Origin of the sequence: Pantoea sp. SORGH_AS_0659 (assembly GCF_031453915.1) — a bacterium.
GTDB classification, from domain to species: Bacteria; Pseudomonadota; Gammaproteobacteria; order Enterobacterales; family Enterobacteriaceae; genus Pantoea; species Pantoea leporis.
In genome coordinates this window covers 3,436,979-3,494,649 of the sequence record NZ_JAVJAK010000001.1, presented here as the reverse complement: position 1 = coordinate 3,494,649, position 57,671 = coordinate 3,436,979, and the positions used below count along the sequence as shown (strand labels likewise).

Genomic DNA, 57,671 nt, shown 5'->3' with positions numbered 1-57,671 from the left:
ATCAATCATGATTGAATATAATCATTGCAGCCCGGCAGCGGCCGGAAGAGGAGAAAGCATGACTTCACAGCCATGGAAAACGCCAGTCTTAGTGATTGCCGATGACTTCACCGGCGCCAATGACGCGGGCAGCGGGCTGGCACAAGCCGGAGCGCGTGTGCATGTGCTGTTTGAGAGCAGCACGCCACACGACGCTGGTGCTGCCGATGTGCTGGTGATCAGCACCGATAGCCGTGCAACCAGCGCACAAGAAGCGGCCCAACGCACGCGAGCTGCCATTGAGCAACATCACGCCATCGCTAACGACGGTTGGTTATTTAAGAAGATCGATTCCACGCTGCGCGGCAATCCCGGCGCGGAGATCGAAGCCGCGATGCAGGCCAGCGGTAAAACATTAGCCTTAGTGGTGCCGGCAGTGCCGAAGCTGGGACGCACCACGCGTGCGGGTGACGTGTGGATCCATCAGCAGCGTTTGATCGACAGCGAATTCGCCAGCGATCCCAAAACGCCGGTCACCAGCGGCCATGTGCTGACGCGTCTGCAGATGCAGAGCACATTGCCGGGTGAAACCCTCGACCTCGCCACGCTGCGCAGCGATCAACTGGCGCAGGTGCTGGCCAGCAAGCAAGGTTTGCTGGTGGTGGATATCGAACATGACGCCGACATTGCCTTGTTGATGGCCGCGGCAGCCACGCTGGAGACGCGTCCGTTGTTGGCCGGAGCGTCCGGGCTCAGCGATGCGCTCGGCGCGTTGCTGGCGGCACGTCAGTCGCGTCCGGTGCTGGCGGTGGTCGGTTCGATGAGCGCCATTGCGCAGCAGCAGATTACACGCCTCGCTAGCCAGCGTGACATCCGCATTATCGACATTGATATCCGTCAGCTGTTTGCCCAACCGGCCTGGCCGCAGGCTGAACGGTGGCAGCAAGAAATGCAGCAGGCGCTGCACGACGGCGCGCATTGCGTGGTACGCACTACCCAACATGCCGGGCAGCGTCATGAGATTGCGCAGTTGTGCCAACAGCATCAGGTTTCTCGTCAGCTATTGGGCGAACGCATCTGCCAGTTTCTCGCGCAGTTAACCCGTCGCGTGTGCCGCGAGGTGCAGCCTGCTGGGCTTTATCTCTCTGGCGGCGATGTGGCGATTGCCGTGGCCCAGGCATCAGGTGCCCGCGGTTTTCAGATTCAGGGCCTTGTGGCGGGCTGCGTGCCGCACGGGGTTTTGCTTAACAGTGAATTACACCTGCCGGTGATGACCAAAGCAGGTGGCTTTGGTGATGAAAACACCCTGGTAGAAGCCATTCGTTTTATTGAGGAGAAGTCGAGTGAGTAAAATTATTGCGATTACCATGGGCGATCCGGCGGGCATCGGCCCGGAGATCATCATTAAAGCGCTGGCAGAAGGTGAGTTAGCGGGCGTGCCTGCCGTCGTGGTCGGTTGTGCTAACACGCTGCGTCGGGTGATGGGTTTACATGTCACGCCGCAGGCTGAACTGCGCGTGCTCGACCAGGTCAAGGATGCGCATTTCGCGCCCGGCATGATCAATGTGATTGATGAGCCGCTGGCGGATGCCGCCGCGCTGCAGCCTGGCGTGGTGCAGAAAGCAGCGGGTGATTTGGCCTGGCGTTGCGTTAAACGCGCCACCGAACTGGCGCTGGCTGGCGACGTGCAGGCGATCGCCACCGCACCGTTAAATAAAGAGGCGCTGCACTCAGCGGGGCATATCTATCCCGGCCACACCGAACTGCTGGCGCAACTGACCAACACCAAAAATTACGCCATGGTGCTCTATACCGATAAGCTGAAAGTGATTCACGTCACCACGCATATCGCGCTGCGTAAGTTCCTCGATACCTTAAACGGCGAGCGCATTCAAACGGTGATCGGCATGGCCGACAGCTTCCTGCGCCGCGTCGGTTTCGACCAGCCGCGCATCGCGGTGGCAGGCGTTAATCCGCATGCCGGTGAAAACGGTCTGTTTGGTGATGAAGAGATCACCATCGTCGCGCCTGCCATTAACGCCATGAAAGCGCAGGGCATTGATGTCAGTGGCCCGTGTCCGCCCGATACCGTGTTCCTGCAGTGTCAGGAAGGACAGTACGATATGGTGGTAGCGATGTACCACGATCAAGGCCATATCCCGCTGAAATTACTAGGCTTTTATGATGGTGTTAACATCACTGCGGGCCTGCCGTTTATCCGCACCTCGGCGGACCACGGCACCGCGTTTGATATCGCCTGGACAGGTAAAGCGAACTCTGCGAGCATGGCGATCTCCATTAAACTCGCGATGCAGCTTGCATAGGGAAATATGAAGGGACAAAGCCGTCTCGACCAGATTATGGATTATCTGAAGAGCCATAATTTGGTCACTGTTGAACAACTGGTGAGCGCGATTTCTGCCTCGCCAGCGACGATCCGCCGCGATCTGATCAAGCTGGATAAAGAAGGCGTTATCAGCCGCAGCCATGGCGGCGTTACGCTGAATCGCTTTATCCCCAATCAGCCGACCACGCTGGAGAAGATGCAGCGTAATCTCGCCGAGAAGCAGGCCATCGCGCAGTTTGCCGCCAGTTACGTGCAGTCGGGTGATGCGGTGGTGCTGGATGCCGGCACCACCATGCTGGAGCTGGCGCGCCAGCTGACGCACCTCAAGCTGCGGGTCATCACCGCCGATCTGCATATCGCGCTGTTTCTGTCGGAGTTTAAGCAAATCGAAACCACCATTATTGGTGGACGCATCGACGATTCCAGCCAGTCGTGCATTGGCGAACACGGTCGCCGTTTGCTGCGCAGCATCAATCCTGATATTGCCTTTGTCAGCTGCAACTCGTGGAGCATCGAACGCGGGATTACCACGCCAACCGAAGAGAAAGCCGGATTGAAGATGGATCTGCTGGCCAACGCGCGCCGCCGCGTTCTGCTGGCTGACAGCAGTAAATACGGTTCATGGTCGCTGTATTGCGCCGCGCCGATTGATAGCCTGACTGATGTGGTGACGGATGCACGTCTGGATGAAGCGGTGTGCCGCGACCTGCGCGAGCGGGGTATTGGATTGGAGTTGACGGTTTAGATTTAGATTGAGATTGTGCTGGCTGTCCCCCATCCCGGCCTTCCCCCGCCAGCGGGGGAAGGAGACGCTGCCACATGCAACTCTCGAACTGACATATTGCAGCATCTTCCTCCCCCACTTGTGGGGTAGGACCGAGGAGGGGGACAGCGAGCACCAACCAAGGAGGGGGGCAGCAAGCACCAACCGAGGAGGACAGCCAGCACCAACCTGCGGGCAATGATTACTTAACGTAAGCCAGCAAACTCAACGAATCGCGCGCCAGCGACTTACACTTCTTGTCGTTGGTAATGGCGATACCGCTCAAATCCTTGTAGCTCTCTTCGCCCAGCGACTTCATGTTGTAATTGCTGTAGTTGCTTAAATCCCAACGGTTCTGTTGGGCGAAAAACACCAGTGCTTTACGAATCTGCGCGTCTGGCAAATCCTGATAGCCACAATCGTTCTTGAGATAAACGAACACGGCGGTGAGGTCGGCCAGATCTTCTGCTTCGGATTCGCTCAGGGCAAAACTGGTGGAGGAGAAGCCAAGGAGTCCCGCCAGCAGCAGGATCTTGATGCTTTTCGTCATAATCATTCTCAACAAGGGACAATTTATTGACGTTAGCACAGTTATTGCCGCTATTCCGCTAAATTTGCCCTTTCGGGCCATTCCCACCCTTTTTATCAGTGCAATCTGTTTCAGGGCTTGACCCTCCCGCAGGGTAAAGGTTTACGCTGTGCCCTTATTCACGACAAGGATAAGAATATGCAACGTCGTCATTTTCTAAAGTTGACTGCCGCACTCAGCGCCGCCGGTGCGCTGCCGCTGTGGAGCCGCTCACTAATGGCCGCCACGCGCCCATTATTACCGATTCCCTCCATTTTGCAGCCTGATGCCCGCGGGCAATATACCTTGACCGCCATGACCGGTAGCAGCCAATGGAATGGCAAAGCGGTACCTACCTGGGGATACAACGGTGGATTGCTCGGACCCGCGCTGCGTCTGCAACGCGAAAAAGCCGTCACGGTGAAATATCCATAATCAACTGCCGGAAGCCACCACCTTGCACTGGCACGGGCTGGAGATCCCCGGCGATGTTGATGGCGGCCCGCAAGGGATTATTGCGCCCGGCGCGACGCGTCAGGTCAGTTTCACCCCTGATCAACCCGCCGCGACCTGCTGGTTCCATCCGCATCACCACGGCAAAACCGGTTATCAGGTGGCGCAAGGTCTGGCGGGTTTGGTGCTGCTGGAAGACGAAGCGTCCGGCAAGTTGCGTCTGCCGATGCAGTGGGGCGAAGACGATGTGCCGCTGATTTTCCAGGATAAGCAGCTGAATAAAGCGGGAACGCAAATCGATTATCAGCTCGATATCATGCGTGCCGCCGTCGGCTGGTTTGGCGACATGATGCTCACCAACGGCGTGCAGTATCCGCAGCATGCGGTGCCACGCGGCTGGCTGCGTCTGCGTTTGCTTAACGGCTGTAACGCGCGTTCGCTGCATATCGCCACCAGCGATCAACGTCCGCTGTACGTAATTGGCAGCGACGGTGGGTTGCTGGCCGAGCCGGTGAAAGTGGATAGCTTGCCGCTGCTGCCGGGCGAGCGTTTTGAAGTGCTGGTGGATACGTCAGATGGCAAAGCCTTCGACGTTGTGACGCTGCCGGTGACGCAGATGGGCATGACGCTGGCGCCGTTTGACCAACCGCTGCCGCTGGTCAATATTCTGCCGCTGCGCGTGATGGCCAGCGGTACGCTGCCAGACAAGCTGGTAGATCTGCCGCCCATTCCAGCCACCGAAGGCCTGCAAAGCCGCTGGCTGCAGCTGATGATGGATCCGCAGCTTGATCAGCAAGGTATGCAGGCGCTGATGGATCGTTACGGCGATAAAGCCATGGGCGGCATGAAAATGGATCATGGCAACATGGCGATGAGTGATAGCGCGAAGCCGATGGATCATGGCGATATGGCGATGGATCACGGCAGCCACGGCAAAACTGCCGCCTATGATTTCCATAATGGCAACAAGATTAACGGTCAGGCATTTAACATGACCAAGCCGATGTTCAACGTGGAGTTGGGTAAAGTCGAGAAGTGGACGATTTCCGGTGAAGGCGATCACATGCTGCATCCGTTCCACATTCACGGCACGCAGTTCCGCATCCTGTCAGAAAACGGCAAGCCGCCTGCGCCGCATCGCGCAGGCTGGAAGGACATCGTCAGCGTTAACGGCTGGCGCAGCGAAGTGCTGGTGCGCTTCAACTATGTCGCTAACGCCGACAATGCGTACATGGCGCATTGCCATCTGCTGGAGCATGAAGATACCGGCATGATGCTCGGTTTTAGCGTCAGTTAACCGACGCCTCCAGTGCCAGGCGAATATCCTCGATCAGGTCGTCAGGATGTTCGATACCAATCGACAAGCGCACGGTCGCATCGGTGATGCCAATACGCTGTCGCACATCCTGCGGCACGCCCGAATGAGTGGTGCTGGCAGGATGGCTGGCAAGCGATTCGGTGCCGCCGAGGCTCACCGCCAGCTTGAACAGTTCCAGCGTATTAAGGAAACGGAACGCCGCCGCTTGCCCGCCACGAATATCAAACGAGAAGGTTGAACCCGCGCCGCTGCACTGGCGCTGATACGTTTTGCCCGCCGGACTTTCTGCCGCCAGATACGGCAGCCAATGCAGTTTTTCCACCTGCGGATGATCGCGTAAAAACGCCGCCACGTTTTCGGCATTGCTGGTGGCTTTCTCCATACGCAGCGACAGCGTTTCCAGCGAGCGGCCAATCATCCAGCTGGAGTGCGGATCCAGCTGCGTGCCGATGGCGCTGCGCAGCGAACGTACCTTGCCGATCAACGCTTTGCTACCCAGCACCGCACCGGCAATCAGGTCCGAGTGGCCGCCGACATATTTGGTCAGTGAATAGAGCGACAAATCTGCGCCATGCTGCAACGGCTGTTGAAACACCGGCCCGAGCAGCGTGTTATCGCAGGCGAGAATCGGCCGCGAACCTTGCTGCTGCGCAATCACATCCGCCACCTGCTGCATCAACTGGATATCCACCAGGCTGTTGGTGGGATTGGCGGGCGTTTCAATCAGAATCAGCGCCACGCGTCCGCGCTGCCACGCCAGCTTCGCCGCTTCATGCACCTTATCTTCATCGGTGCCATCGCTGAAACCCACCGCTTTGATCTCCAAATCGTGCAGCGTTTTGCTCAGCAGCGTTTCGGTGCCGCCGTACAGCGGCTGGGAATGCAGAATCACTTCGCCCGGACGCGCAAACGTCAGCAGCGTGGTGGCAATCGCCGACATCCCGGAGGAGAACAGCGCCGCGCTTTCCGCGCCTTCATACACCGCCAGCCGATCTTCTACGATTTCGCTGTTGGGATGATTGAAGCGTGAATAGACCAGCCCACCAGTTTTGCCTTCCGGCGGCTGCTTGCGCCCGGCGACGAAATCGAAAAAGTCCTGCCCCTCTTCGGCGCTGTTAAACACGAAGGTGGAGGTGAGAAACACCGGCGGTTTCACTGCGCCTTCCGATAACTGCGGATCGTAACCGTAATTCAGCATCTGCGTTTCCGGGTGCAGATCGCGCGTACCAATCTTGGTTTTTTTACTGGATGAAGCGGTCATAGGAACTCCAGAACTCGGCGGTAAAGGGGCGGACGTGTTCCTACAGTTAACGCCAGCGCGATAAATTTCGCCACGGAATCGTTTGCGTTCTGTGCGCGGCGTTAGACGCTGGCTCGTCTATGATAGACTTCGTGGCTTTCCAAAAACCGTAACTGGACGCATGCAATGAAACATACCGTCGACGTGATGATCTCCGAGCAAGAGATCGCAACCCGAATTGCCGAACTGGGCAAGCAGATCAACGAGCACTACCGCGACAGCGGCAGCGAAATGGTGCTGGTGGGTTTGCTGCGCGGCTCCTTTATGTTTATGGCCGATCTGTGCCGCGCCATCGACGTGCCGCATGAAGTCGACTTTATGACGGCGTCAAGCTACGGCAGCGGCATGTCGAGCAGTCGCGATGTGAAAATCCTCAAAGATCTCGATGAAGATATTCGCGGCAAGGATGTGCTGATCGTGGAAGACATCATCGATTCCGGCAACACGCTGAGCAAAGTGCGTGAAATCCTGCGCCTGCGCGAGCCAAAGTCACTGGCGATTTGTACCTTGCTGGATAAGCCAGAGCGTCGCGAAGTGGACGTCACCGTCGAATACGTGGGCTTTACCATTCCCGATGAGTTCGTGGTCGGCTTTGGTATCGATTACGCCCAGCGCTATCGCCATCTGCCGTATATCGGCAAAGTTATCCCGACCGGTGAATAACCGCACAATCGTCCAAGGCTAAACTTCCCCGCCTGCGATACACTGCGCAGCCCGTAAGCCAACGGTTTATGGGCTGGCTCGACTCTCTGCTAAACTCCATTGATTTCTTAATGTTAATGACCGCGACATCGCTCGTGCGCATTACCATTTTCATAGGCCTTTGATGTCTCTACAACAAGGTATGGATTCGCAATGACATATGCACTGGAAATTTCCGGGCTGACCAAAACCTATCCCGGCGGCGTACAGGCGCTGAAAGGACTCGATCTCAACGTGGAAGCGGGCGACTTTTACGCCTTGCTGGGGCCAAACGGCGCCGGTAAATCCACCACCATCGGTATTATCAGCTCGTTAGTGAACAAAACCGGCGGCAGCGTGCGCGTGTTTGGCTATGACCTGCAAAAAGATGTGGTCAACGCCAAGCGCCAGCTTGGGCTGGTGCCGCAGGAGTTCAACTTCAACCCGTTTGAAACCGTAATGCAGATTGTGGTCAATCAGGCTGGTTACTACGGCGTTGAACGCGCTGAAGCTAACAAGCGCGCGGAAAAATACCTCAATCAGCTCGATCTGTGGGGCAAACGCAACGAACGTGCGCGCATGCTTTCGGGCGGTATGAAGCGCCGCCTGATGATCGCGCGTGCGCTGATGCATGAGCCGAAGCTGCTGATCCTCGATGAACCGACCGCGGGCGTAGATATCGAACTGCGCCGTTCGATGTGGAGTTTCCTGAAAGAGCTGAACATTAAAGGCACCACCATCATCCTCACCACGCACTATTTGGAAGAGGCGGAAATGCTGTGCCGCAATATCGGTATTATTCAGAGCGGCGAGCTGGTGGAGAACACCTCGATGAAAGGGTTGCTCTCCAAGCTGCAATCCGAAACCTTTATCCTCGATCTGGCGCCGCGTAGCCCGCTGCCGCAGCTGGAGGGCTTCCAGTATCGACTGGTCGATACCTCGACGCTGGAAGTGGAAGTGATGCGTGAGCAAGGTCTGAACAGCGTGTTCAGCCAGCTGAGCACGCAGGGCGTGCAGGTGCTGAGCATGCGTAACAAAGCTAACCGCCTTGAGGAGCTGTTCGTCAGCCTGACACAGGGAAAAACAGGAGTGAAAGCATGACGCACTTGTATTGGGTGGCGCTCAAGAGCATCTGGAGCAAAGAGATCAATCGCTTCGCCCGCATCTGGATTCAGACGCTGGTGCCGCCGGTGATCACCATGACGCTCTACTTCATCATCTTCGGCAATCTGATCGGTTCACGCATCGGCGATATGCACGGTTTCAGCTACATGCAGTTTATCGTGCCGGGCCTGATCATGATGGCGGTGATCACTAACGCTTACGCCAACGTGGCATCGTCGTTCTTTAGCGCCAAATTTCAGCGCAACATTGAAGAGCTGCTGGTGGCACCGGTGCCAACGCACATCATTATTGCCGGTTATGTCGGCGGCGGCGTGGCGCGCGGCGTGTGCGTGGGGATTTTGGTTACCGCGATTTCGTTGTTCTTCGTGCCGTTCCACGTGCATTCGTGGTCGATGGTGGCGCTGACGCTGTTGCTGACGGCGATTCTGTTCTCACTGGCGGGCCTGCTGAATGCGGTATTCGCGCGCACTTTTGACGATATCAGCCTGATTCCCACCTTCGTGCTGACGCCGTTAACCTATCTCGGCGGCGTATTCTACTCGCTGACGCTGCTGCCGCCGTTCTGGCAAGCGGTGTCGAAGCTGAATCCGGTGGTGTATATGATCAGCGGCTTCCGTTACGGTTTCCTCGGCATCAACGATGTGCCGCTGGTGTTCACGCTGTCGGTGCTGATCGCCTTTATCGTGGTGTTTTATGTGCTGGTGTATTCGCTGATTCAGCGTGGGCGCGGGTTACGTACGTAGATTTGGGAGTGATCTTCAAAAAGATCGCCATTCATGGCAACCAAAGAAAAGGGCGCGGTGTAAAAATCGCGCCCTTGTTGTATCAGGCGACCTGAACCGGCAACGCCTTAGCGAGGCGCTTCATTTCGTTATCGCCTTCGAAGTAGGCAACTTTCGGCTGCCAGCTGCGTGCGACTTCATCTTCGACCTGCACGTAAGAGCAGATGATCATGATGTCACCGGCGCAGGCGCAGCGTGCGGCGGCACCGTTGACTGAGATGATCTTCGAGCCACGTTCAGCGGCAATTGCGTAGGTTGAAAAACGCTGGCCGTTGGTGACGTTGTAAATATCGATGGCTTCGTATTGCAGAATGCCGGAGGCGTCGAGGAAATCCTGGTCAATGGCGCAGGAACCTTCGTAATGCAAATCTGCCTGAGTGACTTTAACGCGATGCAGTTTGCCTTGAAGTACGGTGCGAATCATAACTGTCTAACCTTGTTAAGCTGCCAATAAACAACGGAAAACTACTCCGTCAGATCCACTTGCTGATTATCAATCAGACGTGCATTGCCAAGCCATGCGGCCATCAAAATCACCGCGCGCTGGCTGTCCACGTTCAGCGCTTGTAAGGTTTCGGCATCGCAAATCGCCAGTCCATCCGGACGGAAACCCTTCTCACGCAACGCCACTTCCGCTTGCTCGATAATCTCTTCAACATGGCGCTCGCCGTTGCTCAGACGTTCGGCCATGCTGTTCATCACCTGGCTAAGACCGGACGCGATGTTACGCTCGTCGGCGGTGAGATAGCCATTGCGCGAACTCAGCGCCAGACCATCTTTTGCGCGTACCGTTGGCACGCCCACAATCTCGATATCGAAGCCCATATCCGCCACCATCTTGCGGATAATCGCCAGCTGCTGGAAATCCTTCTCGCCGAAGCAGGCGATGTCTGGCTGCACCAGATTAAACAGTTTGCTGACGATGGTGGAGACGCCGCGGAAGTGTCCCGGACGGCTGGCGCCTTCCAGCAGCGATGATAAACCCGGCACTTCCACAAAGGTTTGGCTATCCAGGCCTTTGGGATAAACATCGGCCGGTGCGGGTGCAAACACCAGATCCACGCTATGACGATTCAGCTTCTCGCAGTCGTCCTGCAGCGTGCGCGGATAGCGCGCTAAATCGTCGGGACGATCAAACTGCATCGGATTGACGAAAATTGAGACCACCACAACATCAGCGCGCTCGCGCGCTTCATCGACCAACGTTAGATGACCGTCGTGCAGGTTGCCCATGGTGGGCACCAGCGCGATACGTTTACCTGCCTGACGCCAGCGACGAATCTCACGACGCAGCATCGGCAGTGTTTCAATGATCAGCACTGCAAATCTCCTGATTTACTGGAAACTGTGTTCAGCGGCTGGATAAAGGCCCGCTTCAACGTCGGCGATATATTGGCGAATCGCTGCACGAATGTCGCCGGTTTCTGCGAGGAAATTTTTGGCAAATTTGGGAACGTGACCGCCGGTAATGCCAAAGGCGTCGTGCATCACCAGAATCTGGCCGTCAGTGACGTTGCCCGCGCCGATGCCGATCACCGGCACCGACAGCGCTTTAGTGATGCGTTCCGCCAGCGCCACCGGCACGCACTCCAATACCAGCAGCTGCATACCGGCGGCTTCCAGCGCCAGCGCATCGGCCAGCAGACGTTCAGCGGCGGCTTCATCGCGGCCCTGTACTTTATAGCCACCGAAGATGTTCACCGACTGCGGCGTCAGGCCCAAATGGCCGCACACCGGGACAGCGCGCTCGGTTAGCATACGCACGGTTTTCCGCCAGCCACTCGCCGCCTTCCAGCTTCACCATATTGGCGCCGGCGCGCATCAGCTGTGCGGCGTTAGTAAACGTCTGTTCTGGCGTGGCGTAACTCATAAACGGCAGATCGGCCATCAGCAGCGCCAGCGGCGCGCCACGGCGCACGGCGGCGGTGTGATAGGCGATATCGTCCACGGTGACCGGCAAGGTCGATTCGTGGCCCTGCACGGTCATGCCGAGCGAATCGCCAATCAGCATTACCTGAATGCCTTCATCGGCAAACAGGCGGGCAAAACTGAAGTCGTACGCCGTCAGCGTGGCAAATTTGCGCCCGCTGGTTTTAAGTTGGCGTAAATGGGAGAGGGTTGTTGGTTTCATCACACGCTCCAGAGTTTTCTGATGCGCGCAGTGTACTACGGCTTACTCAGACCACAAACGGATAGCGCTGCGATCCAGGGTGGCAAGAATCACAGATAAGGCTTGTCCATTCGGCAGCGACAATTGCGGGGCAATTTCCAGCAGCGGTACCAGCATAAATGCGCGATTGTGCATGTCGTAGTGCGGCACGGTCAGGCGCGGCGTGTTAATGGTCTGGTTGCCAAACAGCATGATATCGAGATCCAGCGTGCGCGGTCCCCAGCGTTCAGCTTTGCGCACGCGACCGTGTTGCAGCTCAATGCGCTGGGAATGATCGAGCAGCGCCTCAGCGTTCAGCGCGGTTTCCAGCGCCACTACCGCATTAAGGTAATCAGGCTGATCCGGCGGGCCGTACGGCGGCGTGCGATACAGGGAAGATGTGGCGATGCGCGAGGTATGCGGAATGGCATCGAGCGCGGCCAACGCTGCATCAACCTGATGCAGCGGATCGGCCAGATTACTGCCTAAAGCGAGGTAAACGCGGGTCATTGCGGACTGTTTGTGCGAGGCCCGGTTGGACGGCGACGCGGACGGCGCGGTTTACGGCGCGGGGCCGGATCGTCGCCCAGCGTGGTCATCATGGTTTTCTGCTGCACCGGGTGCCGCCGCCTGGAACTCGCCCCACCAATGCGTCAGCTTTTGCAGCTCAGGATTGTTTTCCACGTCGGCACGCAGCGCCATCAAATCGTAAGCGGCACGGAACTTAGGATGCTCCATCAGCTTCCACGCACGTTTGCCGTGACGACGCGACATGCGCAGCTGCAGCTGCCAGATATCACGAATCAGCGTGGTGATACGCTTGGGAATCGCCAGCGCGCGGCAGGCTTCATCCAGCGTTTCGTTCATCGACAAGGCGAAAGCATCGTAATAAGTCAGGCCGCTTTCCTGCGCAATGCGTTCGGCGGATTCCAGCTGCGGATACCAGAACATTGCGGCAAACAGGAAGGCCGGATTGACGCGCATATCATTTTGCAAGCGGGTATCCGTATTTTTCAGAACCTGCGCCAGCATACGCTCCATCAGGCTGTCGCTTTCGGCGGTGAAACCGCGCGTCAGCATCGGGAACAGCGGCTGGAACAGCTGATATTCACGCATCATCTGATAGGTGCGGTAGCCGTAACCGGCCTGCAGCAGCTTGAGCGACTCTTCAAACATGCGCGCCGGCGGAATGTCATTCAGCAGCGTTGCCAGACGCGGAATCGGCTCGGCCGTTTCTGCCGCGATACGCATCTGCAGCTTGGCGGCGAAGCGCACCACACGCAGCATGCGCACCGGATCTTCGCGGTAGCGCGTTTCCGGATCGCCAATCATGCGAATGATGCCTTCGTGCAAATCGTGCAAGCCACCGACGTAATCACGTACGGTGAAATCGGCCACGCTGTAATAGAGGCTGTTGATGGTGAGATCGCGGCGCTGTGCATCGTCTTCAATGCTGCCGAAAATGTTATCACGCAGCAGCATGCCGTTTTGGCCGCGCTGCGAGCTGTTGCGATCTTCTTCGCTCTCTTCATGATGATGACCACGGAAGGTGGCGACTTCGATCACTTCCGGACCGAACATCACATGTGCCAGACGAAAACGACGACCCACCAAACGGCAGTTGCGGAACAGCTTACGCATCTGTTCAGGCGTGGCGTTGGTGGTGATATCAAAGTCTTTCGGCTTGCTGCCGAGCAGCAAATCGCGCACGCCGCCGCCAACCAGGTAGGCTTCGAATCCGGCTTTGTTCAGGCGATAGAGCACTTTGAGGGCGTTTTCGCTGATATCTTTGCGTGAGATGTTGTGGCTTTCTCGTGGAATGACAGTCATCTGACCAGGACTTTCAGCTTCCACCTCTTCAGGCGCCTCCTCATCACGCTTGAGGACTCTCCGGCAAAAATTAGCGACTCGGGTAAAAATGGGACACCTCGACAGTGAGAAAAAGGGTGTTAATAAAATCAGCGGCTAATCATAGCCTGTTGAGAACCATTTAGGAATGGTGATGTCGTTTCATCCTCTTTAAGACCGTTCTGCAACGGAATCAGGCGGATATTCCACTGCGCGACGGCCTGTTTCAACAGGCTTTCCAGCGATTCATCCTGCCAGCCAGCCGAAACCGGCTGACCAAGAAAGCGTAAAGCCTGCACCAGCAGCGGCCGCGCATCGCCAGCGGGCAGCGCGGGCGCATGATTCTGCTTGGAAAGCTTGTTGCCTTCACGGTTGACCGCCAGTGGCAAATGCAGGTAATCCGGCACAGGCCAGGCAAACTGCTGATACAGCGCAATCTGGCGCACCGTGGGCTCAATCAAATCCGCGCCGCGCACGATTTCCGTTACGCCCTGAAAATGGTCATCAACCACCACCGCGAGATTGTAGGCAAACAGCCCATCACGGCGATGGATAATAAAATCTTCCTGCGCCAGCTGCGCTTCAGCCTGTAAATGGCCACGCAGGCGATCGTCAAAGCCGCTAACCGGCGCATGCTGACGCAGGCGCAGCGCGGCGTTGTCCGGCGGCAGCTGCAAATCGCGGCAGTGACCATCGTAAAAACCGCCCAGCTGCTGGATGCGGCTACGCGTGCAGGTGCAGAAGTAACTTTGTCGATGCGTTTGCAGCCAGCTTAGCGCGGCGCGATAGGCATCGTGGCGCTGTGACTGCCATAAAACGTCGCCATCCCAGTAAAGACCATAATGTTCCAGCTGCTGCAAAATACGCGTTGCGGCACCGGGAACTTCACGCGGGGGATCGATATCTTCGATGCGCACCAGCCAGCGTCCCTGTTGCGCGCGCGCACTCAGGTAACTGCCTAACGCAGCAATCAGCGAACCAAAATGGAGGTCACCAGAAGGGGAGGGAGCGAAACGCCCAATGCAGTTTGAGGGATTCATAACGAAGTGTACCGCACGTCGGGAAAACAGGGATTTTCCCGGCTGTGCGGTAGCAATTTGCTTACGGCCATTAGCCAGCCATCTGCTTCTCGCGGATTTCTGCCAGCGTTTTGCAGTCAATGCAGAGATCGGCAGTCGGACGCGCTTCAAGGCGGCGAATACCAATTTCTACACCGCAGGAGTCGCAGTAACCGAAATCGTCGTCATCCACTTTCTTGAGCGTTTTCTCAATCTTTTTAATGAGTTTGCGCTCACGATCGCGGTTACGCAATTCCAGGCTGAACTCTTCTTCCTGCGCAGCACGGTCGACCGGATCCGGGAAGTTGGCAGCTTCGTCCTGCATATGTGACACAGTGCGATCTACTTCATCCCGAAGTTGGTTGCGCCAGGCTTCCAGAATCTTACGGAAATGGCCTAGCTGGGCGTCGTTCATATACTCTTCGCCCGGTTTCACCTGATACGGCTCCACTCCAGCGATGGCGAGGATACTCAGGGACGATGTTTTACGGTTTTGCCCTTCTTGCATGTTGTTTCTCCTGGATAACACGCACTTCCCTAGATACGTCAAGTTGCATGTGTTGACTGTGTGCCTGCAACCTAAACGATTTAGGGCTTATCGATTCCCATAAAGGGAAAAAAACAGGCCGCTATAAATAGCAGAAGCAATCAAGGTTGGCAATTATTCCTGACCACTACTTGACAAGCCTCTGAACAATCGCGTATTCAGCGCCTCGCCCAGAACATTCCTATCACACCAAATTGCCTTAAATATTACAACGCTACGTTAATCGGTTGCGTAAGTAATATCTTTAACGGTGAAATTTGCGCTTGATACGCCAAAACTTCCACACCACCACGCTGCGCCTGTTCCAGTAGTTCTGCGTAGTGCACGTCGATATGGCGTGCCGGGGAAACGTCCTCAATCCCCGTATGCAGAACTGCGAACAACAAAACGGCTCGATGACCTTCTGCCACGATGGTGCTCAATTCGCGCAGATGTTTCTGTCCACGAGCCGTCACCGCATCCGGAAAATAGCCTTTACCTGCCTGTAAAAGGGTGACGGACTTGACTTCAATATAGCAGTTGGATCGGCCATCCGCTTGCAGCAGGAAGTCAATTCGGCTTTTTTCCGTGCCGTATTTCACTTCAGGCTGGCAGCGGCTGTAAGCGGATAATTCCGGAATCGTGTCGAGTGTCAGCGCCTCGCGCACCAGCTGATTGGCGCGCAGCGTATTCACGCAGATCCAGTGGCCTTGTTGGGTCTTGGTAAGTTCCCAACTGTGCGGATATTTCCGCGTGGCACTGCTGGATGTCGAATACCACACGGTATCGCCCGGCGTGGCGCAGCCGGTCATCGCGCCGGTATTGGCGCAGTGAATGGTCAGCGTTTCACCTTCTGGCGTAACCACATCGGCTAAAAAGCGTTTGTAACGGGCGATCAAACGGGCGGGTTTAAGCGGCGGATCGAATTCCATTTACTCTCCTGCGGATGATAGTAGCGGCCAGCGGGCCAGCGCCTGATAACGTGTGCGGCCGCGCGTCACGTTCGAAGCGAACAGCGCAAAATGGCGGATATCGGTGCGCCAGTGAAAACCGCGCGGCGGCAGCGCGATCTGTGACGCTGCTTGGCGCAACAGCGTGACGTGCGGATGAAACGGCTGCGGGCTCTGTGCGCAGCCATGACGTGCGGCTTGTGCGCGCAGCAGGCTGGCGAGCTGCAGTAATCCGCGCGGCGCCCGCTGACAACCGAGCCACACCACGCCGGGACGCGGCCAGTGACCGGCGTCATCCAAATCGAGGGCAAAACCGGGCTGTTCGATGCGTGAGGCCAGCAGCTGCAGCTTGCGTGACGTCTCATCGCTGACCTCGCCGAGAAACGCCAGCGTCAGGTGCAGGTTAGCCGCCGCCACCGGTTTCCCGGCTTCGGCAGCAAAATTATCCGCGCGCCACTGCACCAACTGTTGCTGGAACGGAGCGGGCAGTTCAAGAGCAAAAAACAGACGTTGCGTTGCCAGGTTGGCCTCCGGTAATCCGCGCCTCAGAGTGCTACAATGCGCGCCATCTTAGCACAGGCATTTTGGGAGTTGAGTTTGAGTGAGTTACCGGTAAGCGAGGTGCTGCCTGCGTTGCTGGACGCGCTGGCGCAGTCGCCGCAGGTGTTGCTGGCGGCGCCGACCGGCGCAGGTAAATCGACCTGGCTGCCATTACAGCTGCTGCAACACGCCCCATTGCCCGGCCGCATCATCATGCTGGAGCCGCGCCGACTGGCGGCACGCAACGTGGCGCAGCGTCTGGCAGAACAGCTTGGCGAGCAGCCGGGCGGCATCGTTGGCTATCGCATGCGCGGTGAAAACTGCTGCGGTGCCAACACGCGCCTCGAAGTGGTCACCGAAGGCATTTTGACGCGCATGTTGCAGCGCGATGCGATGCTGGAAGGCGTCTCACTGGTGATCCTCGATGAATTCCATGAACGCAGCCTGCAGGCCGATCTCGCGCTGGCGCTGCTGCTCGATGTGCAGCAAGGATTGCGCGACGATCTGAAAATCCTGCTGATGTCGGCCACGCTCGATAATCAGCGTTTACGTCAGCTGCTGCCGGATGCGCCCTTTGTGGTCTCTGAGGGCCGCAGCTTCCCGGTCACGCGCCGCTATGCCTCACTCAACAGTCAGCAACGTTTTGAAGAAGCGGTAGCGCGCGAGGTGGCGCAACTGCTGCGCGAAGAGTCAGGATCGCTGCTGCTGTTCCTGCCCGGCGTGGCGGAGATCGAACGGGTTAAGCGCGAGCTGGAAGCGCGGGTCAGTGACGAGGTGGATCTTTCTCCTTTATATGGCGCGCTGTCGCTGGAGGCGCAACGCCGCGCCATCCTGCCGTCTCCGGCGGGCCGCCGAAAAGTGGTGCTGGCGACCAACATCGCCGAAACCAGCTTGACCATCGAAGGTATCCGCTTAGTGGTCGATAGCGCGCTGGAGCGCTCGGCGCAGTTTGACGTGCGCAGCGGCGTGACGCGGCTGCAAACGCAGCGTATCAGCCAGGCGTCGATGACGCAGCGCGCCGGTCGTGCTGGTCGTCTGGAACCTGGCATCTGCCTGCACTTACTGCCACAAGAGCAGGCGCTGCGTGCGGCGGCGCAGAGTGAACCGGAAATTCTCAATAGCGATTTGACCTCGCTGCAGATCGATCTGCTGCAATGGGGATGTCAGAATGCGTCACAGCTTATGTGGCTTGACGCGCCGCCGCCGCGCAACTTGCGTGCGGCGTGCGAGCGGTTAACCCAGCTAGGCGCGCTGGAGAATCACCAGCTCAACGCGCGCGGTCGAAAAATGGCCGCGCTGGGCAGCGATCCGCGCCTGAGCGCGATTCTGGTGGCTGCCGGGCAAAACAACGATGCCATCGCCAGCGCCGCGCTGCTGGTGGCGATTCTGGAAGATCCGCCACGCAGCGGCAGCGCAGATCTGCGTGATGCGCTTAACCATCCGCAGTCGCACTGGCAGCGCCGCGCGCGTCAGTGGCAGAAGCGCCTCAACGCCAGCGGCGGCACCATTAATCCCGACCTGTTCCCGCAGCTGCTGGCCGCCGGTTTTGCCGATCGTCTGGCGCAGCGTCGTGGCGACAGCGCGCGCTATCAGCTGGCGAACGGCATTGGCGCGATGCTCAACGAGCAGGATGGTTTGAGCCGCTATGAGTGGCTGATTGCACCGACACTGCTGCAGGGCGCCAGCGCCGCCGAGGCGCGCATGTTACTGGCGCTGCCGGTGGATATCGACGCGCTGCGCCGCGAATGCCCCACCTTAATTGAGCAGCGTACCGACGTGGAGTGGGATGAAGATAAAGGCACTTTGCGCGCGTGGAAACGCGAACTGATCGGCGCGCTGGTCCTAAAAGCGCAGCCGCAGGCACGCCCGGAGGCGGAAATATTGCATCCGGCGATGCTGCGCTGGATCCGCGAAAAAGGATTGTCGGTGCTGGGCTGGAAAGAAGACGCCGAACAGCTACGCTTGCGGGTGCACTGTGCTGCGCAGTGGCTGCCGGAAGAGCCGTGGCCGGAGCTGGACGATGAAAGCCTGCTCGATACGCTTGAAAGCTGGCTGCTGCCGGAGATGAGCGCGGTACGCGATCTGAAAGGATTGCAGAGCATCAACCTTGTCAGCGCATTATTACATTTGCTGACATGGTCACAACGTCAGCGGCTGGATACTGTGCTGCCAACTCATTACACTGTGCCGACCGGAAGCCGCCTGCCGATCCGCTACGATGCAGAGAAGCCACCCGCGCTGGCGGTGCGGATTCAAGAGATGTTTGGCGAAGCACAGAACCCGGCGGTGGCCGATGGCCGCGTACCGCTGGTGTTAGAGCTGCTCTCGCCCGCGCACCGTCCGCTGCAGATCACCCGTGACCTCGCGGCGTTCTGGCGTGGTGCGTATCCCGAAGTGCAGAAAGAGATGAAAGGGCGCTATCCAAAGCATCCGTGGCCGGACGATCCGGCCAACGCCTTACCCACAAGGCGGACCAAGAAATTTTCATCGTGAAACGCAGTGGACCGAATTCAGAGGGTTCTGCCATGCGTAGCACGAGTAAGCAGTTGTAGACTAAATAGAGTAACGGCCGCCGCCGTAGCAATACCTGGAGAATAAAAGCATGTCTGGGAACGATCGCGAACCTATTGGGCGCAAAGGAAAAGCGCCAAAGCCGCCGCGCAGCACTGCGCGTCGGGGTCGCCGCAGGGAACTTGATGATGATATCGATCAGGACGATTTTGACGAAGAAGATGAGGAGAGTGGACCGGTGCCACCAAAAAGTAAAAAACGTCCGCCACGCGGCAAACGTCGCTGGTTAGGCTGGTTGATTAAACTCTTCCTGGTCTTTGTGGTGGTGATGGCTGCCTGGGGCGTCTATCTCGACTCGGAAATTCGCAGCCGCATCGACGGTAAAGTGTGGCAACTGCCTGCTGCCGTTTATGGCCGCATGGTCAGCCTCGAACCGGGCATGTCGTACGACAAAAAAGAGATGATTGCGCTGCTGGAAGGCACGCAGTATCGCGAAGTGTCGCGCATTACCCGTCCGGGCGAGTTTAGCGTCAAAGGCAACACCATTGATCTGCTGCGCCGTCCGTTTGATTTCCCGGACAGCAAAGAGGGGCAGATCAACGCGCGCCTGACCTTTAGCAACAATGAGCTGAGCGAGATTAAAAACCTCGATACCGGCCGCGATTTTGGCTTCTTCCGCCTCGATCCGCGCCTGATCACCATGTTGCAGTCGCCGAACGGTGAACAGCGTCTGTTCGTGCCGCGCGCCGGTTTTCCGGATCTGCTGGTGAGCACCTTGATCGCCACTGAAGACCGCCACTTCTACGAGCACGACGGCATTAGCCCGTATTCGATTGGTCGTGCGTTCCTCGCCAACATCACCGCCGGTAAAGCGGTGCAGGGCGGTAGTACGCTGACGCAGCAGCTGGTGAAAAACCTGTTCCTCACCAACGAGCGTTCGCTGTGGCGTAAAGCGCGTGAAGCCTATATGGCGGTGATCATGGATGCGCGCTACAGCAAAGATCGCATCCTTGAGCTGTATCTCAACGAGGTGTATCTCGGCCAGACCGGTAATGACCAGATCCGCGGTTTCCCGCTGGCGAGCCTTTACTACTTCGGTCGTCCGGTGGATGAGCTGAGCCTCGATCAGCAGGCGATGCTGGTCGGCATGGTGAAAGGCGCGTCGCTGTACAATCCGTGGCGTAACCCGAAACTGGCGCTGGAGCGACGTAATCTGGTGCTGCGTTTGTTGCAGCAGCAGAACGTCATCGATCAGGAACTGTATGACATGCTGTCGGCGCGTCCGCTTGGCGTGCAGCCAAAAGGCGGCGTGATCACGCCTCAGCCGGCATTTATGCAGATGGTGCGTAACGAGCTGCAGGCTAAGCTCGGCGACAAAATGAAAGATCTCTCCGGCGTGAAGATTTTCACCACGCTGGATGCGATTTCGCAGGATGCCGCAGAGAAAGCGGTGATTGAAGGCATTCCAACGCTGAAAAAACAGCGTGGCCTAAAAGATCTGGAAACCGCAATGGTGGTGGTGGATCGCTTCAGCGGTGAAGTGCGCGCCATGGTCGGCGGTGCCGATCCACAGTTTGCCGGTTACAACCGCGCGCTGCAGGCACGTCGTTCGATTGGCTCGCTGGCAAAACCGGCCACCTATCTCACCGCGCTGAGCCAGCCGAACAGCTATCGCCTCAACAGCTGGATCGCCGATGAACCGATTGCGCTGAAACAGCCGAATGGCACCATCTGGAAACCGATGAATGACGATCGTCGTTTCAGCGGCAAAGTGATGCTGGTGGATGCGCTGACCAACTCGATGAACGTGCCAACCGTCAACCTCGGTATGACGCTGGGACTGGATGCGGTGGTCGATACCTGGAACAAGCTCGGCGTGCCGAAAGATCAGCTGCATCCGGTGCCGTCAATGCTGCTCGGTGCGCTGAACCTGACGCCGATTGAAGTGGCGCAGGCGTTCCAGTCGATTGCCAGCGGCGGTAACCGCGCTGAGCTGTCGGCGGTGCGTTCGGTGATTGCGGAAGATGGCACGGTGCTGTATCAGAGCTATCCGCAGGCGCAGCGTGTTGAACCGGCGCAGGCGGCGTATCTGACGCTCTACACTATGCAGCAGGTCGCCGATCACGGTACCGCGCGTGCGCTGGGTGCGCGTTATCCTAAAGCGCATCTGGCAGGCAAAACCGGTACCACCAATGACCTGATCGATAGCTGGTTCGCCGGTATTGATGGCAAAGAAGTGGCGATTACCTGGGTTGGCCGCGATAACAACCAAACCTCGAAGCTGTACGGTGCCAGCGGTGCAATGCAGCTTTATCGTCGCTATCTCGACAACCAGGCGCCAATGCCGCTGGTGCTGACGCCGCCGGAAGATATCACGCAGATGAATATCGATTCTGCCGGTAACTTTATCTGCGGTACGGGCAGCAGCACATGGCGTTCGCTGCCGGTGTGGTCGCTGGATCCGAACGCGCTGTGTCAGCAGCAGCAAGAGCAGGTTCAGCAACAACAGCAGCAGTTGCAGCAGCAACAAGAGCAGCAACAGCAGCAACAACAGCAGCAGCAGCAGCCACAGAATGAGCAGAAAGATTCTGACGGCGTGGCGGGTTGGATTAAAGATATGTTCGGCAGCAAATAAGTTGCTGAGAAAACACAGGGCGCTGCGGCGCCCTTTTTCATGCTTAGGATTGGTTGAGGGGTCTTAGCGAGGCACAAATAATTTCAGCGATTTTTTCGCCTGCTGTTCTCTCCTCAATTTGCAGTTCTTCCCTCAGAACCCGTTCCCGAGTGGCTTTCATCGGATCGCGTCCGGCGACGATATTGTCGACAAAAGTAAAAATATCCTCCTCCTGCCAGGCCACGTCGTAGGCGTTATAGATGAAGTCAGCGGTGCGATTCAGGCCATAACAGCTTTCATGAGTCAGGTAGAGAATCGGTTTTTTCGACGGCAAATATTCGAATAAGAATGAACCCGCGTCAGCGAGCAGCGCATCCGAACGAGCAAACGTCTGTTTGTAATCATGTCCGCTATCCCACTCCACATTTGAACGATGTTTTGCGGCATCAAACAGTTGCTGATACAGGCTGCGCGCGGTTGCGCTGGCTTCCCCTATCCACTGACTCAGTAGCGGGTGAGGGCGAATGATCAAATGGATATCCGCACGCTCAATCAGCTTTAAAAAAGCGGCGCCGTAGAGCGTAAAAGTGGTAGACATTTTGCGACCGTCAGGCAGCACAAAATGCGGCGTCCAAAGCAACGTTTTGATCTTTGTGGGTGGCTTTTCGTCGGGCAGATGAAAGCGGCGCTGATAGTGGTCAAACTTGGGGTGACCCGTAACATAGACGTGGTTGTTGCCCGCGTCGCACTGAATACCAAACTCCGCTTTATGTCGCTCCGAGCGAGAAAAAATCCACGTCGCCAGATTTTGGCACAGCAAATTAAATTGATAGAGTTGGACCTCTTCACTGATGCCGCTATCGAGCGCATAAGGGATGTAAGCAATTTTCACGCCGCGCTCATGCAGGTAGTCGCTGCGAAAGGCTTCGGGGCGTGCTTCGTCGTAAGGGTTTTGCAAGAACACCACATCGGGCTGACGCTGCTCCAACTGATAGTCTTCAAATCCTGTGTAATCCAGCCCTCTTTCACGCAGAATCTCACGCTGAATATCGCCATTAACATCGCTCGCCTTCCAGTTCAGGTAAGGCACCACCACGATGCGGCAATCGAACGCGGGATTGGCCTGCATCGCCTCAATCACCGATTCAAAGTTCGTCCAACCCGGTGGCCACTGGAAGTAAAAGTCGACTTTAATGGGGCCTGAAGTGGAGGGTGTGAATTTGGCGGGCGCAACGATTTGACTCAACGGTTTTCTGAAGAGTGCGCGGTAATCTACCGTTCTATTTTCGATATCGCTTTTATCGAGCCGTTGTACACCGGCGTTGGGGAATACGCCCAGCCAAAGATCCTGCTGCATCAGGCTATTCCAGTGCACATCAAGGGCATATTGTGCCTGCGCACCACCTTGCAATTGCGCCTGCAGCGCCTCGCGATAGTTTTCAATCAGCCTGGTGTAATAGCGGTGATTCACGATATAGGCGCATGCACACCACGCGAAGTTAGCGCGCACGATATAGTCCACACTTTTTAACGGCGTGACGCGGCGATAATTGGCCGCCAGAAAAGCCACTTGCCAGTTGATTTGCGGCAGGGCGGCAAAGTAGCGGTTGAGATTGTCGAAGTTCTTCTGGCTTTCATTGAAGCTAAAATCATCCTCCAGAATCAGCACGCGCTCCCAGCCGTTATCGCGTGCCATCTCCAGCGCGGCGATATGCGATTGCGTGCAGCCGATGTAGCCCTTTTCATGCTTGATCGCGTCCAGGCGAATGACTTTTTCAGCGGTTAAACCCAGCTTTTTAAGTTGTTTAGTGATGCGGGTTAATCGGTCTTTGCGTTTCTTCAAATTGATAAAGATAACGCGATCAACAATGTTCCAGTTTATAGCGGTCATGACTGTGTCTGCAGGAAGGAGAATGCAGGAGATAAGCAATTAGCGGGCCATTTTTTTAAATTTATGATTTTACTCGTTATCGTTGGTTTGATGCTCTGTCGGGATGAAATAAACTTCCTCTGTGCGGCAATGCAATTTCCCGATTGCCGGCCTCCGCTCCTTTTATTGCTCATTTATTATTTGCGATCATGAATATGCGCGATCTGGCTGTAAACGCCGCGCTTACAGGCATTAATCGTTGCGAATATGACGCTATTTCGCCTAAAATCCGTGCGTCATAATAATCATTCTCGTTTGTATTCGCCTGCATCGACTTTTTTCGAGAGACCTCACTTATGAATACGCGAAACACTAATCCTTGTTTCTTACGCCCGCGTTCGCTGGCTTGGTTTATTTCACTGACTATGGGTACGTTCAGCGTGCAGGCGTTGGCAGAAGATACCGTGGTGGTTAGCGCCGATGGCGGCAGCGGTGTCGAGCAAGAGAGAGCGTGGGGCCCGTCGCCAACCATTGCGGCCAAACGCAGCGCCACCGGCACCAAAACCGATACGCCGATTGAGAAGAACCCGCAGTCAATCTCGGTAGTCACGCAGGAAGAGATGGCGATGAAAAACGTCACCAGCGTGAAAGGGGCTTTCAACTACACGCCAGGCGTGTTGACCGGTAACCGCGGTAGCTCCAATGTTATCGATGCGCTCTCTATTCGCGGCTTCAGCGAAACCAACACCAACCAATATCTTGATGGCCTGAAACTGCAGGGTGATAACTACTCTGAGTTTGCTATCGATCCCTATTTCCTTGAACGCGCCGAACTGTTGCGCGGTCCGGTTTCGGTGCTGTACGGCAAGAGCAATCCGGGCGGCGTGGTGTCGCTGGTGAGTAAGCGTCCGACGCAGGAGACGCTGCGTGAAGTGCAGTTCCAGATGGGCACAAACAATCAGTTCTCCACGGGTTTCGATTTCGGCGGCTCGCTGGATGATGACGGCGTTTACAGCTATCGCCTGACCGGTCTCGCGCGTAGCGCCGATGCGCAGCAGGATATGAACAAAGAGAAGCGCTACACCATTGCGCCATCATTCAGCTGGCGTCCGGATGAGAATACGCGTTTCGATTTGCTAACCTACTTCCAGAACGAACCGGAAACCGGCTATTACGGCTGGTTGCCGCGTCAGGGCACTGTGGTGGGCATCACGCGTCCTGATGGCAGCAGTTACAAGCTGCCAACTAACTTTGATGAAGGCGAAGACAGCAACAAAATTTCGCGCAACACCAGGATGGTGGGCTACAACTTCGAGCACAGTTTCAATGACACCTGGACGGTGCGGCAGAATTTGCGCTATGCGGATCTGAGAACGGATTATCGCAGCATTTATGGCAATGGTTTTAATGCCGCAACACAGCAAATCACCCGCGGTTCAGCGGTTTCTGATGAAAAGCTCAACCAGTTTGCAGTCGATAACCAGGCGCAGGCCAAATTCACCACCAGTCAAATTGATCACACACTGTTGCTGGGTGTCGATTTCCAGCGCACGCGTAATGATATTGATGCGCAATTTGGTACCGCATCACCGCTGAATGCCTTTAATCCACAATATGGCGACGACAGCGTGACGCCGTTCCCTAATCCTTATCAGCACCTCAATAAGCAGCGCCAAACCGGTTTATACGCGCAGGATCAGATGGAGTGGAACCGCTGGGTGTTAACCCTCGGCGGTCGTTATGATTACGCGATGAACTCGGTCTATGATCGCGTAGCCAATAGCGTTGATCGCCAGAACGATCAGGCTTTCACCTGGCGTGGCGGGCTGAACTATGTGTTTGATAACGGTATCGCACCTTACTTCAGCTACAGCGAAGCCTTCATTCCGAACTCAGGTTCAACTTATGATGGTCAAGCCTTTGATCCTTCCCGCGCGAAGCAGTATGAAGCCGGTGTGAAATACGTTCCTAAAGATCGTCCGGTGGTGTTGACGGCGGCGGTGTATCAGCTGACCAAAACCAAAAACCTGACGGCCGATCCGGATACCCTTAACCACCCAAATGCCAGCATTCAGAGTGGTGAAATCCGCTCGCGTGGCGTGGAGCTGGAAGCCAAAGCCGCGCTGAATGCCAACATCAATATGACCGCGTCTTATACCTACACTGATGCGGAATACACCGAAGACACTAACCTGAAAGGCAAAACGCCGGTGCAGGTGCCGAAGCATATGGCATCGCTGTGGAGTGATTACACCTTCCATGAAACGGCGCTGTCGGGCGTGACCGTGGGTGCAGGTGTACGTTATGTCGGCGAGAGCAAAGGGTTGTACGCCAGCGGCGACGATGTGAACCAAAACTTCGACGTAGCCGGTTACACCACCGTTGATGCCGCGCTGAAATACGACCTCGCACGCTTTGGCATGCCGGGCTCCACCATCGGCGTTAACGTCAATAACCTCTTTGATCGTGAATACGTCGCCAGCTGCTACCGCGACTACGCCTGCTACTGGGGCGCTGAGCGTCAGATTGTCGGTACTGCGACTTTCCGTTTCTAATCGTGTTACGCAGGTCGCCATCAATGGCGACCTACAGATTAACCAGGGATTATCATGCAGCATCCGCACCACGCAGAAACCACCTTCAGGCTGGATAACGTCAGTTTTCGTGTGCCAGGCCGCACGCTTCTGCATCCGCTGTCTCTTACCTTTGCACCGGGCAAAGTCACCGCGCTGATTGGTCACAATGGTTCTGGCAAATCCACGCTGCTGAAAATGCTCGGTCGTCACCATGCGGCGAGTGAAGGGCGCGTGTTGCTGAATGAGGACGCGGTAGATAACTGGGGCAGCAAAGATTTTGCGCGTCAGGTGGCGTATCTGCCGCAGCAACTGCCCGCGGCGGAAGGCATGACGGTGCGCGAGCTGGTGGCGATTGGCCGCTATCCGTGGCACGGCGCGCTGGGCCGCTATGGTCAGGAAGATCGCGATCGGGTGGAAGAGGCGATTACGCTGGTGGGATTAAAGCCTTTTGCCGGGCGTCTGGTGGATAGCCTTTCTGGCGGCGAGCGCCAGCGTGCCTGGCTGGCGATGCTGGTGGCGCAGAACAGTCGCTGCCTGTTGCTGGATGAACCGACCTCGGCGCTGGATATCGCCCATCAGGTTGATGTGCTGGCGCTGATTCAGCGTCTCAGCCGCGAACGTGGGCTGACGGTGATTGCGGTGCTGCACGATCTCAACATGGCAGCACGCTATTGCGATCGTCTGGTGGCATTGCGCGGTGGCGAAGTGATTGCCGAAGGAGGCCCCGAGGTGATCATGCAGGCCGATGTGCTGGGCAACATTTACGGTATTCCGATGGGCATTTTGCCGCATCCGCTTGGCGGCGCGCCCGTCAGTTTCGTTTATTAAGGCCTCGCCATGTTCGACATTTCTCGCCGCCGCCTGCTGACGGCGCTGGCACTTTCCCCGTTGATGTCCGCGTTGCCGCTGCGTGCCGCCATACCGGATGCGCAGCGCATTCTGGCGCTGGAGTGGCTGCCGGTGGAGCTGCTGATGGCGCTCGGCGTGACGCCACTCGGGGTGGCCGACATGCACAACTACAACATTTGGGTTGGCGATCCGCAGCTGCCGTCCAGCGTTATCGATCTTGGCTTACGCACCGAACCCAATCTGGAGCTGATGACGCAGCTCGAACCTTCACTCATCCTGCACTCCAATGGTTATGGTCCGGCGCTGGATAAGCTGCAGCGCATCGCGCCAACCATGGGTTTTGACCTCAACAGCGGCGACGGCAAACCGCTCAGCACCGCGCGTCACTCATTACAGGCGCTCGGCGCGCGTCTTGGCCGTGAAGCGCAGGCCGTGCAGCATCTGCAGTATGTGGATGAGCAGCTGGCGGCGGCGCGTGAACGCCTCAGGCCGTGGGCCGATCGTCCGGTGCTGCTGATGTCGCTGATGGACAGCCGCCACGCGATTACCTTCGGTAAAAACAGTTTGTTCCTTGAGGTAATGGAGATCCTTGGCTTGAGCAATGCCTGGCAGGGCGAAACCAACTTCTGGGGCAGTGCAGTCGTTGGGCTGGAGCGGCTGGCGGAAGTGGGTGATGTGCAGGTGATCTGCTTCGATCACGATAACGATCGCGATATGCAGCAGGTGATGGCCACCGCGCTGTGGCAGGCGCTGCCGTTTGTGCGCGCGCAGCGTTTCCAGCGCGTGCCGGCGGTATGGTATTACGGCGCGACCTCTTCGGCGCTGAAATTTGTCCGCGTGCTGGAACACGCGCTGGAGTCGCACTGATGCGCAATCGTCTTTTTCCCGTCGCGCTATTGAGTACGGTGTTTCTGCTGGCGCTGGCCTTAACCGTGATCAATCTGCGCCAGGCGCTGCCTATCGATCAATGGTCGCAGGCGTTTTTTGCGCCTGACGTCAACAACATCCAGCAAGTGGTGTTTCATCACAGTTTGCTGTCGCGACTGGCGCTGTCGCTGCTGGTTGGCGCGGGCCTTGGCCTCGCCGGTTTGCTGTTTCAGCAGGTGCTGCGCAATCCGCTGGCGGAACCCACCACGCTTGGCGTGTCGTCGGGCGCTCAACTGGGGATTACCGTCGCGACGTTATGGCATTTGCCGGGCGGCGAGTTCACGCAGCAGTTTGCGGCGATGGGCGGCGCGGTAATTGTCGGTATTCTGGTATTCGGCGTGGCCTGGGGCAAACGTCTGTCGCCGGTGACACTGATTCTGGCTGGGCTGGTGCTGAGTTTGTACGCCGGTTCGGTGAATCAAATCTTCGCGATCTTCAATCACGATCAGTTGCAGAACATGTTCCTGTGGAGCACCGGCGCGCTCAACCAGCTGGATGGACACAATGTGGCGCAGCTGTGGCCGCGTCTGCTGCTGGCGTTTGTGGTGGCGCTGGCGCTGCTGCGTCCGCTGACGCTGATGGGGCTCGACGATGGCGTAGCAAAAAACCTCGGTCTGGCGCTGTCGGCGGCACGTATTGCTGCGCTGGCGCTGGCGATTTTACTTAGCGCGCAACTGGTCAATGTTGCAGGCATCATCGGCTTTATCGGCCTGTTCGCGCCGCTGCTGGCGAAGATGCTCGGCGGGCGTCGCCTGATGAGCCGCATGATGTTGGCGCCGCTGATCGGTGCGCTGCTGCTGTGGCTGGCCGATCAGTGCGTGCTATGGCTGACCAGCCACTGGCGTGAAGTGTCTACCGGCACGGCGACCGCGCTAATCGGCGTGCCGATTCTGCTTTGGTTGCTGCCGCGCCTGCGTACCGGATCGGTACCGCCAGCGCTAAATCAGGGCGATAGCGTGCCGGCTGAGCGGCAGAAGGTCTTACGCTGGTGTTTGATCGGATTGCTGATTCTGGGCGTATTGAGTTGGGTTGGTATTACCTTTGGCCGCGATGCGCACGGCTTTGCGTGGGTGGGCGGCGATATGCTGCAGCAGCTGCTGCCGTGGCGCGCACCGCGCGTATTGGCCGCGCTGATGGTGGGCATGATGCTCGGCGTGGCGGGTGCGCTGATTCAGCGGCTTACCGGTAATCCGATGGCGAGCCCGGAAGTGTTGGGCATTAGCTCGGGTGCAGCGTGCGGCGTGGTGGTGATGATGTTCTTCGTGCCGGGCGATGCGGTGGCGTGGCTGTTGCCTGCCGGTGCGCTGGGTGCGGCGTTGACGCTTATGATTATTATGCTGGTGGCGAGTCGCGGCGGCTTTTCGCCAGAACGCATGTTGCTGGCGGGCATGGCGCTTAACAGCGCGTTTGTCACGCTTTTGATGGTGCTGCTGGCCAGCGGCGATCCGCGCATGGCGGGCTTGCTGAGCTGGATCTCCGGTTCAACCTACAACATCAATATGCAGCAGGCCGTGCAAAGCGCGGTGGTGGGTGTGGTGCTGATTTCGCTGGCGCCGCTGGCAAGTCGCTGGTTGACGCTATTGCCACTCGGCAGCGCTACCGCGCGTTCAGCGGGCATGGCGCTCACTACCTCGCGCCTCAGCCTGCTGCTGCTGGCGGCGGCATTAACCGCCACGGCAACCTTGACCATCGGGCCGCTGAGCTTTATCGGGCTGATGGCGCCGCATATCGTGCGCATGCTCGGGTTCCGCCGTGCATTACCACAGGTGTTGATGGCCGGTTTGTTGGGCGGCGGCTTGATGATTTTCGCCGACTGGTGCGGCAGGATGCTGGCGTTTCCGGATCAAATTCCAGCCGGGTTGATGGCGACCTTCTTTGGTGCGCCGTATTTTATCTGGCTGTTGCGGCGGGCGTAATCAGGGTAACCCGGAATGGCGACTCCACAACGACGGTAGAGTGCGCCATTCAGGCGGTTTTAAAGTTTCGCGAAGCTGCGGCGTGCCGCATCGATGGTGCGTTGGATATCTTCTTTACTGTGCGCCAGCGACATAAAGCCTGCTTCAAAAGCAGATGGCGCAAGGTAAACGCCTTCTTCCAGCATCAGGTGGAAGAAACGCTTAAAGCGCTCAACGTCACACTGAGTGACGTCTTGATAGCAGGTCACTTCATCGGCATCAGTGAAGAAAATCCCGAACATACCGCCCACGTGGTTGATCACCAGCGGAATATTTTCGGCTTTCGCTGCGGCCAGCAGGCCTTGTGCTAACTGCGTGGTCAGATCGGTCAACGTGCTGTGGGTGCCTGGCTGCGCAATTTGCGACAGACACGCGAAGCCCGCCGCCATGGCAATCGGGTTACCGGACAAGGTACCGGCCTGATAAACCGGACCGGTTGGTGCCAGCGCATCCATCACATCACGACGACCACCAAAGGCACCGACCGGCATGCCGCCGCCGATGATTTTACCGAGACAGGTCAGGTCTGGCGTCACGTCGTAATAGGCCTGAGCACCGCCTAATGCAACACGGAAGCCGGTCATCACTTCGTCGATAATCAGCAGCGCACCGAATTCGTCACACAGCGTACGCAGGCCTGGCAGGAAGTCTGGCTGCGGTGGAATGCAGTTCATGTTGCCCGCTACCGGCTCAACGATGATGCAGGCAATATCCTCAGGATACTGTTCGAAAGCCGCACGCACGGTGCTGAGATCGTTATAGGTGCAGGTCAGCGTGTGCTTAGCGAAATCGGCCGGTACGCCCGGCGAGTTTGGCTGGCCGAGCGTCAGCGCGCCGGAGCCGGCTTTCACCAGGAGGCAGTCGGCGTGGCCGTGATAGCAACCTTCGAATTTGATGATTTTGTCGCGATGGGTGAAGCCGCGCGCCAGGCGAATGGCGCTCATGGTGGCTTCGGTGCCGGAGTTAACCATGCGCACCATGTCCATGCTGGGCACCAGCTCGCACACCAGCTCGGCCATTTTCACTTCCATCTCGGTTGGCGCGCCGAAGCTCAGACCGCGCGCAGCCGCTTCAACCACCGCGTTACGGATGTTGGCGTTGTTATGACCCAGCACCATCGGGCCCCACGAACCGACATAATCGATATAGCCTTTGCCGTCGGCGTCATACAGATACGCACCGTCAGCGCGTTCGATGAACAGCGGCACACCGCCCACACCGGTAAATGCACGTACCGGGGAGTTCACACCGCCGGGGATCAGGCGTTGCGCTGCGGCATACAGGTTTTCTGACTTACTCATTGTTCTGCTCCTGCTGTTCGGGAAAAAATCTGGCGCCATTCTACGGGAATAACGGCTTGCGCTAAAGTTTAGGGTATATACTTTCCTGCGCATGCGGCGGCACGCAGTGTCAAGCGTGAGACTTGATTGCACTGGACGGCTGGCAGATAATAGCGAGATTAAGGTCGTTTTCTGACCTCGACGTTTACCCGGAGTAAAAGATGAGTGACGACTTAACAGCGCTGCCTTTGCAATTCACTGATGCAGCAGCAAAAAAAGTAAAAAACCTGATTTCTGATGAAGAGAATCCCGCGCTGAAATTGCGCGTTTATATTACCGGCGGCGGTTGCAGCGGTTTCCAGTACGGCTTCACGTTTGACGATCAAATGAATGACGGTGACATGACCATCGAGAAACAAGGCGTGGCGCTGGTGGTGGATCCGATGAGCCTGCAATATCTGGTGGGCGGTTCCGTGGATTACACCGAAGGCCTGGAAGGTTCACGTTTTATCGTGACCAACCCGAATGCCAAAACCACCTGCGGTTGTGGTTCTTCCTTCAGCATCTAATGCTGCTTCTGGCTGCCGTTCTGGTAGCCAGATTCCTACCATTCAATAGTCACTAAACGCGCAGATTCACGGCGTTTAGCATCGCGTTTTAATACTCGTTCGGTAATGCGCGGCTGCGCGCTAAAGTGACGTCCACAATCTACTTTTGGCAGAGAGTGTTCACTCTGGCGTGAGATATCGCAACGCGAGAATAACGTTAAGGTAGCGGCGATAGAGCCGGTCGACGTGGCCGCACTCAGAGGTGCAGCGATCACGAGCCCTATGGCCAGCAGCAGTGCTCTGGTCATGAATAGTTCCTGGTGAAGACAAAATTGCGCTTAGCGCTAAAAATGGGCACAGAGCATACGTGGCCGCTGTGCCTTGTATTATGATTTACGACAATTTATGCCGAATCTTTAATCTTTATTAGTGCTTTTTTTCGTCGGATGTAAATCTGCACACAGCTGTTTCGCTGCCAGCAGCATGCGAGGCCCCGGACGGCTCAGCCAGTCGTCATTGATGGCGATCACCGGCACATCCAATTGCGGCTGCCAATATTGCGCGATGCTGGCGGCCCGAGCGGCATCACCCCCGATCACAATCGCCTGCGGATGGCGCATCAGCACCTGTTCGCGGCTCACCTGCGGCCAGCTAACGCTGCTATCGGCAAAAATATTCCTGCCGCCGCACAGCTCAATGACCTGGTTTTGCATGGTGTTACGCGAAGCCGTAAACAGCGGCTGCTGACCAAACTGCAAAAACAGCGGCAGCGGCGTACTTTGCTGATACTGCTTGCGCAGCTCCGCTTCCTGCGCGCGTAATGCCTGCGCCGCATCGATGGCTTGCTGCGGCTGCGGACTCCAGCGCTGTAACGCCGCCAGCGCATCGATCATTTGGTCAATGGTTTGCGGATCGATCCACTCAACCTTGACCCCGAAACGCTGCAGCTGTTCAATTTGCCGCTGTGGATTACCGCCGCGCCACGCCAGTACCACATCCGGCTTCAGTTGCAGAATGCGTTCCACTTTAATGCCTTGCCAGTTCGCCACTTGTTCCAGCGCGTTGGCCTGCGCGGGATAATCGGAGAAGGCGCTGACGGCGAGCGGCGTAATGCCTGCGGCGAAGGCCAGTTCCGTCAGATGGGGCGAAAGGGTGATGACGCGCGGCGCGGCGGCGAACAGGCTGTTGCACAGCAGCAACAGCCCAAGCAGCAGGATTTTAGCCACGCGCCAGCTGAACCAACAGGTTTTCAACCATCAGTGAAGATTGTTTTGCCGCAACACTGAGGAACTCATCGAAGCTGAGGTGTGATTCCTGATCGGCAACGTCAGAAATGGCGCGCACCACCACAAATGGCACCTTGAACTGATGGCAAACGTGACCAATTGCGGTCGCTTCCATCTCCACCGCAATCGCCTGCGGGAAGGTGGTGCGGATGCGTTCCAGCGGTGCAGCGCCGTTGATAAACGCATCGCCGCTCACTACCAAACCGCGTACCGCGTTGAGGTCGAGCTGCTTGATAACCCTTTCAGCGGCGGCAATCAGTTTGTCATCCGCCACGAAAGCGGCGGGGCAGCTGGCCATCTGGCCTGGCTCGTAACCGAAGGCGGTGACGTCGGCATCGTGATAGCGCACTTCATCCGACACCACGATATCGCCCACTTTCAGCGTTGGCGCCAATCCGCCGGCAGAACCGGTGTTGATTACCACATCCGGCTTGCACAGCTGAAGCAGCAAGGTGGTACCGAGCGCGGCGGCCACTTTGCCGATGCCTGATTTCAGCAGCGCCACCTCAACACCATTCAGCGTGCCGGTGTAAAATTCGCAGCCGGCCAGCGTCAGTGTCTGGCGGTTTTCGATTTTGTCACGCAGCAGTGTAACTTCCTGCTCCATCGCGCCAATAATGCCTACTTTCATAAGAATCTCGCTAATTTAATGGATGTAACCCGCAAAAGTGAGGCATAGTCTAACATGGCTGATTGAGGAAGAATTCACGAAAAAATAAGGGGTAATTATGGCGACGATCAATTTCAGGAAGAAGATCAGTTTCACCCGCCCTTATACCAGCCGCAAAGATCCCGAAGGGGAATACTTTATTACCCGCCACTTTGAAAGCGATCGCGGACGTATTATTAACTCCGCCGCCATTCGTCGTCTGCAACAGAAAACCCAGGTATTCCCGCTCGAGCGCAATGCGGCGGTGCGTTCGCGTCTAACGCACTCGCTGGAAGTGCAGCAAACCGGGCGATATATCACCAAAGAGATTCTGCAATCGCTGAAAACCCAGGGCGGCGGGCTGGCGAATTATGGGCTGGATGAGTTTGAAGGTGCCTTCGAAAGCCTGATTGAGATGGCCTGTTTACTGCACGATGTCGGCAATCCGCCGTTTGGTCATTTTGGCGAGGCGGCGATCAATGACTGGTTCGACGAAAATCTGCCTGCCGAGCTGGTCGATCCGCTGGTGGCGGGCGTTGCCGATGAGGCTGAGCGCGCCGCTTTTGACCAGTTGAATGCAATGATTCGTCAAGATTTATGCCATTTCGAGGGTAACGCGCAGGCGATTCGCCTGGTGCATACGCTGCTGCAACTCAATCTCAGCTATGCGCAGGTCGCCTGTATTTTGAAATATACCGCGCCCGCATGGTGGCAAGGCGATAAACCGGCTGAATTTAGCGTATTAATGAAAAAGCCGGGCTTCTATTTATCTGAGCGAGAATATGTGGCTGAGCTGCGTGAAGCGACCAATATTAAACAGCACCATCGTTTCCCGCTTACCTGGATAATGGAAGCCGCCGACGATATCTCTTATTGCATTGCCGATTTGGATGACGCCGTAGAAAAAGACATCTTCCATGTGGAAACGTTGTATAAGCATTTATTGGATGCCTGGGGCGCGGTAAAAAACGGCGATGTTTTCAGCCGTACTATCGGTGATGCCTGGAAAGAGGCTAATCAGAAAAAACGCCGCAGTATCAGCGATCAATTCTTTATGTCATTGCGGGTTAACGTGCAAAACGTGCTGGTTAGCCATGCGGTTAAGCGTTTCATCGACAACTTACCGGCTATTTTCGAAGGCGATTTTAATCACGCTTTACTGGAAGATGATGGTGAAGAAGGTCGCTTGCTAAAACTATTTAAAACGGTTGCGCGTCAGCAGGTGTTTAATCATCCGGAAGTTGAACAACTGGAATTGCAGGGTTATCGGGTAATTAAAGGTTTGCTCGAAATATATCAGTCACTGCTGTTGCTGGATTACGAGCAATTTACCACCTTGATGAACGAGGATTTTCTGGCAAAGCATCCGATTGAAACCCGCTTGTTTCATAAGCTTTCTGGCAAACATCGAAAGGCCTATCAACAACACATGCGCTCATTAATTGTTGAGCATAAATATCAGCGCTTGTTGTGGGAACGTTATTATCGTGCGCGTCTGATTCAGGACTACATTAGTGGGATGACGGACAATTATGCCTGGGACGAATATCGTCGTTTAATGGCGGTTGAATAAGCGCACAATTGTAAAGATGAAGAACAATTTTTTACCTTTACCTAAAACTTTATTAGGAACTTCGCGCTAAAAACTTAATCTCACCATCACGACCACAGCAATGGTCTGGCCGTAATTCTTAGAGAGACACAGATAAATGAAAAAAAACACAATTATGCTGGCGTTGGCGCTGAGTTTCGGCGCGGCGACGCTGAGCCCTGTGAGTGTATTTGCCGCAGAGACCGCTTCTTCTTCCAGCCAGCAGTTGCCAAGCCTGGCACCCATGCTGGAAAAAGTCATGCCTTCCGTGGTGAGTATCAGTGTGGAAGGCTCGACGACGGTTAAAACGCCGCGTATGCCGCAGCAGTTCCAGCAATTCTTTGGTGATAATTCTCCGTTCTGCCAGGACGGTTCACCGTTCCAAAGCTCACCCATGTGTCAAAACGGCGGTGGTGACGGCGGCGCGGATGGCGGTGCTAACGCGCAGAAACAGCAGTTCCGTGCGCTGGGTTCCGGCGTGGTAATTAACGCGGATAAAGGCTATGTGGTGACCAACAACCACGTGGTGGATAACGCGACCAAAATCCAGGTGCAGCTCAGCGATGGACGTCGTTACGACGCCAAAGTGATCGGTAAAGATCCACAATCAGATATCGCGCTGATTCAGCTGCAGGATGCGAAAAACCTCACCGCAATTAAGATTGCCGACTCCGACAACCTGCGCGTCGGTGATTACACCGTGGCGATTGGTAACCCGTACGGCCTTGGCGAAACGGTGACTTCGGGGATTGTTTCGGCGCTGGGCCGCAGCGGCCTGAACGTTGAAAATTACGAAAACTTCATCCAGACCGATGCGGCGATTAACCGTGGTAACTCCGGTGGCGCATTGGTAAACCTTAACGGCGAGCTGATCGGGATTAACACCGCGATTCTGGCGCCGGACGGCGGCAACATCGGTATCGGCTTTGCCATTCCAAGTTCAATGGTGAAAAACCTTACCGCGCAGATGGTGGAGTACGGTCAGGTGAAACGCGGCGAGCTGGGCATTATGGGCACCGAGCTGAACTCAGAGCTGGCGAAAGCGATGAAAGTCGATGCGCAGCGCGGCGCCTTTGTTAGCCAGGTATTGCCGAACTCTGCTGCGGCGAAAGCCGGCGTGAAAGCGGGTGACGTGGTGGTGTCGATGAACGGTAAAGCGCTGACCAGCTTTGCAGCGCTGCGTGCCGAAGTCGGCTCGCTGCCGGTCGGTACCAAGCTGCAGCTGGGCCTGCTGCGCGAAGGCAAACCGGTGAACGTCACCGTTGAACTGCAGCAGAGCTCGCAGGATAAAGTGCAGTCCGCCACCATTTACACAGGTATTGAAGGTGCCGATCTCAGCAATATTGATACCAACGGCCAGAAAGGCGTGCGCGTCGATAGCGTCAAGCCTGGCAGCGCAGCGGCGCGAATTGGCTTGAAGAAAGGTGACGTGATTCTGGGTGTCAACCAGCAAGCCGTAGCTAATCTTGGCGAGCTGCGTAAAGTGCTCGACACCAAACCTTCGGTGCTGGCACTGAACGTGCAGCGCGGTGACAGCAGCCTGTATCTGCTGATGCAGTAAGTTTCAGGTTGTTGATAACAGGCGAGCTTTGGCTCGCCTTTTTTGTGTCTGTGCAAATGTCCGGTACTGAATGTGACGCTTACCGCAAATCCCGCATAATCCCGCTGGCTATGTGCAGTTGCACAATGTCAGCGCCGTAACGGATGCGTATTCTGTCTGTTCGTCCTTATCTCCGGAGTGTTTGATGGCCACCTATCATCTCGATGCGCGACTGGCTCAGGATATTGTTGCCCGCACCATGCAAATTATTGACAGCAATGTCAACGTGATGGATGCGCGTGGTCGCATCATCGGCAGTGGCGATCGTGAGCGCATTGGCGAATTGCACGAAGGCGCGCTTTTGGTGTTGTCACAAGGGCGCGTGGTAGACATCGACGAAGCGGTGGCAAAACATCTGCACGGCGTGCGTCCTGGCATCAATTTGCCGCTGCGCATTGATGGCGATATCGTCGGCGTGATCGGTTTGACCGGCCAACCGGCAACGCTGCGTCACTACGGCGAATTGGTGTGTATGACCGCCGAAATGATGCTGGAACAGGCGCGTTTGTTACACATGCTGGCGCAGGATAGCCGCTTGCGAGAAGAGCTGGTGCTGAATCTGGTGCGCAGCGAAACCTTATCGCCAGCGCTCAGCGAATGGGCGCAGCGGCTCGGCATCGATCTCAATCAACCGCGCGTGGTGGCGGTGGTGGAAGTGGACAGCGGCCAGCTAGGCGTTGATAGCGCCATGTCTGAGCTGCAACAGCTGCAAACGCTGCTGACCACGCCGGAACGCGACAACCTGATTGCGATTGTTTCACTCACCGAAATGGTGGTGCTGAAACCGGCACTGAATGCGCATGGCCGCTACGATCAGGACGATCATCGCCGCCGCGTGGATCAACTGCTGCAACGCATGAAGGAGAGCGGCCAGGTGCGAATGCGCATCGCGCTCGGCAACTACTTTACCGGTCCCGGCAGCATCGCACGTTCGTACCGCACCGCGCGTACCACCATGATGGTGGGCAAACAGCGCATGCCGGAACAGCGCAGCTATTTTTATCAGGATCTGGTGCTGCCGGTGCTGCTCGACAGTTTACGCGGCGGCTGGCAGGCCAACGAACTGGCACGCCCGCTGGCAAAGCTGAAAAGCATGGATAACAATGGCTTGCTGCGACGCACGCTGGTGGCGTGGTTCAGCCACAACGTGCAACCCAGCGCTACGGCACGCGCGCTGTTCATTCATCGCAACACGCTGGAGTATCGCCTCAACCGTATTTCCGAGCTTACCGGGCTCGATCTGGGCAATTTTGACGATCGCTTGCTGCTGTACGTGGCGCTTCAACTGGATGAGCAAAGTTAATGAGAAACCTGTGGATTGCGTTGCTGTGGCTGTATAGCGCGCTAAGTTTGGCTAACGATCCGGCCTTTCTCTCATTAAACGATCTGCAGAAAGTTAAGCAGCAGCTGGCACATCATCAGGCCGCGCCGCCAACGCTCGACGCCTGGCATCAGCTTAAACAGCAAGCGGATAACGCGCTACAACACCCCAATCCCAGCGTCACCGATAAAGGTATGATGCCGCTGAGCGGCTCGAAGCAGGATTATTTAAGCCTGAGCGCCTATTGGTGGCCGGACGCCAGCAGCGCCGACGGCCTGCCGTGGCAGCGTCGTGATGGCGAAGTGAATCCTGCCAGTAAGAATGATCAAAGTGATGGCGTGCGGCTGGCGCGCTTTACCGCCGATTTTCAGGCGCTGACGCTGGCCTGGTATTTATCTGGCAATCAACGTTATGCCGACAAAGCGCTGGCGATGATGCGTCACTGGTTTATCAATCCCACCAGCCGTATGCACCCTAATCTTAACTTTGCTCAAGGCATTCCGGGCCGATCCGCGGGCCGCCATGATGGCGTGCTCGATGGGCGCTACTTTGCCACGCGCGTGGTGGATGCGCTGACTTTGCTACGCAATGCGCCCGGTTGGCAGCCTGCCGATCAGCAAGCGATGCAGCAGTGGTTTAGCGAGTATCTGCACTGGCTGCGGCACAATCCGCTAGCACTGCAAGAAGCGGCGGCGGTGAATAATCATGGCAGTTGGTATTGCACGCAGGTGGCGGGAATCGCGTGGTATCTGGGCGATCGTGAGACAGTCACAGCGATGGTAGAGTTGGCGCGCAATAAAATTGCGCTGCAAATTCGTGCCGATGGCAGCCAGCCCGCAGAGTTAGCGCGCACGCGATCCTTCCATTACAGCTACTTCAATCTGCAGGCGCTTAGCGCATTGGCGCAGCTAGCCGGTAAAGCAGGGTTAGGCGATTTATGGCATAGCCAGCAGCCAGGCGGATCGTTGCTGGCAGCGCTCGACATGATGGCGCCGTACAGCGATGCCGCTAAAGTCTGGCCGTGGAAAAACCGCGATCGCGTGAGCCAGCGCATCATTCCGCTGCTTTCAATGGCCGATAACAGCCTGCAGCAGCCGCGTTATCAACAGTGGATCATGCAGACGCATTGGAAAGATCAAAAGAGTGGGGCGGTGAGGCAGGCACAGCGTGATACCTGGCTGCTTTCGCTGCCTTATCAGCAGCCATAAAAAAAGGCCAGCATCGGCTGGCCTGTTATTTAAAGCGCGAAATTAACGGTTGTTGCGGGTCAGCTGATCAAGGTCTGATTCGATTTCAGCGATCTTGTTCGAAACCACGCTTTCCAGATGGCGCAGATCCGCCAGAATTTTGCGCTTCAGATCCACTTCAACCTGGTCGCGCTGGCAAATCTGGTCCAGCTCATCGATCACATAACGCAGGTTCGGGCTGATTTCCTGCACTTCTTTGTAACCCTGGCTGGTGTGATCGGCGACAACGGTTTTGCGCTGACGTGGATATTTGAATTTCACGCTTTTAGCAAAGAATTCACCTTTGTCTTTGCGGAAGTAGATTTTAAGAATGTCGTTGTTAGCTTCCTGACGCAGGCTGTAACGGTCGATGTCGTCAGGGTTGCTGATACCTAAGCTTTTCAGGTTGTCGTACATAGCGTTTATATTCCATCTAAGAGTGGGTGAGCGCGCAGGACTATCATCATCATTCGGGATGCAGCAGAAACGCGGCAACCGGAACGCTTACGGCATACTTAATCAACTGTAGACACAAAAACCGGGATGAACAGTGCGCGACCGGAGTTAACTTGGCGCGGATTATGAACTGTTTGAAAAATAAACGCACGTGTTAATTCGCGGCGCGAAACAGGTAATTCTGGCGGGAGTGTAAACAAATAATTACGGGCCTGTAGGCAGGCCCGTCGGGAAGATCTTCAGGCAGGAGAAGCTCAGTCGATGCTGCGCAGCAGTTCGTTAATGCCTGTTTTGCTGAGCGTTTTAGCGTCAACTTTCTTCACGATTACCGCGCAGTACAGGCTGTAGCTACCATCTTTAGACGGCAGATTACCGGAAACCACCACGGAACCCGCAGGTACGCGGCCGTAATGCACTTCGCCGGTTTCGCGGTCAAAGATTTTGGTGCTCTGGCCGATGTAAACGCCCATGGAGATCACGGAACCTTCTTCGACGATCACGCCTTCAACGATTTCTGAACGTGCGCCAATGAAGCAGTTATCTTCGATGATGGTTGGGTTAGCCTGCAGCGGCTCCAGCACGCCACCGATGCCCACGCCGCCTGACAGGTGGACGTTTTTACCGATCTGCGCGCAAGAACCCACAGTCGCCCAGGTATCAACCATGGTGCCTTCATCAACGTAAGCGCCGATGTTGACGTAGGAAGGCATCAGCACGGTATTACGTGCGATGAATGCGCCCTGACGCACGGCAGCAGGTGGCACAACGCGGAAACCGGCGTTTTTAAAACGCGCTTCATCCCAGCCAGCAAACTTCATTGGCACTTTGTCGTAGAAGCGGGTTTCAGAACCTTCCATGACCTGATTGTCGTTGATGCGGAACGACAACAGCACTGCTTTCTTCAGCCACTGATGCGTTACCCACTCACCGTTGATCTTTTCAGACACGCGCAGTTCACCGCTATCCAGCAGGCCAATAACCTGGGTGATAGCATCGCGGGTCGCGCTGTCTACGCTAGATGGCGTGATGTCGGCGCGGCGCTCAAAGGCAGATTCGATAACGCTCTGTAACTGTTGCATAATGATTTCCTAAGTCTGTAATACGGGTGCCAGCATCGCACTGGCACGGTAAATAAATTTGATTAATCGATTGCGGTCACACTTTATCGTTTGGATTAAGGGCCTCTGTCAACCTCTGTTGCAACACATTGCGCATTTCCACCCCAAGCGCACGTCGCTCACTATCGGCGAGGATGAAAAGATCCTCAACCCGTTCACCAATCGTACTGATGCGTGCGCCGTGCAGCGACACGCCCAAATCGGCGAACACTTCACCCACGCGCGCCAGCAAGCCGGGCTGATCGAGCGCGACCAATTCCAGATAACTGCGGCGGTCGGTGTGCGTCGGCAGGAAATTGACTTCGGTATCGACACTGAAATGCTTGAGGCGCGCAGACTGGCGACGCGTACGCGGCGGAACCCATTCGTTTTGCGTGATGGCTTGTTCCAGCGCCTGAATGATCAGCGGATGGCGATCGGCGGCCAGCGGGCTGCCATCCGGCTCCAGCACAATAAAGGTGTCCATTGCCATGCCATCGCGACTGGTAAAGATCTGCGCATCATGCACGCTGAGATTGCGGCGATCCAACTCGCCGGCCACCGCAGCAAACAGGTGCGGACGATCCGGGCTCCAGATAAAGATCTCGGTACCGCCGCGGGTGGCCTGCGGGCTGACCAGCACCAGCGGTTTGTTGAGATCGTGATGAATTAAATGACGCGCATGCCAGGCGAGCTGATTCGGTGTGTGACGCAAGAAATAGTCGGCGCGGCAGCGGCTCCAGATATGGTGCAAACGCTCTTCGTCGAGGTTTTCCATCCGCAGCAGCGCCAGCGCTTGCAGACGATGATGGCGCACGCGCTCGCGCAGATCCGGGCTGTTTTCCATGCCGCGGCGCAGCTGTTTTTCGGTCGCGAAGAACAGCTCGCGCAACAAACTCTGCTTCCAGCTGTTCCACAAGCTTTCATTGGTGGCGCAGATATCGGAAACCGTCAGGCACGCCAGATAGCGTAAGCGATTTTCGTTCTGCATCACTTCGGCGAATTGCTGAATCACGGTGGGATCCTGAATATCGCGACGCTGCGCGGTGACTGACATCAATAAATGATGGCGTACCAGCCAGGCAACCAGCTGCGTTTCGCGGGAGTTCAGTCCGTGTAGTTCGGCAAAGTCGAGCGCATCCTGCGCGCCGAGAATGGAGTGATCGCCGTTGCGGCCTTTGGCGATATCGTGCAGCAGCGCAGCCATCAGCAACAGTTCCGGCTGTGGCAGGCGCGGCCAGAGTTCAACGCACAGCGGATGCATCGGGCGCGTGGCTTCGTCGGCAAAACTCTCCAGCTTCTGCAGCACGCGGATGGTGTGCTCATCCACCGTGTAAGCGTGGAACAGATCGAACTGCATCTGGCCAACGATGTTGCCCCACAGCGGCGTATAGGCCCATAACACGCTGTGACGATGCATCGGCACCAGCGCACGCTTAACCGCGCCAGGATGACGCAGAATCGCCATAAAGGTTTCACGCGCTTCAGGAATTTGACACAGCGGCTGCTTCAAATGGCGGCGCGCATAGCGCAGCTGCCGCAGCGTGGTGGAGTAAATACCTTTGATGTTTTCGTTACGCACCATCACGTAGAACATACGCAAGATGGCTTGCGGCTCACGCTCAAACAGCGTGAGATCGCGCAGGTCGATGAGATCACCGCGAATCTGGAAATCGTCATCAATGTTGCGCGGTTTTTCAGTGGTCGACAGCGCCAGAATCGCTTCATCGAACAGCTGCAGCAGCATTTGATTGAGTTCGCCGATGCGACGCGTGACGCGATAGAAGTCCTTCATCATGCGCTCAACCGGCTCGTTGACTTCGCCAAGATAGTTGAGGCGTTGAGCGACGGTGAGTTGGCGATCGAACAGCAGACGATTGTCATAGCGTGGCAGCGTTAAGTGCAGCGCAAAGCGAATGCGCCACAAAAATTCCTGACACTCGTTGATTTCATTGCGTTCCGCTTCGGTGATAAAGCCGAAACCAACCATCTCATCCATGGTGGTGGCGCCAAAGTGACGACGCGCCACCCATTGCAGCGTGTGTATGTCGCGCAGGCCGCCGGGGCTGCTTTTGATATCCGGTTCGAGGTTATAGCTGGTGCCGTGATAGCGCTGATGGCGCTCCTGCTGCTCTTCAATTTTGGCGGCGAAGAAGCGCGACGACGGCCAGAAACCATCGCTGAAGATGTTCTTTTGCAGTTCGAGAAACAGCGCCACATCGCCAGTGAGCATGCGCGATTCGATCAGGTTGGTGGCGACCGTAAGATCGGATAAGCCTTCCAGCAGGCACTCTTCCAGCGTACGTACGCTGTGACCAACTTCCAGCTTCAAATCCCACATCAGCGTTAGCAGCTCGCTGGCGCGCTGCGCGGCTGTGTCGTCCAGCGGCTGGCGGCTGAGGATCAGCACATCAATATCGGAGAGCGGATGCAGTTCGCCGCGACCATAACCGCCAACGGCAACCAGTGCGATCTCCTTCATCTGGTCGAAACCAAAGAAGCGCCACAGACGACGCAATAAGCGGTCGATAAACAGCGTGCGGGCATCAATCAGAGATTCAATATCGGTGCCCGCATCAAATGCAATGCCCAGGTGCTGCTGGAATTGCTCAAGATAGTGTTTGAGCTTGTCGCGCGTCAGGGCGTCATCCGGCCAGCTGGCGGGGGAATCGGTCAGGCCTTTGTGTACTGCTTCGGTCACGCTACCACTCATCAACATGCCTCTTCATTACGCACATAAAAAAGGCCAGCGATAAGCCGGCCTGGTACTGTTAGCGAGATGATTACGCGACGTTTTCGAGCACCGCTGGAAGGGTGTCGTCTTCACGCAGCGTCAGAATCTCACAGCCGTTTTCTGTCACCACAATAGTATGCTCATACTGCGCGGACAAGCTGCGATCTTTGGTTTTCACGGTCCAGCCATCCTTCATGGTGCGGATGCGGTAATCACCGGCATTGACCATCGGTTCGATGGTGAAGGTCATGCCTGCTTGCAACACCACGCCGCTATCATCCGCGTCGTAATGCAGTACCTGCGGCTCTTCATGGAAGCCTTTGCCGATGCCGTGACCGCAATACTCGCGCACCACCGAAAAATCCTGTGCTTCGACATACTGCTGAATCGCGCGGCCCAGTTCACGCAGACGAATACCCGGTTTCACCAGACGCAGCGCGATATAGAGACTTTCCTGAGTAACGCGACACAGGCGCTCGCCCTGAATGGTGGCTTTACCGACGATGAACATTTTTGAGGTATCGCCGTGATACTCATCTTTGATCACCGTGACATCGACGTTAACCACGTCGCCATCCTTCAGCACGCGATCGTCGCTCGGAATACCGTGACATACCACTTCATTCACCGAAATACACACCGATTTCGGGAAGCCGTGATAGCCGAGGCAGGCGGAAATCGCCTGCTGCTTCTGCGTGATGTGTTCGTGGCAGAGACGATCCAGTTCACCGGTGGTGACGCCAGGCACCACGTGCGGGGCAATCATCTCCAGCACTTCAGCGGCAAGGCGGCCCGCCACGCGCATTTTTTCGATTTCTTCAGGGGTTTTAATTGAAATAGCCATTAAATTAATCCGCAATCGTCGAATTTTTCGACAATAATGAGTTCTGTGGCAGTCATGTTAGCAGCCAGCAAAAGGGCTGCCAAATGGCGATTGTCTGCGCCTGCGGCGCTCAACTACTATTGGCGTATTCCTGCGCATTGTGGTATAAAGCGCGCCGACGATTCTCTGTCACCGACGTTTGGCTGGCAGGAAACGCATAAAACTCATTATGTGTACTAAAACACACATGTATCGACACATACGCCGGGGTGCCTTGAAAGAGGTCGGTCGTATGGGATACATGGAGGCCCAACCCCAAATCAAACTTTAGAGGTAATCATGGCAACTGTTTCAATGCGCGACATGCTCAAGGCTGGTGTTCACTTTGGTCACCAGACCCGTTACTGGAACCCGAAAATGAAGCCATTCATCTTCGGCGCACGTAACAAGGTTCACATCATCAACCTCGAGCAGACTGTGCCAATGTTCAACGACGCTCTGGCTGAGTTGAAAAAGATCTCTTCCCGCAAAGGTAAGATCCTGATCGTTGGTACTAAGCGCGCTGCTGCCGAAGCGGTAAAAGAGTCAGCTCTGAGCTGCGACCAGTTCTTCGTAAACCACCGCTGGTTGGGTGGCATGCTGACTAACTGGAAAACCGTTCGTCAGTCAATCAAACGCCTGAAAGATCTTGAGTCTCAGTCTCAGGACGGTACTTTCGACAAACTGACCAAGAAAGAAGCGCTGATGCGCACTCGCGAACTGGCCAAGCTGGAAAACAGCCTGGGCGGTATCAAAGATATGGGCGGTCTGCCGGATGCACTGTTCGTTGTTGACGCTGATCACGAGCACATCGCTATCAAAGAAGCAAACAACCTGGGTATCCCAGTATTTGCTATCGTTGATACCAACTCTGATCCAGACGGCGTTGACTTCGTTATCCCAGGTAACGACGATGCGATCCGTGCTGTAAGCCTGTACCTGACTGCCGTTGCCACTACCGTGCGCGAAGGCCGTTCACAGGATCTGGCTGAGCAGGCTGAAGAAGCTGCTGAAGCTTAATAAGGTTCGCTCTTTCTAAGAGCCCTTAGACATCAGATGTTATCTGTTAAGGGGGCCGTTCAGGCCCCTTTATTTTATCTAAGTCTGTCACGCTCACTACAGAGCGAGCGGGGCAGAGTAAATTTTCCGCAACAAGTTTCTGACAGTGTGTGAGCACACAGAGACGAATCGAGGATTCTGGAATGGCTGATATTACCGCTGCATTGGTAAAAGAACTGCGTGAGCGTACTGGCGCAGGCATGATGGACTGCAAAAAAGCGCTGACCGAAGCGAACGGCGACATTGAGCTGGCGATTGAGAACATGCGCAAATCTGGCGCAATCAAAGCGGCTAAGAAAGCAGGCAACGTTGCTGCTGATGGCGTGATCAAAACCAAAATCGCTGACGGCTTCGCGGCGATCCTGGAAGTAAACTGCCAGACCGACTTCGTTGCAAAAGATGGCGGTTTCCAGGCGTTTGCTGACAAGGTTCTGGATGCAGCTGTCGCTGGCAAAGTTACCGATGTGGAAGTTCTGAAAGCGCAGTTCGAAGAAGAACGCGTAGCGCTGGTTACGAAAATCGGTGAGAACATCAACATCCGTCGTATTGCTATTCTGGAAGGCGCTGAGCTGAACAGCTATCAGCATGGCGCACGTATCGGTGTGGTTGTTTCTACCACCGGTGCTGACGAAGAACTGGGCAAGCAAGTTGCTATGCACATCGCTGCAAGCAAGCCAGAATTCGTCAAGCCAGAAGACGTGTCTGCAGACGTGGTTGAGAAAGAGTACCAGGTTCAGCTGGATATCGCCATGCAGTCTGGCAAGCCAAAAGAAATCGCAGAGAAAATGGTTGAAGGCCGCATGAAGAAATTCACCGGCGAAGTTTCTCTGACCGGTCAGGCTTTCGTTATCGACCCAAGCAAAACCGTTGGCCAGGCGTTGAAAGAGAAAAACGCTGACGTCATCAACTTCATCCGCTTCGAAGTGGGCGAAGGCATTGAGAAAGTTGAAGCTGACTTCGCAGCAGAAGTTGCTGCAATGTCCAAACAGTCTTAATGGTCCGAAAGAACCGCCACAAGGCGGTTCTTTTTTGTCTGCGATTTAGTGCAGCACTTTCAGTCTCATCCCAATAGCTTTTCTCGCGGGCTTTGCGGATGATCGACCAGATTTTACTTCTCCTTTTCATCATATCTTCCAGGAAGAACTGACCATGGCGACCAACGCAAAACCTGTATATCAACGTATCCTGCTAAAACTGAGTGGCGAAGCACTGCAAGGTGCCGAAGGTTTTGGCATCGACGCGAGCGTGCTTGACCGCATGGCGCAAGAGGTGAAAGAGCTGGTTGAGCTGGGCATTCAGGTGGGTGTGGTTATTGGTGGCGGTAACCTGTTCCGCGGCGCAGGACTGGCCCAGGCGGGCATGAACCGTGTGGTCGGCGACCATATGGGCATGCTGGCAACAGTGATGAATGGCCTGGCAATGCGTGACGCGCTGCACCGTGCGTATGTCAATGCGCGCTTGATGTCAGCGATTCCGCTGAACGGCGTGTGTGATAACTACAGCTGGGCAGAAGCGATCAGCCTGCTGCGTAATAACCGCGTCGTGATCTTCGCGGCCGGTACCGGCAACCCGTTCTTTACCACTGACTCTGCAGCCTGCCTGCGCGGCATCGAAATCGAAGCCGACGTGGTACTGAAAGCCACCAAAGTAGACGGCGTCTACTCTGAAGATCCGGTGAAAAACCCGGATGCCACGCTGTATGACCAACTGAGCTATGCAGAAGTGTTGGATAAAGAGCTTAAAGTAATGGATCTCGCCGCCTTTACGCTGGCGCGTGACCACAAGCTGCCTATCCGCGTCTTCAACATGAACAAGCCTGGCGCATTGCGTCGCGTCGTGATGGGTGAAAAAGAAGGCACCCTGATTACGCATTAATACCCGACGCACGTTAAAATAAGGTATATTCTTTTGCCGCGATGCTCTGACATCGTGCAGCAATTAGGATGATCGATGTTTATCGATACCGCTTCCGGTTAGCCCGGAAATGGCCAGGTCAACCGAATTCAAGGGTTTCAACGTGATTAACGACATTAAAAAAGATGCAGACACGCGCATGGAAAAATGTGTGGATGCATTTAAAAACAACATCAGCAAAATCCGCACCGGTCGTGCTTCGCCTTCACTGCTCGACGGCATTGTGGTTCCTTATTACGGTACACCAACGCCGCTGCGCCAGCTGGCTAGCGTGACGGTTGAGGATTCACGTACGTTGAAAATCAACGTATTTGATCGCTCGCTGAGCGCTGCGGTTGAGAAAGCGATTATGACGTCTGATTTGGGTCTGAACCCAAGCTCAGCCGGTAGCGATATTCGTGTGCCGCTGCCAGCGCTGACCGAAGAGCGTCGTAAAGACCTGATCAAGATCGTACGTGGCGAAGCAGAGCAGGGCCGTGTTTCCGTGCGTAACGTCCGCCGTGACGCCAACGATAAGATCAAAGCGCTGCTGAAAGACAAAGAGATCAGCGAAGACGACGAACGTCGTACGCAGGACGAGATCCAGAAAATGACCGATGCGCACATCAAGAGTGTTGATGCCGCATTGGCCGATAAAGAAAAGGAACTGATGGACTTCTAATTCCATCAACTGCTTTTCAAAACGCCGTTCAGAGACGTGTTCGACTCTGGCGGCGTTTTACATTGTGTTCGGCGCTGTTGCGGACACTCTCCACGACTTCACAGGGATAGCATGATGAAGCGATTAACTCTGCTGGGATCGACCGGCTCCATTGGTACCAGCACGCTGGCGGTGATTGCCGCAAATCCTGAACTTTATCAGGTGACCGCGCTGGTGGCTGGCCAGAATGTGGCGTTGATGGCTGAACAATGCCTGCAATTCCAACCGCGCTATGCCGCGATGTCCGACGAGACTTCCGCACAAGCGTTGCGTGAGCGACTGAAAGCACTCAACGTTAATACCGAAGTGCTCTCCGGCGTTCAGGCAGCCTGCGAATTGGCCGCGCTGGATGACGTGGATCAGGTGATGGCGGCGATTGTTGGCGCCTCAGGTTTACAGCCCACCATGGCGGCGATTCGCGCCGGTAAAACCGTGCTGCTGGCCAACAAAGAGTCGCTTGTCACATGCGGCCGTCTGTTTATGGAGGCGGTACGCCAACATCAGGTGCAATTGCTGCCGGTCGATAGCGAGCACAACGCCATTTTTCAGAGTTTACCCGCTTCCATACAGCATCAGTTGGGGTACGCTGATCTGCGGGGAAACGGCATCGAGTCGATTCTCCTTACGGGATCGGGTGGTCCTTTTCGTGACACGCCATTAGCGGATTTAGCCGGTATGTCGCCGGATCAGGCTTGTGCGCATCCGAACTGGTCAATGGGGCGTAAAATCTCCGTTGACTCGGCCACCATGATGAATAAAGGTCTTGAATACATTGAAGCCCGCTGGCTGTTTAATGCGACTGACGCGCAGATGGAGGTGATCCTGCATCCGCAGTCGGTTATCCATTCGATGGTGCGTTATTGCGACGGCAGCGTGCTGGCGCAACTGGGCTCTCCGGATATGCGGACGCCTATTGCGCACAGCATGGCATGGCCAGCACGTATTTCTGCGGGCGTAACGCCGCTCGACTTCACGCGCATGAAGTCGTTGACGTTTTCCGAGCCGGACTACGAGCGCTATCCTTGCCTGAAGCTTGCGATTGATGCCTGTGCCACAGGTCAGGCCGCGACGACATCGCTGAATGCAGCGAATGAAGTGGCGGTGGCAGCTTTTCTGCAGCACCAGATTCGCTTTACCGATATCGCCGCCATCAACAGCGAAGTGCTGGCGTCCCTGAGTTGTCAGGAGCCGGGCAGCATTGACGAGGTGATGGAGATCGATCGGTTAGCGCGCGTGCGTGCCAATGAATTGTTACCGCGCTTTCGTTTAGCAGGTTGATAGTTCCCGCTATTTGTTCGCTCTGGGTGAAAATGGTATAGTCGCTCGCTCGCGTTTCACAGCCGACATTGTTTCGATGTCATCTGGCGTGTTTGCCGGAGTTTGCTGCAGGCGCAATGTATTCAGAAACCACAGCATTTCTGATGAAAGGAATTATTACGCGTTATGTCGTCCAACAATCACAACACAATCGATGACGAGTCGTACTGCACGCCACGTCACGTGGCCATCATTATGGATGGTAATGGTCGCTGGGCAAAAAATCAGGGCAAACTGCGTATTTCAGGCCACAAAGCCGGGGTAAAATCAGTACGCCGGGCTGTCAGCTTTGCGGTTAGCCATAAACTGGAAGCGCTCACGCTTTATGCGTTCAGCAGTGAAAACTGGAGCCGTCCGATTCAGGAAGTGACAGCGTTAATGGAGTTGTTTGTCTGGGCGCTCGACAGCGAAGTCAAAAGCCTGCACAAACACAATGTGCGTCTGCGCATTATTGGCGATATCAGTCGTTTCAATAACCGAATTCAGGAACGCATTCGCCGCGCCGAGGAACTGACTCAGCAAAATAATGGACTGACCCTAAACATTGCTGCCAACTATGGCGGCCGTTGGGATATTATCCAGGGTGCCAGAAAATTGGCCGAACAGGTTCAGGAAGGTTTACTGCGTCCTGACCAGATTACCGAAGAAAGCCTGGCTCCGTATCTGTGTATGCAGGAGCTGGCGCCAGTGGATTTAGTGATAAGGACCGGGGGAGAGCATCGGATTAGCAACTTCCTGCTGTGGCAAATCGCCTATGCTGAGTTTTGGTTTACCGATGTTCTTTGGCCTGATTTTGATGAAAACGTTTTTGAAGGTGCACTGAATGCATTCTCTACGCGGGAGCGACGCTATGGCGGTACTGCACCAGGCGGCGCCTAAGCAATTTGGGGGTAACCTTTGCTGAAGTCTCGTCTGATTACCGCGTTAATTTTGATTCCGCTGGTGATCGCTGCACTGTTCTGGTTACCCCTGTCCGGTTTTGCGATTATCACTATCATCATCTGCATGCTTGCCGCCTGGGAATGGGGGCAGTTTGCCGGCATGAAAACGCGTCAGCAACGTATCTGGCTGGCCGTGCTTTGCGGCCTGTTGCTGTCCGCGATGCTCTTTACCCTTGAACCCTATCAACGCAATCTGCACCAATTCCAGATGGAAGGCTCGCTCTGGGCATCGCTGTTGTGGTGGATTGTCGCGCTCATCTTAGTACTGTTCTATCCCGCTTCTGCCGCGTTGTGGCGTCACTCACGTACGCTGCGCCTGCTGTTTGGCGTGCTCACCTTGATACCGTTCTTCTGGGGCATGATGGCGCTGCGTCAGTATCATTACGATACTGACCATTTCGCCGGCGCATGGTGGCTGCTGTTCGTGATGTTCCTTGTCTGGGGCGCAGATTCCGGTGCTTACATGTTTGGTCGCCTGTTTGGCAAACACAAGCTGGCACCAAAAGTCTCTCCGGGTAAAACCTGGGAAGGTTTCTTCGGTGGCCTATTGTCATCTGCCATCATCGCCTGGCTGTTTGCTCTGCTGGCACCGCTTTCGGTGGCGCCGGGCACGCTCATTATCTGTGCGGTGATTGCGACGCTGGCATCGGTATTGGGCGACCTGACAGAAAGTATGTTCAAGCGTGAAGCGGGCATTAAAGACAGCGGTAACTTGATTCCGGGGCACGGTGGTATTCTCGATCGTATTGATAGCCTGACTGCTGCGGTGCCGGTGTTTGCCTGCCTGCTGCTGTTGGTGTTTCGCACCCTCTGAGGATAGCTGGCGATGTTGAGTATACTCTGGAGTTTTGCCGCCTTTATCGTGGCGCTTGGCGTGCTAATTACCGTGCACGAGTTTGGCCATTTCTGGGTGGCGCGCCGCTGCGGTGTTAAAGTTGAACGTTTCTCGATTGGCTTTGGTAAAGCGCTGTGGCGTCGCAGCGATCGTCAGGGCACCGAATATGTCATCGCGCTGATCCCTCTTGGCGGCTACGTCAAAATGCTCGACGAACGCGTTGAAAGCGTTCCCGCCGAGCTGCGTCATCAAGCCTTCAACAATAAAACCGTGCTGCAGCGTGCTTCGATTATCGCAGCCGGTCCTATCGCCAACTTCATCTTCGCCATCTTTGCTTACTGGGTCGTGTTTATTCACGGCGTGCCAGGTGTGCGTCCTGTGGTTGGTGAAATTCTGAACGGTTCCGTCGCTGCCGAAGCGCAAATTACCTCCGGCATGGAACTTAAAGCGGTAGATGGTATCGAAACGCCTGATTGGGATGCTGTGCGTATGGCGCTGATCGGTAAAATCGGCGACAGCGATGCCACGCTTACCGTCTCGCAATTTGGCGAAGAAGCCACGCAGCAAAAGCAATTAAATTTGCGCGATTGGCAATTTGAGCCTGATAAACAGGATCCGGTGGTCGCTTTAGGTATTCGTCCACGTGGGCCGCAGATTGAAACGACCTTAGCCGAAGTTCAGGCAAACTCACCGGCAAGCAATGCTGGTTTGCAAGCGGGCGATAGGATCGTTAAAGTCGATGGTCAGCCATTATCACAGTGGCAGGCTTTTGCGGCACAGGTGCGGGATAATCCGGGCAAAAACATGGCGCTAGATATCGAGCGCAACGGCGAACCTGTGGCGTTGACGTTAACGCCGGAAGCGAAACCGGGCAATGAAGCGGAAGGCTTCGCGGGTGTCATCCCGCGTGTGATTCCGCTGCCTGATGAGTACAAAACGGTAAGGCAGTATGGACCTTTTGCGGCGATCGGCGAAGCCAGTGTAAAAACCTGGCAGTTGATGAAGCTAACAGTCTCCATGCTGGGCAAGTTGATAATCGGGGATGTGAAGCTGAATAACCTGAGCGGGCCGATTTCGATCGCGCAGGGTGCCGGGTTATCAGCAGAGTACGGGGTGATTTATTACCTGATGTTCCTGGCGCTGATCAGCGTCAACCTGGGCATCATTAACCTGTTCCCTCTGCCGGTTTTAGATGGTGGTCATCTGCTCTTTCTGGCGATCGAAAAGATCAAAGGTGGACCGGTGTCCGAGCGAGTTCAGGACTTTAGTTATCGCATTGGCTCAATCTTGCTAGTGCTGTTAATGGGGCTTGCACTTTTCAATGATTTCTCACGTCTGTAATAGCTGGAACGCATACAGGCGCGGGATGTGTTAGGAAAACGCATAACAACGATGGCGATGAAAAAGTTGCTCATAGCGTCGCTGCTGTTTAGCAGCGCCACCGTTTACGGTGCAGACGATTTCGTAGTGAAGGACATTCATTTCGAAGGTCTCCAGCGAGTCGCCGTCGGCGCGGCTCTGCTCAGCATGCCGGTACGTGTCGGTGATACGGTGAATGACGATGATGTCAGAAACACCATTCGCTCACTGTTCGCCACCGGTAACTTTGAAGATGTGCAGGTTCTGCGTGACGGTACAACCCTGATTGTTCAGGTGAAAGAGCGTCCAACTATTGCCAACATCACTTTCTCCGGCAACAAAGCGGTGAAAGAAGATCAGCTGAAACAGAACCTCGAAGCGTCTGGCGTGCGCGTTGGCGAAGCGCTGGACCGCACCACGCTCTCTTCAATCGAGAAGGGTCTGGAAGACTTCTACTACAGCGTCGGTAAATACACCGCCAGCGTCAAAGCGATTGCTACGCCGCTGCCGCGCAACCGTGTGGATCTGAAATTCGTCTTCCAGGAAGGCGTTTCAGCGCAGATCCAGCAGATCAACATCGTCGGTAATAAAGCATTTACCTCTGACGAACTGATCTCGCGCTTCTCACTGCGTGACGAAGTGCCATGGTGGAACGTGGTGGGCGATCGTAAATACCAGAAACAGAAGTTAGCGGGCGATCTCGAAACCCTGCGCAGCTTCTATCTGGATCGCGGTTATGCGCGTTTCAACATCGATTCCACGCAGGTGAGCCTGACGCCAGATAAGAAAGGCATCTACATCACCGTGAACATCAACGAAGGCGATCAGTACAAGATTGCCGGCGTGATCGTGAACGGCAGCATGGCGGGCCATTCTGCTGAAATCGAAAAGATGACCAGGATTCCATCGGGTGAGCTGTATAACGGCACCAAAGTCACCCAGATGGAAGATGACATTAAGAAATTGCTGGGACGCTACGGTTACGCCTATCCGCGCGTAATGACGCAGCCAGAAATCAACGATGCTGATAAAACCGTCAAGCTGCATATCAACGTGGATGCGGGCAACCGTTACTACGTGCGTAAAGTGCGCTTTGAAGGTAACGACACCTCAAAAGATTCCGTACTGCGCCGTGAAATGCGTCAGATGGAAGGTGCCTGGTTGGGCAGCGACCTCGTCGATCAGGGTAAAGAGCGTCTGAATCGTACCGGTTACTTCGAAACCGTGGATGTGGATACGCAACGTGTTCCGGGTGCGCCGGATCAGGTTGATGTGGTCTACAAGGTGAAAGAGCGTAACACCGGTACTTTCAACTTTGGTGTCGGTTACGGTACTGAAAGTGGCGTCAGCTTCCAGGTGGGCGTGACCCAGGAAAACTGGCTCGGCACCGGTAACACCGTTGGCATTAGCGGTACCAAAAACGATTACCAGACCTATGCTGAGTTCTCACTGACCGACCCATACTTCACGGTCGACGGCGTGAGCCTTGGCGGTCGTTTGTTCTATAACGACTTTAAAGCTGATAACGCCGATCTGTCTGACTATACCAACAAAAGTTATGGTCTCGACGGTACGCTGGGCTTCCCGGTCAATGAAAATAATACGCTGCGTGTTGGTTTAGGTTATGTGCATAACGACCTGTCCAACATGCGTCCTCAGGTTGCGATGTGGCGTTATCTGGATTCGGTCGGTCGCCATCAGGGCTTGAACGATGACGGTGATTTCTCTGCAGATGATTTCACCTTCAACTACGGTTGGACCTATAACACTTTAGACCGCGGCTTCTTCCCTACGCGCGGTAACCGTACCAACCTGAACGGTAAAGTGACGATTCCAGGCTCTGATAATGCGTTCTATAAAGCAACATTGGATAGCCAGCAATATGTGCCGCTGAACCGCGATGGTACGTGGGTGGTATTAGGCCGTGGCCGTGTAGGATATGGTGACGGACTTAATGGAAAAGAGATGCCGTTCTATGAGAACTTCTACGGCGGTGGTTCGAGCACGGTTCGTGGCTTCCAGTCCAACACCATTGGTCCTAAAGCTGCGTACCTGAACGATGGCTCGTCAAACTGTAATATCTCTGATCCAAACGGCGTCTGTAAGTCGGACGATGCGGTCGGTGGTAACGCCATGGCGATTGCCAGCCTGGAGCTGATTACGCCAACGCCGTTCCTGAGCGAGAAGTATGCGAATTCCGTGCGTACCTCAGTGTTTATGGATGCCGGTACCGTTTGGGATACCAAATGGCAGAACACTGCAGAAACACGCGCGGCGGGTGTGCCAGATTACAGCGATCCTAATAACATTCGCGTCTCTGCCGGTGTGGCACTGCAGTGGATGTCACCGTTAGGACCGCTGGTCTTCTCATACGCCCAGCCGATGAAGAAAGTCGAGGGAGACAAGTCAGAGCAATTCCAGTTTAACATTGGTAAAACCTGGTAAGGCTCTGAGCAGGGAAGTGAAAATACCGTCTTGCATGCGTGCTGCCTGATAGTGCGGCGCGCTGCAAACACACACGTTGAGGTAAGGAGTTTATAGTGAAAAAGTTGTTCTGTGCTGCTGCTCTGGGTGTTGCATTAGCTGCTTCTGCGGGTGCCCAAGCGGCTGATAAAGTTGCCGTCGTAAACCTGAGCCAGGTTTTCCAGCAGTCTCCGCAGCGTGCCGCTGTTGCTAAACAGCTTGAAGGTGAATTCCAGAGCCGCGCCTCTGACCTCCAGTCTCAGCAGCAGAAGATCCAGCAAGAAATTCAGGATCTGCAGCGTAATGCATCGACCATGAAAGCGAGCGACCGCACCAAGAAAGAGAAGCAAATCTCTTCTGAGCGTGCTGCCTTTGAACAAAAAGCACAGGCTTTTGACAAAGACAACCAAACTCGTCAGATGCAGGAGCGTAACAAGCTGCTGGCTAAAATCCAGACCGCTGTTCAGTCTGTAGCGAAAAGCGAAGGTTACGATCTGGTTCTGGACTCTCAGGCCGTGCTGTATTCTTCTTCTGATGCTAAAGACATCACTGCTGACGTTGTAAAACAGGTTAAATAATTGATGTCATCAATTCGACTGGCTGATTTAGCCCAGCAGTTGGATGCAGAATTGCACGGAGATGGCGATATCGTCATCTCCGGCATTGCTTCTATGCAATCCGCCACAACTGGCCAAATCACTTTTCTTGCAAACAGCCGCTACCGCGAGCAGCTCGCTACTATCCAGGCTTCAGCCGTGGTGCTGACGGAAGCGGATCTGGAGTGGTGTAAAACGGCCGCCCTGGTGGTGAAAAATCCTTACCTGACTTATGCCCGCATGGCACAACTGCTGGACACCACGCCGCAGCCCGCGCAGAATATCGCGCCCAGCGCGGTGATAGATGCAACGGCTAAGCTGGGTAACAACGTTTCGGTAGGCGCAAATGCGGTGATCGAGTCTGGCGTAGAGCTGGGTGACGACGTCGTTATTGGCGCAGGATGTTTTGTTGGTAAGCAGACGCGTATCGGTCGCGGCTCACGTTTGTGGGCTAATGTCACGATTTATCACGAAATTCAGATTGGTCAGGATTGTCTGATTCAGTCCGGCACCGTCATTGGTGCTGATGGTTTCGGGTATGCTAACGATCGCGGCAATTGGGTGAAAATCCCGCAGCTGGGTACCGTCGTGATTGGTGATCGGGTTGAAATTGGTGCCTGTACTACCATCGATCGCGGCGCGCTGGATAACACTCTGATCGGCAATGGTGTTATCATAGATAACCAGTGTCAGATTGCGCACAACGTCGTGATTGGTGATAACACCGCTGTTGCGGGTGGTGTGATCATGGCGGGTAGTCTGAAGATTGGACGTTACTGTATGATTGGCGGCGCCAGCGTCATTAACGGCCATATGGAAATCTGTGACAAAGTGACCGTAACGGGCATGGGCATGGTAATGCGCCCGATCACAGAGCCAGGCGTATATTCGTCGGGTATTCCACTGCAACCCAACAAAACCTGGCGTAAAACAGCAGCGCTGGTGATGAACATCGATGAAATAAGCAAACGCTTAAAAGCCATCGAACGTAAGGTCGGTAAAGACGACTAAACGCATCCCACGCTACTTGCTTTCATAACAAGAAGTGTACTTTCTTCCACCTTCGGTAACCCGAGAATGGCAGCAGGTATCGTAAGAAAGCGAAACGCCCCGAACTAATTTGCGGCCTGCGGAAGATCATTTTGATCGGTGCAGGCCGTGTTATTGATGCCATCAGATTTTTAGGACAGGAAGAGTATTTTGACTACTGAAACGCATACTCTGAAAATTGAAGAGATTTTAGAACTGCTGCCACATCGCTATCCTTTCTTGCTGGTTGATCGCGTGCTGGATTTTGAAGAGCATAAATATCTGCGCGCGGTGAAGAACGTTTCTGTTAACGAACCGTTTTTCCAGGGACATTTCCCTGGTAAGCCGATTTTCCCAGGCGTTCTAATCCTGGAAGCGATGGCGCAAGCGACCGGTATTCTGGCGTTCAAAAGCGTTGGGAAACTGGAACCAGGCGAACTCTATTACTTCGCTGGTATCGATGAAGCCCGTTTCAAACGTCCGGTTGTGCCGGGCGATCAGATGATCATGGAAGTGACCTTCGAGAAAACCCGTCGTGGTCTGACGCGCTTTAAAGGCGTGGCGACCGTGGACGGCAAAATTGTCTGTGAAGCGACCATGATGTGTGCCCGTAGCCGGGAGGCATAATAAGTGATTGATTCAACCGCCAATATCCATCCCAGTTCTGTCATTGAAGAGGGTGCCGTCATCGGCGCCAATGTTCATATCGGCCCGTTCTGCTTTATCGGCGCTAATGTGGAAATTGGTGAAGGAACCGTACTCAAATCGCACGTGGTGGTGAACGGCCACACGCGTATCGGCAAAGACAATCAGATCTACCAGTTCGCTTCCATTGGTGAAGTGAATCAGGACCTGAAATATGCGGGCGAACCGACGCGCGTTGAAATTGGCGATCGTAACCGCATCCGCGAGAGCGTCACCATTCATCGTGGCACCACGCAGGGCGGCAATGTGACCAAGGTCGGCAGCGATAACCTGCTGATGGTGAATGCTCACATCGCGCATGACTGCGTGATCGGCAATCGCTGCATCTTTGCTAACAATGCCACGCTGGGCGGTCACGTCACCGTTGATGATTTTGCGATTATCGGCGGCATGACGGCGGTACATCAGTGGTGC

Annotated in this window: 48 protein-coding genes and 3 pseudogenes (1 of these 51 cut by a window edge); 31 read left to right on the top strand and 20 right to left on the bottom strand. The window is 55.6% G+C overall.

Annotated elements, in window-relative coordinates:
• Positions 1 to 58: 58 nt before the first annotated feature.
• Genes Q3H59_RS16600 through Q3H59_RS16590 form a run of 3 tightly spaced genes read left to right on the top strand, consistent with a single transcriptional unit; the run spans position 59 to position 3,071 of the window.
• Positions 59 to 1,330, top strand: a complete 1,272-nt coding sequence (locus tag Q3H59_RS16600) for a D-threonate kinase (RefSeq protein ID WP_280172462.1) — start codon at positions 59 to 61, stop codon at positions 1,328 to 1,330.
• The gene (locus tag Q3H59_RS16595; protein ID WP_101762082.1) at positions 1,323 to 2,303 is read left to right on the top strand and encodes a D-threonate 4-phosphate dehydrogenase; all 981 of its coding nucleotides are present in this window, start codon (positions 1,323 to 1,325) and stop codon (positions 2,301 to 2,303) included. Before Q3H59_RS16600 ends, Q3H59_RS16595 begins: the two co-directional genes overlap by 8 nt.
• A gap of 6 nt (positions 2,304 to 2,309) precedes the next feature.
• Positions 2,310 to 3,071 (top strand): DeoR/GlpR family DNA-binding transcription regulator, encoded by a 762-nt coding sequence (locus Q3H59_RS16590; RefSeq protein ID WP_101762081.1) that lies wholly within the window; start codon positions 2,310 to 2,312, stop codon positions 3,069 to 3,071.
• Between the two features lie 220 nt (positions 3,072 to 3,291).
• Here the strand turns inward: Q3H59_RS16590 and Q3H59_RS16585 are convergent, their stop codons facing one another.
• Complete coding sequence (locus tag Q3H59_RS16585; protein ID WP_007888732.1) at positions 3,292 to 3,639, bottom strand: YacC family pilotin-like protein; 348 nt, start codon at positions 3,637 to 3,639, stop codon at positions 3,292 to 3,294.
• A gap of 177 nt (positions 3,640 to 3,816) precedes the next feature.
• Here Q3H59_RS16585 and cueO point away from each other — a divergent pair.
• Positions 3,817 to 5,407 (top strand): annotated as a pseudogene (gene cueO, locus Q3H59_RS16580) (multicopper oxidase CueO).
• On the opposite strand, the gene Q3H59_RS16575 reads toward cueO, so the two are convergent.
• Entirely contained in the window at positions 5,400 to 6,689 is a 1,290-nt protein-coding gene (locus Q3H59_RS16575) for a cystathionine gamma-synthase family protein (RefSeq protein ID WP_101762079.1), read from the bottom strand. The pseudogene cueO and the gene Q3H59_RS16575 sit on opposite strands and share 8 nt — an antisense overlap.
• Positions 6,690 to 6,854: 165 nt before the next feature.
• On the opposite strand from Q3H59_RS16575, the gene hpt reads away from it, so the two are divergent.
• The 3 genes from hpt to Q3H59_RS16560 all read left to right on the top strand — a co-directional run bounded on the left by hpt (position 6,855) and on the right by Q3H59_RS16560 (position 9,277).
• Complete coding sequence (gene hpt / locus Q3H59_RS16570; RefSeq protein ID WP_176970671.1) at positions 6,855 to 7,391, top strand: hypoxanthine phosphoribosyltransferase; 537 nt, start codon at positions 6,855 to 6,857, stop codon at positions 7,389 to 7,391.
• A 192-nt stretch (positions 7,392 to 7,583) separates the two neighbouring features.
• Complete coding sequence (locus Q3H59_RS16565) at positions 7,584 to 8,510, top strand: ABC transporter ATP-binding protein (protein WP_101762077.1); 927 nt, start codon at positions 7,584 to 7,586, stop codon at positions 8,508 to 8,510.
• Positions 8,507 to 9,277, top strand: coding sequence for an ABC transporter permease (locus tag Q3H59_RS16560; protein WP_101762076.1), 771 nt, complete (start codon positions 8,507 to 8,509; stop codon positions 9,275 to 9,277). The genes Q3H59_RS16565 and Q3H59_RS16560 overlap by 4 nt, the downstream gene beginning before the upstream one ends.
• Before the next feature lie 82 nt (positions 9,278 to 9,359).
• Here the strand turns inward: Q3H59_RS16560 and panD are convergent, their stop codons facing one another.
• The 9 genes and pseudogenes from panD to thpR form a co-directional block, all read right to left on the bottom strand.
• On the bottom strand, positions 9,360 to 9,740 hold the full coding sequence (panD, locus tag Q3H59_RS16555) for an aspartate 1-decarboxylase (protein ID WP_007888760.1): 381 nt from the start codon (positions 9,738 to 9,740) through the stop codon (positions 9,360 to 9,362).
• 41 nt (positions 9,741 to 9,781) lie between these two features.
• On the bottom strand, positions 9,782 to 10,636 hold the full coding sequence (panC, locus tag Q3H59_RS16550; RefSeq protein WP_192412372.1) for a pantoate--beta-alanine ligase: 855 nt from the start codon (positions 10,634 to 10,636) through the stop codon (positions 9,782 to 9,784).
• A 15-nt stretch (positions 10,637 to 10,651) separates the two neighbouring features.
• Positions 10,652 to 11,447 (bottom strand): annotated as a pseudogene (panB, locus tag Q3H59_RS16545) (3-methyl-2-oxobutanoate hydroxymethyltransferase).
• A 42-nt stretch (positions 11,448 to 11,489) separates the two neighbouring features.
• Complete coding sequence (folK, locus tag Q3H59_RS16540) at positions 11,490 to 11,975, bottom strand: 2-amino-4-hydroxy-6-hydroxymethyldihydropteridine diphosphokinase (protein ID WP_309835891.1); 486 nt, start codon at positions 11,973 to 11,975, stop codon at positions 11,490 to 11,492.
• Positions 11,972 to 13,385 (bottom strand): annotated as a pseudogene (gene pcnB / locus Q3H59_RS16535) (polynucleotide adenylyltransferase PcnB). Before pcnB ends, folK begins: the two are co-directional and overlap by 4 nt.
• A gap of 38 nt (positions 13,386 to 13,423) precedes the next feature.
• Positions 13,424 to 14,353 (bottom strand): tRNA glutamyl-Q(34) synthetase GluQRS, encoded by a 930-nt coding sequence (gluQRS, locus tag Q3H59_RS16530; protein WP_192412365.1) that lies wholly within the window; start codon positions 14,351 to 14,353, stop codon positions 13,424 to 13,426.
• Between the two features lie 70 nt (positions 14,354 to 14,423).
• Entirely contained in the window at positions 14,424 to 14,879 is a 456-nt protein-coding gene (gene dksA / locus Q3H59_RS16525; protein WP_007888770.1) for an RNA polymerase-binding protein DksA, read from the bottom strand.
• A 245-nt stretch (positions 14,880 to 15,124) separates the two neighbouring features.
• Positions 15,125 to 15,829 carry a DNA/RNA nuclease SfsA gene (gene sfsA / locus Q3H59_RS16520; RefSeq protein ID WP_192412363.1) on the bottom strand — a complete coding sequence of 235 codons (705 nt, stop codon included), beginning with the start codon at positions 15,827 to 15,829 and terminating at the stop codon, positions 15,125 to 15,127.
• On the bottom strand, positions 15,830 to 16,369 hold the full coding sequence (gene thpR, locus Q3H59_RS16515) for an RNA 2',3'-cyclic phosphodiesterase (RefSeq protein WP_192412749.1): 540 nt from the start codon (positions 16,367 to 16,369) through the stop codon (positions 15,830 to 15,832).
• Between the two features lie 36 nt (positions 16,370 to 16,405).
• Here thpR and hrpB point away from each other — a divergent pair, with 36 nt between their 5' ends.
• Together hrpB and mrcB are read left to right on the top strand one after the other, a co-directional pair.
• The gene (gene hrpB, locus Q3H59_RS16510) at positions 16,406 to 18,880 is read left to right on the top strand and encodes an ATP-dependent helicase HrpB (RefSeq protein WP_192412361.1); all 2,475 of its coding nucleotides are present in this window, start codon (positions 16,406 to 16,408) and stop codon (positions 18,878 to 18,880) included.
• 109 nt (positions 18,881 to 18,989) lie between these two features.
• Positions 18,990 to 21,533: a bifunctional glycosyl transferase/transpeptidase gene (gene mrcB / locus Q3H59_RS16505; protein WP_309835888.1), complete on the top strand. Its 2,544-nt coding sequence runs from the start codon at positions 18,990 to 18,992 to the stop codon at positions 21,531 to 21,533.
• Positions 21,534 to 21,576: 43 nt separating this feature from the next.
• On the opposite strand, the gene Q3H59_RS16500 is transcribed toward mrcB, so the two are convergent.
• Positions 21,577 to 23,403 (bottom strand): glycosyltransferase family 25 protein, encoded by a 1,827-nt coding sequence (locus Q3H59_RS16500; protein WP_309835886.1) that lies wholly within the window; start codon positions 23,401 to 23,403, stop codon positions 21,577 to 21,579.
• A 335-nt stretch (positions 23,404 to 23,738) separates the two neighbouring features.
• On the opposite strand from Q3H59_RS16500, the gene fhuA reads away from it, so the two are divergent.
• The 4 genes from fhuA to fhuB are packed head-to-tail and all read left to right on the top strand — an operon-like array spanning position 23,739 to position 29,650.
• Positions 23,739 to 25,937 (top strand): ferrichrome porin FhuA, encoded by a 2,199-nt coding sequence (fhuA, locus tag Q3H59_RS16495; RefSeq protein ID WP_309835884.1) that lies wholly within the window; start codon positions 23,739 to 23,741, stop codon positions 25,935 to 25,937.
• Between the two features lie 54 nt (positions 25,938 to 25,991).
• On the top strand, positions 25,992 to 26,786 hold the full coding sequence (gene fhuC / locus Q3H59_RS16490) for a Fe3+-hydroxamate ABC transporter ATP-binding protein FhuC (RefSeq protein WP_007888799.1): 795 nt from the start codon (positions 25,992 to 25,994) through the stop codon (positions 26,784 to 26,786).
• Positions 26,787 to 26,795: 9 nt separating this feature from the next.
• Positions 26,796 to 27,674, top strand: a complete 879-nt coding sequence (gene fhuD / locus Q3H59_RS16485; protein WP_222234368.1) for a Fe(3+)-hydroxamate ABC transporter substrate-binding protein FhuD — start codon at positions 26,796 to 26,798, stop codon at positions 27,672 to 27,674.
• Positions 27,674 to 29,650: a Fe(3+)-hydroxamate ABC transporter permease FhuB gene (gene fhuB, locus Q3H59_RS16480; protein WP_280172473.1), complete on the top strand. Its 1,977-nt coding sequence runs from the start codon at positions 27,674 to 27,676 to the stop codon at positions 29,648 to 29,650. The genes fhuD and fhuB overlap by 1 nt, the downstream gene beginning before the upstream one ends.
• Before the next feature lie 59 nt (positions 29,651 to 29,709).
• Here the strand turns inward: fhuB and hemL are convergent, their stop codons facing one another.
• Positions 29,710 to 30,990 (bottom strand): glutamate-1-semialdehyde 2,1-aminomutase, encoded by a 1,281-nt coding sequence (gene hemL / locus Q3H59_RS16475; RefSeq protein WP_192412339.1) that lies wholly within the window; start codon positions 30,988 to 30,990, stop codon positions 29,710 to 29,712.
• Positions 30,991 to 31,190: 200 nt separating this feature from the next.
• Here hemL and erpA point away from each other — a divergent pair, with 200 nt between their 5' ends.
• Positions 31,191 to 31,538 carry an iron-sulfur cluster insertion protein ErpA gene (erpA, locus tag Q3H59_RS16470; protein WP_280172474.1) on the top strand — a complete coding sequence of 116 codons (348 nt, stop codon included), beginning with the start codon at positions 31,191 to 31,193 and terminating at the stop codon, positions 31,536 to 31,538.
• Positions 31,539 to 31,573: 35 nt separating this feature from the next.
• On the opposite strand, the gene Q3H59_RS16465 is transcribed toward erpA, so the two are convergent.
• From Q3H59_RS16465 to mtnN, 3 genes are all read right to left on the bottom strand, one after another.
• Positions 31,574 to 31,825, bottom strand: a complete 252-nt coding sequence (locus Q3H59_RS16465) for a hypothetical protein (protein WP_101762055.1) — start codon at positions 31,823 to 31,825, stop codon at positions 31,574 to 31,576.
• Positions 31,826 to 31,933: 108 nt separating this feature from the next.
• Entirely contained in the window at positions 31,934 to 32,743 is an 810-nt protein-coding gene (gene btuF / locus Q3H59_RS16460; protein ID WP_280172475.1) for a vitamin B12 ABC transporter substrate-binding protein BtuF, read from the bottom strand.
• Positions 32,736 to 33,434, bottom strand: a complete 699-nt coding sequence (gene mtnN, locus Q3H59_RS16455) for a 5'-methylthioadenosine/S-adenosylhomocysteine nucleosidase (protein WP_280172476.1) — start codon at positions 33,432 to 33,434, stop codon at positions 32,736 to 32,738. The genes btuF and mtnN overlap by 8 nt, the downstream gene beginning before the upstream one ends.
• A gap of 97 nt (positions 33,435 to 33,531) precedes the next feature.
• On the opposite strand from mtnN, the gene dgt reads away from it, so the two are divergent.
• The 4 genes from dgt (at position 33,532) to Q3H59_RS16435 (ending at position 39,172) form a co-directional block, all read left to right on the top strand.
• Positions 33,532 to 35,025: a dGTPase gene (dgt, locus tag Q3H59_RS16450; protein WP_192412335.1), complete on the top strand. Its 1,494-nt coding sequence runs from the start codon at positions 33,532 to 33,534 to the stop codon at positions 35,023 to 35,025.
• Between the two features lie 136 nt (positions 35,026 to 35,161).
• On the top strand, positions 35,162 to 36,604 hold the full coding sequence (gene degP, locus Q3H59_RS16445; protein ID WP_101762052.1) for a serine endoprotease DegP: 1,443 nt from the start codon (positions 35,162 to 35,164) through the stop codon (positions 36,602 to 36,604).
• A 184-nt stretch (positions 36,605 to 36,788) separates the two neighbouring features.
• Positions 36,789 to 37,946 carry a CdaR family transcriptional regulator gene (locus Q3H59_RS16440; protein ID WP_061718082.1) on the top strand — a complete coding sequence of 386 codons (1,158 nt, stop codon included), beginning with the start codon at positions 36,789 to 36,791 and terminating at the stop codon, positions 37,944 to 37,946.
• Entirely contained in the window at positions 37,946 to 39,172 is a 1,227-nt protein-coding gene (locus Q3H59_RS16435; protein ID WP_192412333.1) for an alginate lyase family protein, read from the top strand. The genes Q3H59_RS16440 and Q3H59_RS16435 overlap by 1 nt, the downstream gene beginning before the upstream one ends.
• A gap of 42 nt (positions 39,173 to 39,214) precedes the next feature.
• Here the strand turns inward: Q3H59_RS16435 and Q3H59_RS16430 are convergent, their stop codons facing one another.
• The 4 genes from Q3H59_RS16430 to map all read right to left on the bottom strand — a co-directional run bounded on the left by Q3H59_RS16430 (position 39,215) and on the right by map (position 44,321).
• Complete coding sequence (locus Q3H59_RS16430; RefSeq protein ID WP_007893894.1) at positions 39,215 to 39,607, bottom strand: DUF3461 family protein; 393 nt, start codon at positions 39,605 to 39,607, stop codon at positions 39,215 to 39,217.
• A gap of 293 nt (positions 39,608 to 39,900) precedes the next feature.
• A complete protein-coding gene (dapD, locus tag Q3H59_RS16425; RefSeq protein WP_008108489.1) occupies positions 39,901 to 40,725 on the bottom strand; it encodes a 2,3,4,5-tetrahydropyridine-2,6-dicarboxylate N-succinyltransferase in 825 nt (274 codons plus the stop codon).
• A gap of 76 nt (positions 40,726 to 40,801) precedes the next feature.
• Positions 40,802 to 43,456: a bifunctional uridylyltransferase/uridylyl-removing protein GlnD gene (glnD, locus tag Q3H59_RS16420; RefSeq protein ID WP_110867586.1), complete on the bottom strand. Its 2,655-nt coding sequence runs from the start codon at positions 43,454 to 43,456 to the stop codon at positions 40,802 to 40,804.
• Between the two features lie 70 nt (positions 43,457 to 43,526).
• On the bottom strand, positions 43,527 to 44,321 hold the full coding sequence (map, locus tag Q3H59_RS16415) for a type I methionyl aminopeptidase (protein WP_101762049.1): 795 nt from the start codon (positions 44,319 to 44,321) through the stop codon (positions 43,527 to 43,529).
• Between the two features lie 318 nt (positions 44,322 to 44,639).
• Here map and rpsB point away from each other — a divergent pair, with 318 nt between their 5' ends.
• The 13 genes from rpsB to lpxA form a co-directional block, all read left to right on the top strand.
• A complete protein-coding gene (gene rpsB, locus Q3H59_RS16410; RefSeq protein WP_007893898.1) occupies positions 44,640 to 45,359 on the top strand; it encodes a 30S ribosomal protein S2 in 720 nt (239 codons plus the stop codon).
• Positions 45,360 to 45,541: 182 nt separating this feature from the next.
• Positions 45,542 to 46,393 carry a translation elongation factor Ts gene (tsf, locus tag Q3H59_RS16405; protein ID WP_309835868.1) on the top strand — a complete coding sequence of 284 codons (852 nt, stop codon included), beginning with the start codon at positions 45,542 to 45,544 and terminating at the stop codon, positions 46,391 to 46,393.
• Positions 46,394 to 46,547: 154 nt separating this feature from the next.
• Positions 46,548 to 47,273 carry a UMP kinase gene (gene pyrH, locus Q3H59_RS16400; RefSeq protein WP_007893903.1) on the top strand — a complete coding sequence of 242 codons (726 nt, stop codon included), beginning with the start codon at positions 46,548 to 46,550 and terminating at the stop codon, positions 47,271 to 47,273.
• 142 nt (positions 47,274 to 47,415) lie between these two features.
• Positions 47,416 to 47,973, top strand: coding sequence for a ribosome recycling factor (frr, locus tag Q3H59_RS16395; RefSeq protein ID WP_036649587.1), 558 nt, complete (start codon positions 47,416 to 47,418; stop codon positions 47,971 to 47,973).
• Positions 47,974 to 48,087: 114 nt separating this feature from the next.
• Positions 48,088 to 49,290 carry a 1-deoxy-D-xylulose-5-phosphate reductoisomerase gene (gene ispC, locus Q3H59_RS16390; protein WP_192412747.1) on the top strand — a complete coding sequence of 401 codons (1,203 nt, stop codon included), beginning with the start codon at positions 48,088 to 48,090 and terminating at the stop codon, positions 49,288 to 49,290.
• 165 nt (positions 49,291 to 49,455) lie between these two features.
• Positions 49,456 to 50,208 carry a (2E,6E)-farnesyl-diphosphate-specific ditrans,polycis-undecaprenyl-diphosphate synthase gene (gene ispU / locus Q3H59_RS16385; RefSeq protein WP_007893909.1) on the top strand — a complete coding sequence of 251 codons (753 nt, stop codon included), beginning with the start codon at positions 49,456 to 49,458 and terminating at the stop codon, positions 50,206 to 50,208.
• Positions 50,209 to 50,226: 18 nt separating this feature from the next.
• Positions 50,227 to 51,084 carry a phosphatidate cytidylyltransferase gene (gene cdsA, locus Q3H59_RS16380; protein WP_101762046.1) on the top strand — a complete coding sequence of 286 codons (858 nt, stop codon included), beginning with the start codon at positions 50,227 to 50,229 and terminating at the stop codon, positions 51,082 to 51,084.
• A gap of 12 nt (positions 51,085 to 51,096) precedes the next feature.
• Positions 51,097 to 52,446: a sigma E protease regulator RseP gene (gene rseP / locus Q3H59_RS16375; RefSeq protein WP_101762045.1), complete on the top strand. Its 1,350-nt coding sequence runs from the start codon at positions 51,097 to 51,099 to the stop codon at positions 52,444 to 52,446.
• Positions 52,447 to 52,497: 51 nt separating this feature from the next.
• Positions 52,498 to 54,909, top strand: a complete 2,412-nt coding sequence (bamA, locus tag Q3H59_RS16370) for an outer membrane protein assembly factor BamA (protein WP_101762044.1) — start codon at positions 52,498 to 52,500, stop codon at positions 54,907 to 54,909.
• A 95-nt stretch (positions 54,910 to 55,004) separates the two neighbouring features.
• Positions 55,005 to 55,505 carry an OmpH family outer membrane protein gene (locus Q3H59_RS16365; RefSeq protein WP_007893920.1) on the top strand — a complete coding sequence of 167 codons (501 nt, stop codon included), beginning with the start codon at positions 55,005 to 55,007 and terminating at the stop codon, positions 55,503 to 55,505.
• A gap of 3 nt (positions 55,506 to 55,508) precedes the next feature.
• Positions 55,509 to 56,534 (top strand): UDP-3-O-(3-hydroxymyristoyl)glucosamine N-acyltransferase, encoded by a 1,026-nt coding sequence (lpxD, locus tag Q3H59_RS16360; protein WP_110867574.1) that lies wholly within the window; start codon positions 55,509 to 55,511, stop codon positions 56,532 to 56,534.
• A 189-nt stretch (positions 56,535 to 56,723) separates the two neighbouring features.
• Positions 56,724 to 57,179: a 3-hydroxyacyl-ACP dehydratase FabZ gene (fabZ, locus tag Q3H59_RS16355; RefSeq protein WP_007893924.1), complete on the top strand. Its 456-nt coding sequence runs from the start codon at positions 56,724 to 56,726 to the stop codon at positions 57,177 to 57,179.
• Positions 57,180 to 57,182: 3 nt separating this feature from the next.
• Positions 57,183 to 57,671 carry the 5' portion of an acyl-ACP--UDP-N-acetylglucosamine O-acyltransferase gene (gene lpxA / locus Q3H59_RS16350; RefSeq protein WP_309835856.1) on the top strand. Its footprint extends 300 nt past the window's final position, so the window shows 489 of its 789 coding nt (coding positions 1-489); its start codon is at positions 57,183 to 57,185; its stop codon lies off the right edge, out of view.

What these genes read in the sequence shown, in the direction of transcription:
- tsf (WP_309835868.1), top strand. Translation starts at nt 45,542, where the DNA reads ATGGCTGATATTACCGCTGCATTGGTAAAAGAACTGCGTGAGCGTACT.
- Q3H59_RS16585 (WP_007888732.1), bottom strand. Translation starts at nt 3,639, where the DNA reads ATGACGAAAAGCATCAAGATCCTGCTGCTGGCGGGACTCCTTGGCTTC.
- map (WP_101762049.1), bottom strand. Translation starts at nt 44,321, where the DNA reads ATGGCTATTTCAATTAAAACCCCTGAAGAAATCGAAAAAATGCGCGTG.
- hemL (WP_192412339.1), bottom strand. Translation starts at nt 30,990, where the DNA reads ATGAGTAAGTCAGAAAACCTGTATGCCGCAGCGCAACGCCTGATCCCC.
- hrpB (WP_192412361.1), top strand. Translation starts at nt 16,406, where the DNA reads ATGCGCGCCATCTTAGCACAGGCATTTTGGGAGTTGAGTTTGAGTGAG.
- rseP (WP_101762045.1), top strand. Translation starts at nt 51,097, where the DNA reads ATGTTGAGTATACTCTGGAGTTTTGCCGCCTTTATCGTGGCGCTTGGC.
- Q3H59_RS16435 (WP_192412333.1), top strand. Translation starts at nt 37,946, where the DNA reads ATGAGAAACCTGTGGATTGCGTTGCTGTGGCTGTATAGCGCGCTAAGT.
- degP (WP_101762052.1), top strand. Translation starts at nt 35,162, where the DNA reads ATGAAAAAAAACACAATTATGCTGGCGTTGGCGCTGAGTTTCGGCGCG.
- gluQRS (WP_192412365.1), bottom strand. Translation starts at nt 14,353, where the DNA reads ATGAATCCCTCAAACTGCATTGGGCGTTTCGCTCCCTCCCCTTCTGGT.
- bamA (WP_101762044.1), top strand. Translation starts at nt 52,498, where the DNA reads ATGGCGATGAAAAAGTTGCTCATAGCGTCGCTGCTGTTTAGCAGCGCC.
- dksA (WP_007888770.1), bottom strand. Translation starts at nt 14,879, where the DNA reads ATGCAAGAAGGGCAAAACCGTAAAACATCGTCCCTGAGTATCCTCGCC.
- Q3H59_RS16500 (WP_309835886.1), bottom strand. Translation starts at nt 23,403, where the DNA reads ATGACCGCTATAAACTGGAACATTGTTGATCGCGTTATCTTTATCAAT.
- dapD (WP_008108489.1), bottom strand. Translation starts at nt 40,725, where the DNA reads ATGCAACAGTTACAGAGCGTTATCGAATCTGCCTTTGAGCGCCGCGCC.
- ispU (WP_007893909.1), top strand. Translation starts at nt 49,456, where the DNA reads ATGTCGTCCAACAATCACAACACAATCGATGACGAGTCGTACTGCACG.
- fhuC (WP_007888799.1), top strand. Translation starts at nt 25,992, where the DNA reads ATGCAGCATCCGCACCACGCAGAAACCACCTTCAGGCTGGATAACGTC.
- Q3H59_RS16600 (WP_280172462.1), top strand. Translation starts at nt 59, where the DNA reads ATGACTTCACAGCCATGGAAAACGCCAGTCTTAGTGATTGCCGATGAC.
- Q3H59_RS16575 (WP_101762079.1), bottom strand. Translation starts at nt 6,689, where the DNA reads ATGACCGCTTCATCCAGTAAAAAAACCAAGATTGGTACGCGCGATCTG.
- Q3H59_RS16465 (WP_101762055.1), bottom strand. Translation starts at nt 31,825, where the DNA reads ATGACCAGAGCACTGCTGCTGGCCATAGGGCTCGTGATCGCTGCACCT.
- mtnN (WP_280172476.1), bottom strand. Translation starts at nt 33,434, where the DNA reads ATGAAAGTAGGCATTATTGGCGCGATGGAGCAGGAAGTTACACTGCTG.
- mrcB (WP_309835888.1), top strand. Translation starts at nt 18,990, where the DNA reads ATGTCTGGGAACGATCGCGAACCTATTGGGCGCAAAGGAAAAGCGCCA.
- fhuD (WP_222234368.1), top strand. Translation starts at nt 26,796, where the DNA reads ATGTTCGACATTTCTCGCCGCCGCCTGCTGACGGCGCTGGCACTTTCC.
- panD (WP_007888760.1), bottom strand. Translation starts at nt 9,740, where the DNA reads ATGATTCGCACCGTACTTCAAGGCAAACTGCATCGCGTTAAAGTCACT.
- fhuA (WP_309835884.1), top strand. Translation starts at nt 23,739, where the DNA reads ATGAATACGCGAAACACTAATCCTTGTTTCTTACGCCCGCGTTCGCTG.
- pyrH (WP_007893903.1), top strand. Translation starts at nt 46,548, where the DNA reads ATGGCGACCAACGCAAAACCTGTATATCAACGTATCCTGCTAAAACTG.
- rpsB (WP_007893898.1), top strand. Translation starts at nt 44,640, where the DNA reads ATGGCAACTGTTTCAATGCGCGACATGCTCAAGGCTGGTGTTCACTTT.
- folK (WP_309835891.1), bottom strand. Translation starts at nt 11,975, where the DNA reads ATGACCCGCGTTTACCTCGCTTTAGGCAGTAATCTGGCCGATCCGCTG.
- sfsA (WP_192412363.1), bottom strand. Translation starts at nt 15,829, where the DNA reads ATGGAATTCGATCCGCCGCTTAAACCCGCCCGTTTGATCGCCCGTTAC.
- Q3H59_RS16565 (WP_101762077.1), top strand. Translation starts at nt 7,584, where the DNA reads ATGACATATGCACTGGAAATTTCCGGGCTGACCAAAACCTATCCCGGC.
- dgt (WP_192412335.1), top strand. Translation starts at nt 33,532, where the DNA reads ATGGCGACGATCAATTTCAGGAAGAAGATCAGTTTCACCCGCCCTTAT.
- Q3H59_RS16440 (WP_061718082.1), top strand. Translation starts at nt 36,789, where the DNA reads ATGGCCACCTATCATCTCGATGCGCGACTGGCTCAGGATATTGTTGCC.
- Q3H59_RS16590 (WP_101762081.1), top strand. Translation starts at nt 2,310, where the DNA reads ATGAAGGGACAAAGCCGTCTCGACCAGATTATGGATTATCTGAAGAGC.
- glnD (WP_110867586.1), bottom strand. Translation starts at nt 43,456, where the DNA reads ATGAGTGGTAGCGTGACCGAAGCAGTACACAAAGGCCTGACCGATTCC.
- hpt (WP_176970671.1), top strand. Translation starts at nt 6,855, where the DNA reads ATGAAACATACCGTCGACGTGATGATCTCCGAGCAAGAGATCGCAACC.
- lpxD (WP_110867574.1), top strand. Translation starts at nt 55,509, where the DNA reads ATGTCATCAATTCGACTGGCTGATTTAGCCCAGCAGTTGGATGCAGAA.
- ispC (WP_192412747.1), top strand. Translation starts at nt 48,088, where the DNA reads ATGAAGCGATTAACTCTGCTGGGATCGACCGGCTCCATTGGTACCAGC.
- fhuB (WP_280172473.1), top strand. Translation starts at nt 27,674, where the DNA reads ATGCGCAATCGTCTTTTTCCCGTCGCGCTATTGAGTACGGTGTTTCTG.
- Q3H59_RS16430 (WP_007893894.1), bottom strand. Translation starts at nt 39,607, where the DNA reads ATGTACGACAACCTGAAAAGCTTAGGTATCAGCAACCCTGACGACATC.
- erpA (WP_280172474.1), top strand. Translation starts at nt 31,191, where the DNA reads ATGAGTGACGACTTAACAGCGCTGCCTTTGCAATTCACTGATGCAGCA.
- Q3H59_RS16560 (WP_101762076.1), top strand. Translation starts at nt 8,507, where the DNA reads ATGACGCACTTGTATTGGGTGGCGCTCAAGAGCATCTGGAGCAAAGAG.